The organism is Aureimonas frigidaquae (assembly GCF_001463905.1).
Lineage (GTDB): Bacteria > Pseudomonadota > Alphaproteobacteria > Rhizobiales > Rhizobiaceae > Aureimonas > Aureimonas frigidaquae.
The window spans coordinates 110,835-166,854 of sequence record NZ_BBWR01000007.1; the positions used below are offsets into that span (position 1 = coordinate 110,835).

Annotated in this window: 53 protein-coding genes, 1 other RNA gene, 1 pseudogene and 1 other annotated feature (2 of these 56 only partly in view); of the genes and pseudogenes, 19 read left to right on the top strand and 36 right to left on the bottom strand. The window is 67.1% G+C overall.

Going from position 1 to position 56,020, the window contains the following annotated elements:
* Positions 1-96: the 3' end of a glycine zipper domain-containing protein gene (locus AUL30_RS07805; RefSeq protein ID WP_062227309.1), read on the top strand. 192 nt of this gene lie to the left of the window's left edge; 96 of the gene's 288 nt are visible here — the last part of the coding sequence; the start codon falls outside the window, past its left edge; the stop codon is at positions 94-96.
* Between the two features lie 77 nt (positions 97-173).
* On the opposite strand, the gene AUL30_RS19700 is transcribed toward AUL30_RS07805, so the two are convergent.
* A complete protein-coding gene (locus AUL30_RS19700; protein WP_062227310.1) occupies positions 174-926 on the bottom strand; it encodes a HugZ family pyridoxamine 5'-phosphate oxidase in 753 nt (250 codons plus the stop codon).
* A 172-nt stretch (positions 927-1,098) separates the two neighbouring features.
* Between AUL30_RS19700 and AUL30_RS20075 the strand changes: the two genes are divergently transcribed.
* Positions 1,099-2,241: an Mrp/NBP35 family ATP-binding protein gene (locus AUL30_RS20075; RefSeq protein ID WP_062227311.1), complete on the top strand. Its 1,143-nt coding sequence runs from the start codon at positions 1,099-1,101 to the stop codon at positions 2,239-2,241.
* A gap of 22 nt (positions 2,242-2,263) precedes the next feature.
* Here AUL30_RS20075 and AUL30_RS07820 read toward each other — a convergent pair whose 3' ends face one another.
* From AUL30_RS07820 to AUL30_RS07860, 9 genes are all read right to left on the bottom strand, one after another.
* Positions 2,264-3,205 carry a 2-hydroxyacid dehydrogenase gene (locus AUL30_RS07820; RefSeq protein ID WP_062227312.1) on the bottom strand — a complete coding sequence of 314 codons (942 nt, stop codon included), beginning with the start codon at positions 3,203-3,205 and terminating at the stop codon, positions 2,264-2,266.
* A complete protein-coding gene (locus AUL30_RS07825) occupies positions 3,202-3,858 on the bottom strand; it encodes an NUDIX domain-containing protein (RefSeq protein ID WP_062227313.1) in 657 nt (218 codons plus the stop codon). Before AUL30_RS07825 ends, AUL30_RS07820 begins: the two co-directional genes overlap by 4 nt.
* Positions 3,855-5,519 carry an ABC transporter ATP-binding protein gene (locus tag AUL30_RS07830; protein WP_244490743.1) on the bottom strand — a complete coding sequence of 555 codons (1,665 nt, stop codon included), beginning with the start codon at positions 5,517-5,519 and terminating at the stop codon, positions 3,855-3,857. Before AUL30_RS07830 ends, AUL30_RS07825 begins: the two co-directional genes overlap by 4 nt.
* A complete protein-coding gene (locus AUL30_RS07835) occupies positions 5,512-6,540 on the bottom strand; it encodes a cation diffusion facilitator family transporter (protein WP_083507759.1) in 1,029 nt (342 codons plus the stop codon). Before AUL30_RS07835 ends, AUL30_RS07830 begins: the two co-directional genes overlap by 8 nt.
* Positions 6,541-6,549: 9 nt before the next feature.
* The gene (locus AUL30_RS07840) at positions 6,550-7,662 is read right to left on the bottom strand and encodes an ABC transporter permease (RefSeq protein WP_062227388.1); all 1,113 of its coding nucleotides are present in this window, start codon (positions 7,660-7,662) and stop codon (positions 6,550-6,552) included.
* 72 nt (positions 7,663-7,734) lie between these two features.
* Positions 7,735-8,817 (bottom strand): microcin C ABC transporter permease YejB, encoded by a 1,083-nt coding sequence (locus AUL30_RS07845; RefSeq protein ID WP_062227314.1) that lies wholly within the window; start codon positions 8,815-8,817, stop codon positions 7,735-7,737.
* A 63-nt stretch (positions 8,818-8,880) separates the two neighbouring features.
* The gene (locus tag AUL30_RS07850) at positions 8,881-10,761 is read right to left on the bottom strand and encodes an extracellular solute-binding protein (RefSeq protein WP_062227315.1); all 1,881 of its coding nucleotides are present in this window, start codon (positions 10,759-10,761) and stop codon (positions 8,881-8,883) included.
* The gene (locus AUL30_RS07855) at positions 10,758-12,797 is read right to left on the bottom strand and encodes an extracellular solute-binding protein (protein ID WP_244490744.1); all 2,040 of its coding nucleotides are present in this window, start codon (positions 12,795-12,797) and stop codon (positions 10,758-10,760) included. The genes AUL30_RS07850 and AUL30_RS07855 overlap by 4 nt, the downstream gene beginning before the upstream one ends.
* Positions 12,798-12,998: 201 nt before the next feature.
* Positions 12,999-13,847, bottom strand: a complete 849-nt coding sequence (locus AUL30_RS07860; RefSeq protein WP_062227316.1) for a c-type cytochrome — start codon at positions 13,845-13,847, stop codon at positions 12,999-13,001.
* A 268-nt stretch (positions 13,848-14,115) separates the two neighbouring features.
* On the opposite strand from AUL30_RS07860, the pseudogene AUL30_RS20080 reads away from it, so the two are divergent.
* A pseudogene (locus AUL30_RS20080) lies at positions 14,116-14,775 on the top strand (3-deoxy-manno-octulosonate cytidylyltransferase); the annotation flags it as partial.
* A gap of 60 nt (positions 14,776-14,835) precedes the next feature.
* Complete coding sequence (locus tag AUL30_RS19910) at positions 14,836-15,720, top strand: prephenate dehydratase (protein ID WP_062227390.1); 885 nt, start codon at positions 14,836-14,838, stop codon at positions 15,718-15,720.
* A gap of 3 nt (positions 15,721-15,723) precedes the next feature.
* On the opposite strand, the gene nudC is transcribed toward AUL30_RS19910, so the two are convergent.
* Both nudC and AUL30_RS07875 read right to left on the bottom strand, forming a co-directional pair.
* Positions 15,724-16,629, bottom strand: coding sequence for an NAD(+) diphosphatase (nudC, locus tag AUL30_RS07870; RefSeq protein WP_244490745.1), 906 nt, complete (start codon positions 16,627-16,629; stop codon positions 15,724-15,726).
* Complete coding sequence (locus AUL30_RS07875) at positions 16,626-17,045, bottom strand: HIT family protein (RefSeq protein WP_062227317.1); 420 nt, start codon at positions 17,043-17,045, stop codon at positions 16,626-16,628. Before AUL30_RS07875 ends, nudC begins: the two co-directional genes overlap by 4 nt.
* A gap of 79 nt (positions 17,046-17,124) precedes the next feature.
* Here AUL30_RS07875 and ffs point away from each other — a divergent pair.
* The 4 genes from ffs (at position 17,125) to recR (ending at position 20,354) form a co-directional block, all read left to right on the top strand.
* An RNA gene (gene ffs, locus AUL30_RS07880) (signal recognition particle sRNA small type) lies at positions 17,125-17,222 on the top strand.
* 153 nt (positions 17,223-17,375) lie between these two features.
* Entirely contained in the window at positions 17,376-19,370 is a 1,995-nt protein-coding gene (locus AUL30_RS07885; RefSeq protein WP_062227318.1) for a DNA polymerase III subunit gamma/tau, read from the top strand.
* Positions 19,371-19,374: 4 nt separating this feature from the next.
* Positions 19,375-19,698, top strand: a complete 324-nt coding sequence (locus AUL30_RS07890) for a YbaB/EbfC family nucleoid-associated protein (RefSeq protein WP_062227319.1) — start codon at positions 19,375-19,377, stop codon at positions 19,696-19,698.
* 50 nt (positions 19,699-19,748) lie between these two features.
* Positions 19,749-20,354 carry a recombination mediator RecR gene (gene recR, locus AUL30_RS07895; protein ID WP_062227320.1) on the top strand — a complete coding sequence of 202 codons (606 nt, stop codon included), beginning with the start codon at positions 19,749-19,751 and terminating at the stop codon, positions 20,352-20,354.
* Positions 20,355-20,370: 16 nt separating this feature from the next.
* Here the strand turns inward: recR and AUL30_RS07900 are convergent, their stop codons facing one another.
* The gene (locus AUL30_RS07900) at positions 20,371-21,540 is read right to left on the bottom strand and encodes a lytic transglycosylase domain-containing protein (protein ID WP_062227321.1); all 1,170 of its coding nucleotides are present in this window, start codon (positions 21,538-21,540) and stop codon (positions 20,371-20,373) included.
* Positions 21,541-21,715: 175 nt separating this feature from the next.
* Here AUL30_RS07900 and dapE point away from each other — a divergent pair, with 175 nt between their 5' ends.
* Together dapE and AUL30_RS07910 are read left to right on the top strand one after the other, a co-directional pair.
* Positions 21,716-22,915, top strand: coding sequence for a succinyl-diaminopimelate desuccinylase (gene dapE, locus AUL30_RS07905; RefSeq protein WP_062227392.1), 1,200 nt, complete (start codon positions 21,716-21,718; stop codon positions 22,913-22,915).
* Complete coding sequence (locus AUL30_RS07910; RefSeq protein WP_062227322.1) at positions 22,875-23,507, top strand: hypothetical protein; 633 nt, start codon at positions 22,875-22,877, stop codon at positions 23,505-23,507. The genes dapE and AUL30_RS07910 overlap by 41 nt, the downstream gene beginning before the upstream one ends.
* A gap of 8 nt (positions 23,508-23,515) precedes the next feature.
* Here the strand turns inward: AUL30_RS07910 and truA are convergent, their stop codons facing one another.
* The 3 genes from truA to def are packed head-to-tail and all read right to left on the bottom strand — an operon-like array spanning position 23,516 to position 25,726.
* Entirely contained in the window at positions 23,516-24,262 is a 747-nt protein-coding gene (gene truA / locus AUL30_RS07915) for a tRNA pseudouridine(38-40) synthase TruA (protein ID WP_062227323.1), read from the bottom strand.
* A complete protein-coding gene (gene fmt, locus AUL30_RS07920) occupies positions 24,262-25,206 on the bottom strand; it encodes a methionyl-tRNA formyltransferase (RefSeq protein WP_062227324.1) in 945 nt (314 codons plus the stop codon). The genes truA and fmt overlap by 1 nt, the downstream gene beginning before the upstream one ends.
* Before the next feature lie 4 nt (positions 25,207-25,210).
* A complete protein-coding gene (gene def / locus AUL30_RS07925; RefSeq protein ID WP_062227325.1) occupies positions 25,211-25,726 on the bottom strand; it encodes a peptide deformylase in 516 nt (171 codons plus the stop codon).
* 158 nt (positions 25,727-25,884) lie between these two features.
* Here def and AUL30_RS07930 point away from each other — a divergent pair, with 158 nt between their 5' ends.
* Positions 25,885-27,405: a serine protease gene (locus tag AUL30_RS07930; protein ID WP_062227326.1), complete on the top strand. Its 1,521-nt coding sequence runs from the start codon at positions 25,885-25,887 to the stop codon at positions 27,403-27,405.
* A gap of 13 nt (positions 27,406-27,418) precedes the next feature.
* On the opposite strand, the gene AUL30_RS07935 is transcribed toward AUL30_RS07930, so the two are convergent.
* The 12 genes from AUL30_RS07935 to dapD all read right to left on the bottom strand — a co-directional run bounded on the left by AUL30_RS07935 (position 27,419) and on the right by dapD (position 39,037).
* Positions 27,419-28,897, bottom strand: coding sequence for a SulP family inorganic anion transporter (locus AUL30_RS07935; protein WP_062227327.1), 1,479 nt, complete (start codon positions 28,895-28,897; stop codon positions 27,419-27,421).
* Positions 28,898-28,975: 78 nt separating this feature from the next.
* Positions 28,976-29,031: a sequence feature (sul1 is cis-regulatory element that is thought to sense ions involved in sulfur or methionine metabolism; They are found in Alphaproteobacteria), on the bottom strand.
* A gap of 79 nt (positions 29,032-29,110) precedes the next feature.
* On the bottom strand, positions 29,111-30,094 hold the full coding sequence (locus tag AUL30_RS07940; RefSeq protein ID WP_062227328.1) for a beta-ketoacyl-ACP synthase III: 984 nt from the start codon (positions 30,092-30,094) through the stop codon (positions 29,111-29,113).
* A complete protein-coding gene (locus AUL30_RS07945) occupies positions 30,091-31,353 on the bottom strand; it encodes an adenosylmethionine--8-amino-7-oxononanoate transaminase (RefSeq protein WP_062227329.1) in 1,263 nt (420 codons plus the stop codon). The genes AUL30_RS07940 and AUL30_RS07945 overlap by 4 nt, the downstream gene beginning before the upstream one ends.
* On the bottom strand, positions 31,350-31,988 hold the full coding sequence (gene bioD, locus AUL30_RS07950) for a dethiobiotin synthase (RefSeq protein WP_062227393.1): 639 nt from the start codon (positions 31,986-31,988) through the stop codon (positions 31,350-31,352). Before bioD ends, AUL30_RS07945 begins: the two co-directional genes overlap by 4 nt.
* A complete protein-coding gene (locus AUL30_RS07955) occupies positions 31,985-33,121 on the bottom strand; it encodes an 8-amino-7-oxononanoate synthase (protein WP_062227330.1) in 1,137 nt (378 codons plus the stop codon). The genes bioD and AUL30_RS07955 overlap by 4 nt, the downstream gene beginning before the upstream one ends.
* Positions 33,118-34,122, bottom strand: a complete 1,005-nt coding sequence (bioB, locus tag AUL30_RS07960; protein WP_062227394.1) for a biotin synthase BioB — start codon at positions 34,120-34,122, stop codon at positions 33,118-33,120. Before bioB ends, AUL30_RS07955 begins: the two co-directional genes overlap by 4 nt.
* A gap of 203 nt (positions 34,123-34,325) precedes the next feature.
* Positions 34,326-34,952, bottom strand: a complete 627-nt coding sequence (locus AUL30_RS07965; protein ID WP_062227331.1) for a GntR family transcriptional regulator — start codon at positions 34,950-34,952, stop codon at positions 34,326-34,328.
* Between the two features lie 117 nt (positions 34,953-35,069).
* Complete coding sequence (locus AUL30_RS07970) at positions 35,070-35,873, bottom strand: GGDEF domain-containing protein (protein ID WP_062227332.1); 804 nt, start codon at positions 35,871-35,873, stop codon at positions 35,070-35,072.
* Positions 35,874-36,001: 128 nt separating this feature from the next.
* The gene (locus AUL30_RS20235) at positions 36,002-36,160 is read right to left on the bottom strand and encodes a hypothetical protein (protein WP_306302733.1); all 159 of its coding nucleotides are present in this window, start codon (positions 36,158-36,160) and stop codon (positions 36,002-36,004) included.
* 51 nt (positions 36,161-36,211) lie between these two features.
* Entirely contained in the window at positions 36,212-36,910 is a 699-nt protein-coding gene (locus AUL30_RS07975) for a cation diffusion facilitator family transporter (protein WP_306302734.1), read from the bottom strand.
* Between the two features lie 16 nt (positions 36,911-36,926).
* Complete coding sequence (locus AUL30_RS07980) at positions 36,927-38,180, bottom strand: lytic murein transglycosylase (RefSeq protein WP_083507776.1); 1,254 nt, start codon at positions 38,178-38,180, stop codon at positions 36,927-36,929.
* An 11-nt stretch (positions 38,181-38,191) separates the two neighbouring features.
* A complete protein-coding gene (gene dapD / locus AUL30_RS07985) occupies positions 38,192-39,037 on the bottom strand; it encodes a 2,3,4,5-tetrahydropyridine-2,6-dicarboxylate N-succinyltransferase (protein ID WP_062227333.1) in 846 nt (281 codons plus the stop codon).
* 85 nt (positions 39,038-39,122) lie between these two features.
* On the opposite strand from dapD, the gene AUL30_RS07990 reads away from it, so the two are divergent.
* Both AUL30_RS07990 and AUL30_RS07995 read left to right on the top strand, forming a co-directional pair.
* Positions 39,123-39,977 carry an LOG family protein gene (locus AUL30_RS07990; protein WP_062227334.1) on the top strand — a complete coding sequence of 285 codons (855 nt, stop codon included), beginning with the start codon at positions 39,123-39,125 and terminating at the stop codon, positions 39,975-39,977.
* An 85-nt stretch (positions 39,978-40,062) separates the two neighbouring features.
* Positions 40,063-40,341 (top strand): hypothetical protein, encoded by a 279-nt coding sequence (locus tag AUL30_RS07995; protein ID WP_062227335.1) that lies wholly within the window; start codon positions 40,063-40,065, stop codon positions 40,339-40,341.
* A gap of 21 nt (positions 40,342-40,362) precedes the next feature.
* On the opposite strand, the gene AUL30_RS08000 is transcribed toward AUL30_RS07995, so the two are convergent.
* From AUL30_RS08000 to argB, 3 genes are all read right to left on the bottom strand, one after another.
* The gene (locus AUL30_RS08000; protein WP_062227336.1) at positions 40,363-41,085 is read right to left on the bottom strand and encodes a pyrimidine 5'-nucleotidase; all 723 of its coding nucleotides are present in this window, start codon (positions 41,083-41,085) and stop codon (positions 40,363-40,365) included.
* Positions 41,086-41,144: 59 nt separating this feature from the next.
* Complete coding sequence (locus tag AUL30_RS08005) at positions 41,145-42,464, bottom strand: MFS transporter (protein WP_062227337.1); 1,320 nt, start codon at positions 42,462-42,464, stop codon at positions 41,145-41,147.
* Between the two features lie 99 nt (positions 42,465-42,563).
* Positions 42,564-43,397: an acetylglutamate kinase gene (gene argB, locus AUL30_RS08010; RefSeq protein ID WP_244490752.1), complete on the bottom strand. Its 834-nt coding sequence runs from the start codon at positions 43,395-43,397 to the stop codon at positions 42,564-42,566.
* 268 nt (positions 43,398-43,665) lie between these two features.
* On the opposite strand from argB, the gene AUL30_RS08015 reads away from it, so the two are divergent.
* Positions 43,666-45,501, top strand: a complete 1,836-nt coding sequence (locus AUL30_RS08015) for a monovalent cation:proton antiporter-2 (CPA2) family protein (protein ID WP_062227339.1) — start codon at positions 43,666-43,668, stop codon at positions 45,499-45,501.
* Here AUL30_RS08015 and AUL30_RS08020 read toward each other — a convergent pair.
* A complete protein-coding gene (locus AUL30_RS08020; RefSeq protein ID WP_062227340.1) occupies positions 45,482-46,747 on the bottom strand; it encodes a glycerate kinase type-2 family protein in 1,266 nt (421 codons plus the stop codon). The genes AUL30_RS08015 and AUL30_RS08020 overlap by 20 nt on opposite strands.
* Positions 46,748-46,943: 196 nt before the next feature.
* Between AUL30_RS08020 and ltnD the strand changes: the two genes are divergently transcribed.
* From ltnD to otnC, 5 genes are read left to right on the top strand one after another with little or no spacing between them, the layout of a single operon-like run.
* A complete protein-coding gene (gene ltnD / locus AUL30_RS08025) occupies positions 46,944-47,849 on the top strand; it encodes an L-threonate dehydrogenase (protein WP_062227341.1) in 906 nt (301 codons plus the stop codon).
* Positions 47,850-47,852: 3 nt separating this feature from the next.
* Positions 47,853-49,136, top strand: a complete 1,284-nt coding sequence (otnK, locus tag AUL30_RS08030) for a 3-oxo-tetronate kinase (protein WP_062227342.1) — start codon at positions 47,853-47,855, stop codon at positions 49,134-49,136.
* 1 nt (position 49,137) lies between these two features.
* The gene (gene otnI, locus AUL30_RS08035) at positions 49,138-49,920 is read left to right on the top strand and encodes a 2-oxo-tetronate isomerase (RefSeq protein WP_062227343.1); all 783 of its coding nucleotides are present in this window, start codon (positions 49,138-49,140) and stop codon (positions 49,918-49,920) included.
* Complete coding sequence (locus AUL30_RS08040; protein ID WP_210173822.1) at positions 49,893-50,696, top strand: DeoR/GlpR family DNA-binding transcription regulator; 804 nt, start codon at positions 49,893-49,895, stop codon at positions 50,694-50,696. Before otnI ends, AUL30_RS08040 begins: the two co-directional genes overlap by 28 nt.
* Complete coding sequence (gene otnC / locus AUL30_RS08045) at positions 50,693-51,316, top strand: 3-oxo-tetronate 4-phosphate decarboxylase (protein ID WP_062227344.1); 624 nt, start codon at positions 50,693-50,695, stop codon at positions 51,314-51,316. Before AUL30_RS08040 ends, otnC begins: the two co-directional genes overlap by 4 nt.
* 18 nt (positions 51,317-51,334) lie before the next feature.
* Here the strand turns inward: otnC and AUL30_RS08050 are convergent, their stop codons facing one another.
* From AUL30_RS08050 to AUL30_RS08065, 4 genes are all read right to left on the bottom strand, one after another.
* Positions 51,335-52,132, bottom strand: a complete 798-nt coding sequence (locus AUL30_RS08050) for an ABC transporter ATP-binding protein (protein ID WP_062227345.1) — start codon at positions 52,130-52,132, stop codon at positions 51,335-51,337.
* A complete protein-coding gene (locus AUL30_RS08055; RefSeq protein ID WP_062227346.1) occupies positions 52,129-53,010 on the bottom strand; it encodes an ABC transporter permease in 882 nt (293 codons plus the stop codon). Before AUL30_RS08055 ends, AUL30_RS08050 begins: the two co-directional genes overlap by 4 nt.
* Positions 53,007-53,960: an ABC transporter substrate-binding protein gene (locus AUL30_RS08060; protein ID WP_062227397.1), complete on the bottom strand. Its 954-nt coding sequence runs from the start codon at positions 53,958-53,960 to the stop codon at positions 53,007-53,009. The genes AUL30_RS08055 and AUL30_RS08060 overlap by 4 nt, the downstream gene beginning before the upstream one ends.
* A gap of 113 nt (positions 53,961-54,073) precedes the next feature.
* Positions 54,074-56,020 carry the 3' portion of a mechanosensitive ion channel family protein gene (locus tag AUL30_RS08065; RefSeq protein WP_062227347.1) on the bottom strand. The gene runs 378 nt beyond the window's last position, so only the last 1,947 of its 2,325 coding nucleotides appear in the window; its start codon lies off the right edge, out of view — the gene reads right to left on this strand; it ends in the stop codon at positions 54,074-54,076.

Genomic DNA, 56,020 nt, shown 5'->3' on the forward strand with positions numbered 1-56,020 from the left:
CTCGGTGCGGCCACCAGCCGTCCGGGCGAATGCGTCTACCGCGACGGACGTGGCCAGCGCTACGTGGCCGAATGCCCGGCCGGCTATCGCGGCTGAGCGGCGCCACAAGCGGTCACACAAGGATCGATCGATCTGGAACGGCGCCCCTTCGGGGGCGCCGTTTTGTTTAACGCTCAGGCGTCCTGCGCAGCTGCGCGCGCCAGGCCGACAAAGGCCATGTGATAATCCTTGCCCGCGCTGATGCTTTCCGCAAAATCGATCCGCACGACGCTGTCGCCGCGCATGCAGTCGAAGCCGAACCGATCGATGGTGGCGATTCGCCACCCTTGCGTCGCTTCGCCCGAGCGGGCGACGATCCGGTCGATCGCGTCGGCATGATCCTCGTTCATATGGCTTGCAACGCGCGGCTCGGCATCGGCGATGTCGTCGCTCACGGCTTCTGTCAGCTCCGCGCGGGTCAGGATCGCGGCGCGGCCGAAGCCGCCATTCAGCGCGCCGCCCTCAAGGGCAATGCGCCACAGCGAGAAATCGGGAAAGTCGATATAGAGCCGCGCCTTGGGCTGGCGTTCGAGGAAGCGCCGGCGGATCCGGGCGTAGTCGGGATGGGCGGCATCGATCCGCTCGGCGCGGCCATGGACGGTGATGCGCGGATGCGCCAGGGGATCGCCCTTGCCCGGCTCCCCGAACAGGAGGCTGGCGCGCGGATCGGCCGCCAGGGCCCCCGCATGGGTGGCAAGGGTGGAGATGAGAATCACCGGGTCGCCCGTCATGTCCGGCGCCACCAAGGCGCGGCTGACATGCGGCCCACCGGACGCTGGATCGATGACCCCGAGCCCGGCATGGCGGGCCATGCGGATCAACCGCCGTGCTTCGTTCGCGATTGCTGGTGTGACGGGTTGCATCATTTCCGCGCGCGCATCTGCCATGACGGGCCTCCTGTCGTTTCCGCGGCACGTCCATAGCATCGGTCGGCGGACAGCTGAACTGTCCCCGCATCCTATGCTGCGCATGAAAAAGCCGGTCCGCCAAACTGACAGCGCGTGTCCTTCGGTGCTAAAGCTGCCCCGGCCGACAGACCGGACAGGAGGAGCGCGCGCCGTGACCGATGCATTGAAGGACCGGATCCTCGACACGCTGCGGCGGCTGCCCGCGCCCGATGGCGGGGCCGATGTCGTGTCCCGCAACATGGTGTCGGATATCTTCATCGCGGATGGCAAGGCCTTCTTCTCGCTGACCGTCCCGGCCGCGGAGGCCGAACGCTTCGAGCCGCTGCGCCAGGAGATCGAGCGGCAGGTGGCCGCACTCGACGGCATCGGCTCGGCCATGGTGGCGATGACGGCCGAGCGCGCGCCGGGCGCTGCCCCGGCGCCCCGGCCGGCTGCTCCTGCCGCCCACCCGGTGCCCACCCGACCGGGCCCGGCCCGGAATGCCAGCGGCAAGGCGGGCGTGCCCGGGATCGACCGGATCATTGCCGTCGCATCCGGCAAGGGCGGGGTCGGCAAATCGACGACAGCCGTGAACCTGGCGCTGGGCCTTGCGGCGCGCGGGCTGAAGGTCGGCCTGATGGATGCCGATATTTACGGCCCGTCCGTCCCGCGCCTGACAGGCCTGTCCGGCAAGCCGCAGACCGAGGGTGGCCGCACGCTCCTGCCCATGGAAGCCTACGGCATCAAGACCATGTCCATGGGCTTCCTGGTCGAGGAAGACACGCCGATGATCTGGCGTGGACCGATGGTCATGTCGGCTCTGACGCAGCTCCTGCGTGAGGTGGCATGGGCGCCGCTCGATATACTGGTGGTGGACATGCCGCCCGGAACGGGCGATGCGCAGCTGACCATGGCCCAGCAGGTGCCGCTGGCCGGCGCCGTCATCGTCTCGACCCCGCAGGATCTGGCGCTGATCGATGCGCGCAAGGGCCTTGCCATGTTCCGCAAGGTCGAGGTGCCGTTGCTCGGCATCGTGGAGAATATGAGCTACTTCATCGCGCCCGATACGGGCCGGCGCTACGACATTTTCGGCCATGGCGGCGCCCGTACCGAGGCAGCGCGGCTGGGCGTTCCCTTCCTGGGGGAGGTGCCCCTGGAAATGGGCATCCGCGAAAGTTCCGATGCCGGCCGTCCGGTCGTGGCGACTGCCCCCGACAGCGTGTCGGCCATGGTCTACCGGGAGATTGCCGACAGGGTCTGGGACAGCCTGGAGGGCCGCACCCAGCCGGCTGCGCCGACGATCCTGTTCGAATAGCCTGCTCGGATACTATGGCGGCTCAGTAGCCTGCGGATCTGTCCACCAGTCCCGTCAGGGCGCCGCCGGCCCGATGGCGGGTGATCTGGTCCGCGATCAGCGCCGAAAGAACATCCGGGTCCGACGCCGCGGCGATATGAGGCGTCACGAAGCAGCGCGGATGGCGCCAGAGCGGGCTTGTCGGCGGCAGCGGCTCTTCCTCGAAGACATCGAGGGAGGCCTCCATCAGCAGGCCGGATTCCAGTGCCGCCAGGATGTCGGCATCCTTCTGCAACCCGCCGCGCCCGGCATTGATGAGGACGGGCCCGCCAAGTGGCGTCCGGCGCTTCATACCGCCCAGGAAGGCCGCGTCGATCAGGCCGCGCGTCTCGTGCGTCAGGGGCAGGAGCACCACGACGATGTCGCTTTGCGCAAGGCAGGCCGCCAGCCCGTCGCGGCCGGAATGCACCTCGACCCCCTCCAGACGGCGCGGCGTGCGGCTCCAGCCGCTGACCTTGAAGCCGAGCACACGCAGCTTGGCGGCGGCATCGCGCCCCAGCTCGCCGAGCCCCAATATGCCGACCCGTAAGGCATGGGCCGCAGGCTGCGGCAGATCCTCCCAGCGCGCAGCGGCTTCCAGGTCCCGATAGGCCCGCCCCTGGCGCAGATGGTCCAGCACGCGCCAGACGATGTACTCGCTCATGCGGCCCGTCAGATCGTCGGAGACGATCCGCACGATGGGCACGTCCGGCAGGGTCGGATCCGACAGGACATGATCGACGCCCGCGCCGAGCGAGAAGACGGCCTTCAGCTCCGGCAACGCGTTCAGAAGCCCCGGCTCCTGATGCCAGACCACGGCATAATCGACCGTCGCGTCCTGCCCCGGCTCGAGCGCGGTGACGACCGCGTCCTGCGGCAGCCTGGATGCCAAAGCGGATCGCCACGTCGGCGCGGAGGCGCCACTTGTCGCCACCAGGATCGTCATGATGGAGTTCCCGTTATGCTGTCGGCCAGAACGCGGGCCATGGGCCGGCCCTTGCGGTCGAACCAGTGCAGGGCGGTGATGAGCGGGCCGTTCATCAGCTTGCCCTCGTCCATCGCCTCGAGCAGCGGGGCGACCGGTGCGGCGAAAGGCAGGATATCCTCGTGTTCCTCCGCCAGGCCGGCGGACAAGGGAAGCCGCGAGGCGTCCACGATGGCCATGAAGTAATGCAGCATCTCGTCGCAGAGGCCGGGCGAGGAGAGGGCGGAGAAGATCGGGGCGATGGCCAGCGCCTCGAGCCCGGTTTCCTCCCGCATCTCCCGCGCGGCCGTGTCAGCCGTGCGCTCGCCATCGTCGATCAGCCCGGCCGGCAGCTCCAGCGGTGCGGCGCCCGGCGTCATCAAGGCCGCGCCGATGCGGAACTGGCGGATCAGGACGATCGCGTCGCGCACCGGATCATAGGGAAGGATGATGGCGGCAGACCGGCAGCGCAGAACCTCGCGCCCCACATTCTCGTAGCGGCGGGTGCCGTCGAGGCTGTCATAGGACACGATGAACCTGTCGAGCGGGCGGAAGCCATCGGCCAGCCGCTCGCAACCATTGATGGAGAAATCCAGCGCCTGATCGGCCAGCCGGCGGCGATCGGCGACGCTCATTGAGACACCGCCAATCCCGGTGTCGCCTTGACGTCGAAGGCCGCCGCCATGAGAGCCTTGGTGTAGTCGCTCCTCGGTCGCTCGAAGATCTCTTCAGCGGGCCCGGATTCCACGACCTTGCCGTTGCGCATCACGATCAGATAATTGGCCAAAGCACGCACGACCTTCAGATCGTGGCTGATGAACAGATAGGCGAGGGCGTGCTTCTGCTGCAGGTCCCGCAAAAGATCGACGACCTGCGCCTGCACGCTCATGTCGAGGGCCGAGGTCGGCTCGTCCAGCATCACGAAACGCGGGTTGAGCACCATGGCGCGCGCAATGGCGATGCGCTGGCGCTGGCCGCCGGAAAATTCGTGCGGGTAGCGGAACCGCAAGGCGGGATCGAGGCCCACCTCACGCAAAGCCGAGACGACCCGCGCCTCCCGCTCGACGGCACTCAACTGCCGTTGATGGATGGACAGGCCCTCCGCGACGATCTCGGCCACCGACATGCGCGGCGACAGCGAGCCGAAGGGATCCTGAAAGACGATCTGGATGCGGTCACGCAAGGGGCGCATATCGGCGAAGGAGCGGTCGTCGATGCGCGCGCCGTCGAACAGGATCTGCCCCGTGGAGGAGATCATCCGCGTCAGCGCGAGGCCCAGCGTCGTCTTGCCCGAACCCGATTCCCCCACCACGCCGACGGTCTGGCCGGCCCGAACGGCGACATCGATCCCGTCGACGGCCTTCACATGATCGCTGACGCGGCGCAGAAGGCCCGTCCGCACCGGGAACCACACCTTCACGCCGCGCCCTTCCATGACGATGGGGGCGTTTTCGTTGGCCGCCGGCGGCTTGCCCTTGGGCTCGGCGGCCAGGAGATGCTTGGTGTAGGAGTGGCGCGGATGGTCGAAGACATCCTCCGTGCGGCCCTGTTCCACCAGCTTGCCCTTGAACATCACGCAGACACGGTCGGCGATGCGCCGCACGATCCCGAGATCATGCGTGATGAAGAGCATGGCCATGCGCCGCTCGACCTGGAAGGACTTCAGGAGTTCCAGGATCTGCGCCTGCACGGTGACATCCAGCGCGGTCGTCGGCTCGTCGGCAATGAGGATGTCCGGCTCGTTGGCCAGGGCCATGGCGATCATGACACGCTGACGCTGCCCCCCCGACAATTGGTGCGGGTAGGATTGCAGCCGCTTCTCCGGCTCGCGGATGCCCACCTGCGTCAGGAGCTTGAGCGTCTCGGCACGCGCGGCCGCATCGGACAGGCCGCGATGGATCTTCATGATCTCGCCGACCTGCCGCTCGATCGTGTGCAGCGGGTTCAGGGAGCTCATCGGCTCCTGGAAGATCATGGAGATGCGGCTGCCACGGATCTTGCGCAGGGCCGTCTCGTCCGCATGCAGAAGGTCCTGCCCGCGATAGAGGACCTGCCCGCCCGGGTGGCTGGCCGCCGGATAGGGCAGGAGCCGCAGCACCGAAAGGGCCGATACCGATTTGCCGGAGCCCGATTCACCCACCAGGGCCAGGGTTTCGCCCGGCGCGATATGGAAGGACACGCCATCCACCGCAATCGTCGTGCGTTCGCCCTGATGGAACGCGACGGACAGGTCGCGGACATCGAGCAGCGGAGCCTGCCCGGACGCGTCCATTCCGGTCACCTCATCCTCATGCATGTTCGGGGCTTTCGACTGGAGGTCGTTGGGGCGTGTGGAAACAGTCCGCATCGCCATCGGCGCAGGGGCCCGTCTCTACCTCGACCGTGGTGTGGCCGATGGCGAAGGCCTCCGCCAGCCGGAGCTTGATCGCCGGCACCACGGTGGCGGGGTCGGCGCCCTCTGCCAGCCGCGCATGCAGCGTGACGAGGGAGCGGCGCGGCGTGATCGACCAGGCATGGACGTGGTGCACATCGATGACGCCCGGAACGGTGCGCAGGAGATCGGGACCGATCGCATCCACGGACAGATGGGCCGGCACACCCTCCAGGAGGACGTGCCCGGCATCGCGCACCAGGCGCCAGGCCGAGACGAGCACGATCAGGCTGACCAGCACCGACAGGATCGGATCAATCGGCATCCAGCCCGTGGCCAGGATCACCAGCGCCGCCACGATGGCCGCGACGGAGCCGAGGAGATCGCCCAGGACATGCAGGAGCGCGCCCCGGATGTTCAGGTTCTCGCGCTCGGCGCCGTGCAGCACCTTGAACACGGCGATGTTGACGATGAGGCCCAGGACGGCGACGGCCAGCATGGGGCCGGCCAGAACCTCTTCCGGGGTCATCATCCGGCGCCAGGCTTCGACCACGATGAAGATGGCGATGACGAAAAGGGCGAGGCCGTTGACGAAGGCGACGACGACTTCGAAGCGTTCATAGCCGAAGGTGCGTTTCAGGTCCTGCGGGCGGCGCGCGAGCCGGAAGGCGAACCAGCCGAGCCCGAGCGCGGCGAAATCCGTCAGCATATGCGCCGCATCGGCGATGAGGGCGAGCGAACCGGCGATGACGCCGCCGAAAAACTCGACCACCATGAAGAGGCCGGTGGCGACGGCCGCGATGGCGATGCGCCGCTCGTTCACGCCGGCCAGGTGATCGTGCCCGCCGGCGCCATGCGAATGGCCATGGGCGTGGTTGTGAGCGTGCCCGTCCTCATGCCCATGCCCGTCCTCATGGTCGTGATCATGCGGATGATCGTGCCCCATGGCGCGCTCCTACCGGAAGCTCTTGCGCGGATCGAAGGCGTCGCGGACGGCCTCCCCCACGAAAACGAGCAAGGACAACATCAGAGACAGGACCACGAAGCCGGATATGCCGAGCCAGGGTGCCTGCAGGTTGTTGCGGCCCTGCGCCAGGAGCTCACCCAGCGAGGGGGAGCCCGGCGGCAGGCCGAAACCCAGGAAGTCGAGCGATGTGAGCGTGGTGATCGAGCCGTTCAGGATGAAGGGCAGGAAGGTCAGCGTGGCGACCATGGCATTGGGCAGGAGATGGCGCCAGATGATGGTCGCGTCCTTTACGCCGAGCGCGCGTGCCGCGTTCACATATTCGAAGTTGCGCGCGCGCAGGAACTCCGCCCGCACCACGCCCACGAAGGCGACCCAGGAGAAGAGCAGCATGATCCCGAGTAGGATCCAGAAGCCAGGCGGCAGGATCGCCGCGACGATGAGCAGAAGATAGAGGACGGGGATCGAGGACCAGATCTCGATGAAACGCTGGGCGATCAGATCCACCCAGCCGCCGAAATAGCCCTGGATCGCGCCGGCCGTCACCCCGATCACCGCCGAGAAGACCGTGAGGACCAGGCCGAACAGCACCGAGATGCGGAAGCCGTAGATCAGCCGGGCGAGCACGTCGCGCGCCTGATCGTCCGTGCCGAGCCAGTTGTAGTTGCCGATGGTGCAGTTGGGATCGTCCACGCCGAGCGGGTAGCGCTGGCAGCGCTCTTCCTTGGAGAAGGTCCAGGATGGCGCGGAGGGCGCGGGGGTCGGCACCTCGTTGTTGACGGTGCGGTAGGAGTAACGGACCGGCGGCCAGATCATCCAGCCATTCTGGCCGATCTCGTCCTGGATGAAGGGGTCACGGTAATTGGTGACGGGGAGGAAGCCGCCGAAGACCTCTTCCGGATAGTCCTGGAAGATCGGAGCGTAATACTCGCCCTTGTATTCGATCAGGATGGGCTTGTCGTTGGCGACGAACTCGGCGAACAGCGTGACGAGGAAGAGCGCCAGGAAGAACCAGAGCGACCAGTAGCCGCGTCGGTTGGCCTTGAAGTTCTGCCAGCGGCGCGCGTTGAGCGGCGAAAGGCGCTGGCGCGGCGCCGCCGCCATGGCGGGGACCGTTTGGGCGATGCCAGCCGATGTTTCGCTGGCTTCCGTGGCGGGGGAGAGATGATCCAAGGCTCAGACCTCCCGGCGCTCGAAGTCGATCCGCGGATCGATCCAGGTGTAGCAGAGATCGGAAATCAGCGTCGCCACGAGCCCGATCAACGAGAAGATGTAGAGCGTCGCGAAGACGACGGGATAATCGCGGCGATAGATGCTTTCAAACCCCAGGAGCCCGAGCCCGTCCAGCGAGAAGATGGTTTCGATCAGCAGCGAGCCGGTGAAGAAGGCCGAGATGAAGGCCCCCGGAAAGCCGGCCACGATGATCAGCATGGCGTTGCGGAAGACGTGGCCGTAGAGGACCCGGTTCTCCGTCAGGCCCTTGGCGCGGGCCGTGGTCACGTATTGCTTGCGGATTTCGTCCAGGAAGGAATTCTTCGTCAGGAGCGTCGTCGTGGCGAAGGCGGACAGGGACAGGGCGATGAGCGGCAGCGTCAGGTGCCAGAAATAGTCGAGGATCCGCTCCGGCCAGGAGAGCTGGCTCCAATTGTCCGAGACGAGGCCGCGCAAGGGGAACCAGTCCAGGAAGGACCCGCCGGCAAACAGTACGATCAGGAGCACGGCGAAGAGGAAGCCGGGAATGGCATAGGCCACGATGATGACGCCCGATGTCCAGACATCGAAGCTCGACCCGTCCTTCAAAGCCTTGCGAATGCCCAGCGGGATGGAAATCCCGTAGGAGATGAGCGTGATCCAGAGGCCGAGAGAGATGGAGACCGGCATTTTCTCCAGAATCAGGTCGATCACCGAGATCGAGCGGAAATAGCTTTCCCCGAAATCGAAGCGGGCGAAGTTCCAGATCATCAGCCCGAACCGCTCCAGGGGCGGCTTGTCGAAGCCGAACTGCTGTTCGAGTTTGGCGATGAAGGCCGGGTCGAGCCCTTGCGCGCCGCGATAGCCCGATGTGTCGGTGCTCGCCTGGTACTGCGTTTCACCGCCGCCGCCACCGGACAGGCGGTCGCCCGCCTGGCCCTGCAGCGTGGCGATGACCTGTTCCACCGGCCCGCCGGGTGCGAACTGGATGACGATGAAGGAAATGGCCATGATGCCGAGCAGAGTCGGGATCATCAGCAGCAAGCGGCGTAGGATGTAAGCGCCCATGTCGGCTGCGTTTCAACTCCGGTTCGCGGGACCCCCGCGTCGTCTGGGGGGAGGGACACGCCGTCAGGCGCGGCCGATGGCTTTGGCCTTCTCCTCTTCGTACCACCACAGGGATTCGACCGGGAAGCCGTAATCGGGCTTCTTCGGCAACATTCCGAACATATCCCAGTAGGCGACGTTGCGGGAGGATGCGGCAATGTTCGGCACCCAGTCGAGCCGCGCCCGCAGGATCCGGTCCAGGCACCGCATGAGCACGACGAGCTCGTCGCGCGATTGCGCCGCCCCGACGCGGGCGATGATGGCATCGACGGCCGGGCTCGCCATTCCGGGGTAGTTGTAGCCGCCCTGCATCTCCCGCGTCCCGCTGCCGAAGAAGAGCTTCAGGCCCTCGGGCGTCGGCGTGGCGGAAAGCTGGAAGGCCGACAGCATCATGTCGAAATCGAAGCTGTTCTGGCGCGCCTGGTACTGTGCCGCGTCGACCAGCCGGAAATCGGCATCGACGCCGATGGCGCGCATATTGCCGATCATCTTGCCGTAGACACGGGTCTGTTCGGGATCGTTGATCATGTACTCGACACGCAGCGTCTCGCCCGCGGCATCGATGAGATGCTCGCCCTTGCGGACCCAGCCGGCCGCTGCCAGAAGGCGGCTCGCATCGCGCAGGAGCGCACGGTCGAAGCCGCTGCCGTCCGATACGGGCTGCACCCAGACCGGGCCGAAGACCTCCTGCGGCAGGTCGGCGGCCAGCGGCTCCAGAATGGCGCGCTCTTGGGCCGAGGGTGCCCCTTCCGCTACGAATTCCGAACCCTCGAAGCAGGAATTGGCGTGCCGCCGCAGCCCGAACATGAGGTTGGCGTTCGTCCACTCGAAATCGAAGCACAGGTTCAGCGCGCGCCGCACCCGCGGATCGGCAAAGCGCGCGCGCCGTTGGTTGAAGGCCCAGCACTGGAAGCGCGGTTGCCGGTTGTCCGGGAACTCCTTGCGGACGATCCGGCCGTCCCGGACGGCCGGAATGTCATATTCCGTCGCCCAGGCTTTGGTCGTGAATTCCTCGCGGCAGGTCACGTCGCCTTTCTTGAAGGCCTGCAAGGCAGCCTGCCTGTCGCGGTAGAACTCGATGCGCAGGGTCTGGAGATGATCGAGCCCGCGCGCGAAGGGCAGGTCTGCCGCCCAATAGTCCGCACGCCGCTCATATTCGATGTAGCGCCCCGCCTCGTAGCGCCCGACACGGTAGCGCCCGCTGCCGGGAATTTCTTCCATGGTCACCCGCGCGAAGCTGCGCGCATCGAAGAAGCCCTTGCGCAGGATGGGAATTCCGGCCATCGCGCCCAGTGCCGCCGGCACCGTCTGCCGGCCGGAAAAGACGAGCCGGACGGTCCCTGCATCGAGCGCCGTGATGCTGGTGACTTCCGCCAGCGCCATGACAAGGCTCGGATGCCCGTCCGCCTTCAAGGTCTCGTAGCTGAAGACGACATCCTCTGCGGTGACCGGCTCGCCGGTGGCAAAGCGCGCCTCCGGCCGCAGGGCGAAGGTAAAGCTGTTGGCATCGGCGCTCATGGTCACCGTCTGCGCCAGGGCGCAGTAGATGGCGTCCGGCTCGTCGAGCGAGGAGACCATGAGCGAATCATAGAGCTTTTCCATGCGGGGCGGTGCATTGCCCTGCAGGACGAGCGTATTGAGCGTATCGAAAGTATCGGGCGCCTGGTTCAGGATCCAGTTCGGCACGGTCATGACCATCCGGCCACCCGTCGGCGCGTCCGGATTGGCATAGGCGAACTGCGTGTAGTTGGGCGCATAAGCAAGCTCGCCGAAGGCGGAGAGCCCATGCAGCGGCGTATCGGCCGCGTTTCCGGCAAAGGCGCGGCGCGGGGCCGTCAGCCCGGCGGCCGCACCAGAAAGAAGCAGCCCGTTGAAGCCGCGCCGGCTCAGCCAGAAGCCGGTCATTGGCTGCCGCCGTCGAGTTGCGCCGGATCGGGGGCGACGACATCCGGCGTGCCCGGCCGAACCCACCAGGAGAAGGGGTCGAGCCCGGCATAGGCGGGCTGGCGCTCGGGCATTTCGAGCTTGTCCCAATAGGCCAGCCAGATATCGGGATTGTGCCATTGCGGAACGACATAGTTGTTCCACAGGAGCACGCGATCGAGCGCCCGCGTGGCGGAAACGAGGGCTTCCCGATCGGGCGCGAAGACGATCTTGTCGATGATGGCGTCCACGGCCGGGTTGCGGATGCCCGCCAGGTTGCGGCTGCCCGGCTGCGACGCCGCCGCGCTGCCCCAGAAATCGCGCTGCTCGTTGCCGGGCGAAAGCGACTGCGCGAACTGGCCCGTCACCACGTCGAAATTGAAGTTGTCGACACGCGCCTGGTACTGCGACGTATCGACGATCCGCACGTCGGTCCTTATGCCGAGCCGGCGGAGCTGGTTGGCGAAGGGCTCAAGGATGCGGCTGTCATTGGGGTCGTCGCCCAGGAACTCGATGCTCAGCACCTCGCCCGTATCGGCCTTGACGAGGTCCGAGCCACGGCGCTCGTAGCCGGCCTGCTTCAGAAGGTCGAAGGCTTCGCGCAGGAACTGGCGCTCCGCATTGGGGGCGCTGTAGTCGGGCAGGCTGTAGGCTTGCGCGAAAAGTTCGGGCGGCAGATCGCCGGCCAGCGGCTTCAGGATCTCCAACTCGTCCTCGCCCGGCAGGCCCTTGGCGGCAAGATTCGTGTTCTGGAAGAAACTGTCCGTCCGCCGATACAGCTCGTAGAAGAGCGTGCGGTTCATTTCCTGGAAATTGAAGGCCAGGACGAGCGCACGGCGCACGCGCGGGTCGGCGAATTTCTCGCGGCGTGTGTTCAGCACATAGGCCTGCATGGGCTGCACGCTGGCCGATGGAAGCGCCTCCTTCTTGACGCGGCCGGAGTTGAAGGCCGGGAAGGTGTAGCCTGTCGACCAGCGCCCGGCGCTGTTCTCGGCCCGGTAGTCGGCAAAGCCGCCGCGCTTGAAAGCTTCCCAGGCGGCATTGGCATCGCGGAAATAGGTGTAGTGGACCTTGTCGTAATTGTAGCGCCCGATGCGCGTGGGGTGATCCTTGGCCCAATAGTCCGGCACCCGTTCCCAGGTGATGGTGTTCCCGGTATCGAAGCTCGCCACGCGGTAGGGGCCGGAGCCGAGCGGCGGCTCCAGGGTCGGCTCCTCGATGTTGCGTTTGGCGCCCTGCGCGTTGGTGCCTTCCCAGTAATGGCGCGGCAGGACGACGAGATCGCCCATGATGTTGGGCAACTCGCGATTGCCCGTCTGGTCGAAGCGGAAGGTGACTTCGCCCTCGCCGGTCACCTCGGCCGCCGTGACGTTGTGGTAGTAGTTGGCATAGAGCGGATAGAGGCGGGTGACCGTCTGGAAACTCCAGACGACATCGTCGGCGGTGATCGGCTGCCCGTCATGCCAGCGCGCCGCAGGATCGATGCGGAAGGTGACGGAGCTGTAATCGGCGGGGTAGCGCATGGCCTCCGCGATCAGGCCGTGGCTGACGCCCGGCTCGTCCAGTGCCTGGTCCATCAGCGTGTCGTAGGCGAGGCCGCCGCCGAAGGCCGCGAAGCCGGCCGCTGCCGTTCCCCGCAGGACGAAAGGGTTGAAGCTGTCGAAGCTGCCGGCGCCGGCCAGGTTCAGCGTCCCGCCTTTGGGCGCGTTCACATTGACGTAGTCGTAATGGGCGAAGCTGTCGCCGTATTTGGACGGCTCGATGATGCTGGACCATTCCCGCCATTCCCCTGCCGATGGGGCGGTGTCGTCAGCCTCGGCCTGCGGTCCCGGCTGGGCAGCGGGCTGGGCGCTGTCGGCGGCGGCGAGTTTCAGCAACCCGCCTTTGGATGGTTCGGTGCTGCCGGATCCGTCCCGCCATTCCCCCGCCGGAGCGGCGGTATCCTTTGCCGCGGCCGGCACGAGGAACTGGGCCATCATCAGTGCGGCGAGGGTGGGGGCGAGAATACGTCCGGTCAAATCACTCTCCGAATCCGGTGGCGGGAATGCGGTCAAGCTGCGGTCAGCTTTGTGGCGGGCTTGGGACGAGCCCCGTTCATGACGAAAGTTTAATCGGCATGGGGCCCACGGCAAGCACAGCCTGTGATGGCTGTTGCCTTCGGCAATAAAAAAGGCCGGCACTCGCGTACCGGCCTTCGTGCAATGCCTCGAAGGAGGCCGTCAGGGATTGTTGCCCGTCGCCGGCGCGGCCGGCTGCTGCGAGGGGACGGCCTCTCCGGTGGAAGGATCGGTCGTGGCCGGCGCCTGTGTGGAGCCCTGCTGCGTGGTCGACGTGCCGGGCTCGGTCACGGCGGGGACACCGTCGGCATCCTGCGTGGCGGCGCCGTCCTGACCGGATGCGGGCGCAGCCTCCTGGCCCTCGGCCGGAGCAGGCTCCTGACCGGCGGGCGCCGCGGCGCCATCGGCCGGAGCGGCTTCTCCCTCGGCGGCAGCGGCATCGTCACCGGCTGCTGCGGCAGGCGCAGCCTCCGGCAGCGGAGCCGGGTTGTCGGACAGGGTGCGCAGATAGGCGATCAGATTCGCGCGGTCCTGATCCTTGTTGATGCCGGCGAAGCTCATGGCCGTGCCGCTGACATACTGGCGCGGATTGTGCAGGAAGCCGTTCAGATGCTCGTAATCCCAGTGGACGGAATGATCCTCGCTGAAGGCCATCATGGCGGAGGAGTAGGAGAAGCCCTCGTGAATGGCGATCGGCCGGTTCACGATGTCCCACAGATCGGGGCCGACCAGGTTCGGGCCGCCCTTCTCACCGCTGTGGCAGGCCTGGCAGCGCTTGAAGATGGCGGCGCCGGCCTCGGCATCGGCCTCCTGCATCAGCACTGCGATGGGGACGGCGGCCGGAGCCTCTGCATCGCCGCCGCCGGTCTGTTCCTGCGCCACGATGGCGAAGCCCTCGCGCTCGGGCAGCTCGGAGTGGAAGATCGCCTCGGCGAGCAGGCTGCCGCCGAACAGGACGAAGACCGCACCCAGAATGGCGCCGAAGATCTTGTTGGCCTCGAAGGAATTCATGGACTGGGCGGCTCCCATCATCAGCCGGCGATGGCACCGACGAACGGTTCTAAAATTCGCGCGGAAGCTATGTCTTTTGCCCTTTCAAGGCAACACCTGTAGACCGCTCCCGAAGCTTGGCGACTCGCCCGGCCGCGGCACTGTGCCGTGGCCGCCGCGGGGTCCAGCTTGGAAGTCTTCTTACATTGCCCTGCGCCACGATCAAGCGGTAGTGCCGGGGGAGCGCTCAAAAGAAGGGGACGGTCGTCGTCCGCAGGAACCATCAGCCATGCGTCCAGTGATTCTCATTCCCGCACGCCTCGCCTCCACCCGGCTGCCCGGCAAGCCCCTGGCCGATATCGGCGGCGCCCCGATGATCGTGCGCGTCTGCGAGCGCGCCGCGGCCACCGGGATCGGCCGCATCGTCGTGGCGACCGATTCCGAGGACATCGCCGCAGCCGTGCGCAGCGCCGGCTATGAGGCGGTCCTGACCGTCGGGGACCACATGTCCGGATCCGACCGCATCCACGAAGCGCTGGGGCAGATCGATCCGGACGGAGCCTACGATACGGTGATCAACCTTCAGGGAGATCTGCCGACGATCGAGCCGGCGACGATCCGCGCCGTGATCGAGCCGCTGGCCGACCCGGCCTGCGACATCGCTACGGTGGCGGTGCCCTTCACCGGCGGGCCGGATGCCGCGGACCATAGCGTCGTCAAGCTCGTCGGCACGCCGATCGCGCCCAACCGTCTGCGCGCGCTCTATTTCACGCGGGCGACGGCGCCGGCCGGCGCGGGACCGCTGTTCCACCATGTGGGCATCTACGCCTATCGCCGCGCCGCGCTGGAGCGATTCGTTTCGCTCGGCGCCTCGTCCCTGGAGCTGCGCGAGAGCCTGGAGCAGCTGCGTGCGCTGGAAGCCGGCATGCGCATCGATGCGGTGACGGTGGATGCCGTGCCGCTCGGCGTCGACACGGCCGCGCAACTCGAGCTGGCCCGGGCCGCCTATCTGCCGCGCCAGCGCACCAACCGCATCTCATTCCAGGGCGAACCGGGGGCCAATTCCGACACGGCCTGCCGCAACATGTTCCCGGACATGGAGCCGCTGCCCTGCGCCACCTTCGAAGACGCGCTCGCGGCGGTCAACCGGGGGGATGCGGACCTGGCGATGATTCCCATCGAGAACACGATCGCCGGCCGGGTGGCCGATATCCATCACCTTTTGCCAGTGTCCGGGCTGCGGATCGTCGGCGAGTATTTCCTGCCGATCCGCTTCCAGCTGATGGCCAAGCGCGGCACGCGGCTGGACGATGTGCGGGAGGTCCACAGCCATATCCACGCGCTCGGCCAGTGCCGTGAGATCCTGCGGCGGCACGGTTGGAAGGGGGTCGTGTCCGCCGACACGGCCGGCGCGGCGCGGATCGTGTCGGAAATGGCCGAGCCGCATGTCGCGGCGCTGGCGCCCCGGCTGGCCGCCGAGCTCTACGGGCTCGACATATTGGCGCAGGATGTCGAGGATGCCGAGCACAATACGACGCGCTTCGTCGTCCTGTCCCGCAAGGGCGCGAGCGAGCGGGACCTGTGGGTGAGCGACGCGCCACGTGCCGTCACCACCTTCCTCTTCGAGGTGCGCAACCTGCCGGCGGCGCTCTACAAGGCGCTCGGCGGCTTTGCGACCAACGGCGTTAACATGACCAAGCTTGAAAGCTACCAGATCGGCGGGGCCTTCGTGGCCACGCAGTTCTACGCCGATATCGAGGGCCACCCGGACGATCGTGGCGTGGCCCATGCCTTGGAGGAACTGGCCTTCTTCACCAAGAAGGTCACCATTCTCGGCGTCTACGAGGCTTCGCCCGATCGGCCGGCGACACCGCCGACCACACCGGGCGAATAAGGCTCAACCAGCCTCCACGAAGGCGCGCAGGAGGTGGTGGGCGATGGCGTAGGGCCGGGGCGCGCTGATGCCATCGGGGTGGGTGGCGTCCAGCATGGCCCGCGCTTCCTGCCGCGTGAACCAGCGGCAGTCTTCCAGCTCGGTCGTGTCGTGGCGGATCGTGTCCTGTGTGGCCTGCGCCAGACAGCCGATCATGAGCGAGCCCGGGAAGGGCCAGGGCTGGGAAGCATGGTAGCGCACCGCGCCGACCGTGATCCCGGCCTCTTCCAGGACCTCGCGCCGGACGGCGTCCTCCAGCGTTTCGCCCGGCTCCACGAAGCCGGCGAGGGCCGAATACATGCCCGGTGCGAAATTGGGCTGGCGGCCCAGGATGCACCGCTCGCCACCATCATGGACCAGCATGATCACCACCGGGTCGGTGCGCGGGAAGAACAGCTCGCCGCAGGCCGTGCAGCGGCGGCGGTAGCCGCCGGCCTCTCCGACGGTCGGGCCGCTGCACACGCCGCAGAAGCGTGTCCGCCGGTTCCAGTGGAAAAGATGCTGCGCCTGGGCGAGCTGTCCCTCCAGATCCGGATCGAGCGTGCCGGCCATGGCAAGGGCGCGCAACGAGACGGCGCGCACGGCGCCCCCGTCTGCGGGTGATGCCGCCGGCGCGGCGACCACAGCGGTGCCGTCATCCGTCCGGCCGAGCAGAATGGCATGCGACAGATCCGCTCCCAGCCCCGGCGCATCGGCTGCGCCGAAGCGCGGGTCGGGCGCCTGTTCGGGACCGGTCACGAGCCATTCGGAGCCGGCGATGAGGCACACAGTCACCGTCGATTCGGCCAGTGCGGCGGCAAGGCTCGATTCGGTCCGCTTCTCGCTGTCCCGGTCCAGCCGGTTGGTGGTGAAGGCCATGCGCTCGGTCACGCGGGGAACTCCTCGGCGCACAGGCGCTCGATCACCTCGGCCGCCTCATGGGGCTCGTAGGGAAGGCGGCCGGGCAGTCCGAAGGGAGAGCCGGGCCAACCGGCATCGCGCGCGTGGCGGGCAATGACATGCATGTGGAACTGCGACACGATGTTGCCGAGGCTCGCGACGTTGACCTTATCGGCGGAGAATTCGTCCTTGAGCAGGCGGGCGGCGAAGGTCGTCTCTTCCATGAGCGCAGCGCGATCCTGCGGCGTCAGGTCGAAGAGTTCGACGATATCCCGGCGTTCGGGAACCAGCAGCAGCCACACGAAACGCGCATCGTTCAGGAGCAGCATGCGACAAAGGCCGAGCTTGCGCACGAAGAGCGTATCGGCATCGAGCTGGCGGGCGAGTATGAAAGCCTGGGACTGCACGGCACGCTGCCTTTCGTCACGATGATCTTTCGGTGTTCGAGGTTGCATTTACACGAATAGCGGACGATATACAGCGTCGGGAGGTTGGTGGTGGACGTGTCACTCGCCAACCGGGTCAGGTCCGGAAGGAAGCAGCCCCAACGAGATTGTGCGCGGGTCATCGTGCCAGCCTCCCACCTTCCAGATCCCGTCGGCACGCTGCCGCCACCATTGCGGCGGGCTTTCGTTCGCCCGCCGACGGCATTGCATCGGCGGCCCGGCCGTTTATGAGTGCGGTGTGGGAACGCCGCCGCTGCGGTGTCCACGCCGTCGCAAGAAGGGAGCGCGCTCTTGGTCACGCAACAGGATAGCGACGGCACCGGCCCCGTCAGCCCCTACCGCGTCCTTGCCCGCAAGTACCGCCCGCAGAGCTTTGACGATCTGATCGGCCAGGAGCCGATGGTCCGCACGCTGACCAATGCCTTCGATGTCGGGCGCATCGCCCAGGCCTGGATGCTGACCGGCGTGCGCGGTGTCGGCAAGACGACGACGGCCCGCATCCTGGCGCGCGCCCTGAATTACGAGACCGATACGGTCCACCGCCCGTCGATCCGCATGGATGCCCCCGGCCTGCACGACAAGGCCATCATGGAGGGTCGGCATGTCGACGTGGTCGAAATGGACGCCGCGTCCCATACCGGCATCGACGACATCCGCGAGATCATCGAGCAGGTGCGCTACCGACCGGTCTCGGCCCGCTACAAGGTCTACATCATCGACGAGGTGCACATGCTGTCCACGCAGGCCTTCAACGGCCTGCTGAAGACGCTCGAGGAGCCGCCCGAGCATGTGAAGTTCGTCTTCGCCACGACCGAAATCCGCAAGGTCCCGATCACGGTCCTGTCACGCTGCCAGCGCTTCGACCTGCGCCGTGTCGAGTCGGCCCGGATGATGTCCCATTTGCGCAAGGTGCTGGATGCCGAGGCGGTGGAGGCCGAGGAAGAGGCACTCCGTCTTCTGGCACGCGCCTCCGAGGGGTCGGTGCGCGATGCCCTGTCCCTGACCGATCAGGCCATCGCTCATGGCGCCGGCCGCGTATCGCTCGAAACCGTCCGGGACATGCTCGGCCTGGCCGATCGTGCGCGGATCATCGACCTGTTCGAGATGCTGATGGCGGGCGATGCCACCGCGGCCCTGCGCGAGCTGCGGGCGCAATATGCCGGCGGGGCCGATCCGCAGGTCGTGCTGGCGGACCTTGCCGATTTTACCCACCTCGTCACCTCGCTGCGCTTCGTGCCCGAGGCGGCCGGCGACGCGGCCCTAGCCCCGGCCGAGGCGGAGCGTGGGGCAGGGCTTGCCGCGCGCCTGTCCGTGCGCACCCTGTCAGAAGTCTGGCAGCTCCTGCTCAAGGCCGTCGAGGAAACGCGCCTGGCCGCCTCGCCGCGGCAGGCGGCCGAGATGGCGCTGATCCGCATCGCCTATGCGACGACGCTGCCCGATCCTGCCGAACTGGCCGCCATGCTGCGCACCATGTCCGATGGCGGGTCGGTGAGCATCGCCGCCCCGCCGCCAGCCACCACGCCCGCCCCGCGCGGCGACGCCGGCCCAAGCCGCGATATGACCGGCGGACCGGATGCCGTCGCTGCTGTGGGCATGGCCGGGCCGGGTGGTCCGCTCGACGGGGATGCGCCCCGTGCGATGGCGCCGTCCATGGACGGCGCGGCCCGGGCGCTGGCCGCCCGTGGCGCGCTGAGCCTGCACAGTTTTGCGGCCAGTGAGCCACGCCCCGTGGCCGCGCCCGTATTGGCTGACGATACCGGGCCAAGCTTGCGCTCGCTGGAGGATCTCGACCGACTGGCGGCCGAGAAGCGGGATTCGCTGACCCGGCTGCGCATCCGCCGCTACCTCTTGCCGGTGCGCGTGGAGCCCGGCCGGCTGGAAGTCGGCCTGGTGGACGATGCGCCGGCCACCTTTCCGGGGGAATTGTCCCGCAAGCTCTTCGAATGGACGGGGCGTCGATGGATCGTCACCGTCGCCACCGGACCGATCGATGCCACCACCCTGGAGGAGCAGGCCGAGGCTCGTCGCCGCCGGCTGGTGGAGGAGGCACAGGGCCATCCCGACGTGGCCGCGCTTCTGGCCGCCTTCCCGGGGGCACGCGTGTCGGAGGTGCGGTTGCGGACCGAGCCTGAGCCGGAGCCCATCGAACCGGCCGCCCTGGCAGAGGCCTCGGCCGATCCCGCCGGGTTTGACGTGGCTGCCCCTCTGGACGATATCGACCCGCAGGACGATATGCCGGACGCGCTCGCGCCGGCATTGGACGACGACGACGAAACCGAGGAGTGATGCGGTGAAAGACCTGATGGGGATGATGAAGCAGGCCAAGGCCATGCAGGAAAAGATGCAGGGCCTGCAGCAGGAGCTGGCCGAGATCGAGGCGACGGGCCAATCCGGCGGCGGCGTGGTGAGCGTCACGCTGAAGGGGCAGGGCGAGCTGACGGCGCTGACCATCGACGCCTCGCTCGTGAACCCCGACGAAAAGGACATGCTGGAAGACCTGATCGTGGCGGCGCATGCCGATGCACGGCGCAAGCTGGATCAGGAAATTCAGGAAAAGACGCAGAGCCTGACCGCCGGCCTGCAGCTTCCGGCCGGGCTCAAGCTGCCATTCTAGCCACGGGACATCCCGCACCTTCGGGACGATCGTTTGAAAGTTGACAGGATATGTCCCGAAGCATTGCCGGCCCCGAGATCGAGCGTCTGATCCAGCTTCTGGCCAAGCTGCCGGGCCTCGGGCCCCGTTCCGCCCGGCGCGCGGCGCTGCACCTCGTCAAGCGGCGCGAGCAGATCCTGGCGCCGCTGGCCGTGGCCATGGCGGATGCCGCGGACCGGGTGGTTACCTGCAGTTGCTGCGGCAATATCGATACGCAGGATCCCTGCACGATCTGCTGCGATGCCGGGCGTGACCGCTCGACCATCGTCGTGGTGGAGGATGTTTCGGACCTCTGGGCGCTGGAGCGCGCCAAGGCGCTCAATGCCGCCTATCATGTGCTGGGCGGCGTCCTGTCGCCGCTCGAAGGCATCGGGCCGGATGAGCTGACGATCGGCCGGCTGGTCGAGCGTGTCGCGGAGGGCGGCGTCAAGGAAATTATCATCGCCGTCAATGCGACGGTGGAGGGGCAGACGACGGCCCACTACATCATGGACCAGCTCGAAGGCAGCGCCGTGACCGTCACGCGCCTGGCGCATGGCGTGCCGGTGGGCGGCGAACTGGATTATCTGGACGAAGGCACGCTGTCGGCCGCGATGCGCTCACGCACCGCCTTCTGACGCGGCAGCCTTGCCCTTACTGCCCGAAGCGGGCAGGATCGGGCTCTTCATCGGAAAAGCCAAGCGCGGCCGAGGCCTGCGGCACCGGCACGGATGCAAAGACCTGTTGTGGCGCAGGCTTGGCCGCCGCCGCCAGAGCGTGGCTCGGCACGGCGACCTTCTGCGGCGGCGCGGACTGGGCTGCCTTGGCCGGCTGCGCCTGCGCCGCTACGGTGACAGGCCGCTCGGCATGGCCGGGAACCGGTACGGCAATGGCATTGGCCACGGCGTCCGTTGCGGGCGTATGCCTGGCCGTCCCCTCGGTCATGGCCGCGGCAACGGCGGATGGCGTCTGACGCTTGGCGGCCGCGGCGGGCTTGGCGGCGGGGCGGGCCGGTGCCGTCAGGCTGGCGACTTCTGTCGTCTCATGCGCGGCCGGTGCCTGCGCCGGGGCTGTCGCCTTCGCGGTGGCTGGCGCTGCGGGCCGGTTCAGCTTCTGCGCCGCGCCGGCATCCGGCTTCGTGCTCGGCTGGAGGCGGGCCATTTCGGTGTTGCCCATGGGCCGGTTCGAAATCGCGGCCATGTGGCGCTTAATGCTGGAGCAATATTCCCGCGTCGACTGGCTCATCACCGTGGCGCGGTGACCGCCCTTGTATTTCATGGAGGTGGCGCAAACATCGCCGCCACCCTTCTCATATGCCCCGGCCAGGTACTTCATGCCGTAGCGAAGGTTCGTTTCGGGATCGAGGAGATCCTGTGCCGAACCGCTGAAGCCCAGGCTGCGCGCGGTGGCCGGCTTGATCTGCGACAGGCCGTAGACGCCGCGACCGACGGCCTTGGGGTTGTAGTGGCTTTCCACCCGCAGCACCGCATAGGCGAGTTCGCGCGGTACGTCGTTTTCGTCGGCGGCCTTGGCGATCATGCGATCGAGCTCCGGGCTGCCGCTGATTGTGCCGTTGCGGGGGAGCGCCGACTTGGCCGCCACGCGCGTGGACTTGCCATCCTGTGGCGCATCCGCCGCCACGGCGGCCTTGGCGGCCTGCTGTTCGGCTGCGGGCTCGGAGCCGATATCGGCTACGCCCAGGAGCCCGCCTTGTCCGGAGACGCAGCCCGTCAGGAGCAGCGGAGGGATGATCGACAGGAACGCCAACGCGGAAAGACGGATGCGCTTGCGCTCCTGACGAGCGGCCCCCGAAAGCTGCGCCATACAATCAATCCCCGAGCTGTTTCCCTCATACATCGCTTTTGGGTGAGAAACGGGCCAAAAAATGGCAAGCCCCCGACACGACGCCCGTGCTTGGTAGCAAAATAATTCCGCAAGGGCAAAGCAGGCCGGTTCGCACCGCGTTGTCATGGTGCGCGGCGGCATCGTATGGGAGGCCATGAGCACGCTTCCCGTCGATCCCGTCGCCAACCTGTCGGCCCTGATTTCCTGCCCGTCCGTGACGCCGGACGATGCCGGCGCACTGGATGTCCTGGAGGCGCAGTTGCGGCCCCTGGGGTTCGATGTCGCACGTCCCGTATTTTCCGAGGACGGGACGCCCAGCATCGAGAATCTCTTCGCATGGCGCGGCACGACAGGGCGGCATCTGGCCTTTGCAGGGCACACCGACGTCGTTCCTCCCGGGCCCCTGTCCGACTGGCGCCATCCGCCCTTTTCAGCAGCCGTCGAGGCGGGGGAATTGTATGGCCGCGGCGCGGTGGACATGAAAGGCGGCATCGCCTGCTACGTGGCGGCGCTGGCCCGCCTTGCGGCGCGCGGCGCCCTGCCGGAAGGGCGCCTGTCCCTGATCATCACGGGCGACGAGGAAGGCCCGGCCGTGAACGGGACCGACAAGCTCCTGGCCTTTGCCGCCGGGCACGGCCACCGCTTCGACGGCTGCATCGTCGGCGAGCCGACCAATCCGGACCGGATGGGCGATATGATCAAGATCGGCCGGCGCGGCTCCGTAAGCGGCTGGATCACGCTCGAGGGGCGGCAGGGCCACGTCGCCTATCCGCACCTGGCGGACAATCCGATGCGTGGCGTGCCGGGCGTCCTCGCGGCGCTGATGCACGAGGCGCTGGATGCCGGGACGGAGAATTTTCCGCCGAGCAATCTGGAGGTTACAGGGGTGGAGACGGACAACCCCTCGACCAACGTCATTCCGGCGCGCACGCGCATCGCCTTCAACATCCGCCACAACGATCTGTGGACGGCAGAGACCCTGCGGCAGGCCGTGGCCGAACGCGTGGCGCAGGGCCTGCGCGACGACCAACTGCGGCCGGGCCGCGAGCAGGCCCTGAAGGCGACGATCACCTGGCGCGACAGGCCGGCCGATGCCTTCCTGACGCGGGACGACCGGCTCGTCGCCACCCTGTCCGGCGCGGTGCATGCGGTCACGGGCCGCACGCCCGTCCTGTCCACCTCCGGCGGGACATCCGATGCCCGGTTCATAAAGAATTACTGTCCGGTGGTTGAATTCGGCCTCGTGGGACAGACAATGCATATGAGCAACGAACGTGTTGCGCTTTCAGATCTCGAAACGCTGACGGCCATCTATGAAACCTTCCTTTCCCGCTGGTTCGCCGCCGACGCCTGAATTCCTCCCCAGCCTGCCCCAGCTCATGCGCTACTTCACGGGCGTCCTGCGTTTGATGGCCGGCCGCCGGGACGGGTTGCAGAGGCTAGACATATCGCCAGACGGGTTCTGGTCCTCCTTCGGCGCCATCGTGGTGGCGCTGCCGCCCATGGCCCTGTCCTGGATCGAATACGAGTTCGTCGAACGGGAATGGCCCTTCGGAGCCTCGACCTTCTCGACCTATGGTGCGCATGCCTTGAGCGACCTGACCGCCTGGCTGCTGCCGCTCCTGATTCTCATGCTCGTGGCGCCGCGCATCGGGCTGCGGCGCAAGGTCGGCCCCATCATCGTCGCCCTGAACTGGACGGGGGCGCTCCTGGCCTGGGCCCTGGTGCCGCTATGGTTCCTGATGATCGTGACGGGCGGCAGCGGCTTTGCCATTCTGCTTCTGTTCCTGGCAAGCCTGGCCACGCTGTTCCTGACCTGGCGCGTGGTCAGCCTGGCGGGGGACTGCGATCCCCTGGCCGCGGCCGGAATCGTGGCGCTGATGGTGGTGACATCCGTCATGGCGCCCGTCGCGGTGGTGGACATGACGGGCATCGCGCTTCTGTAAGGTGAAGCTCAAGCGTAGTCGACGCGCGCCAGATAGAGCCCGTCCGGCGGCGCAACCGGCCCGCACCGCTTGCGGTCGCGCGCTTCCAGCGCATCCACGAGCATGTCGGCGCTCCACCGCTCTTCGCCCACCAGCTTCAGCGAGCCGACGAGCGAGCGGATCTGGTTGTGCAGGAAGGACTGCGCCGATGCGTGGACATGGACCTCGTCCCCGGGGGCGCGCACCACGTCCAGCCGTTCGAGGGTGCGGATCGAGCTCTTCGCCTGGCAGTGCGTGGAGCGGAAGGTGTTGAAGTCATGCGTGCCGAGGAGCCGCTTGGCCGCCCGGTCCATGCCCTCGACATCCAGCGGCTTCCAGACCCACCAGACGCGCCCCTTCAGAACGGTCGGTGGCGGGCGGCGGTTGAGGATACGGTAGAGATAGTGCCGCTTGCGCGCCGAAAACCGTGCATCGAACGAATCGGCGACGCGCTCGACGCCAAGGATGGCGACGCCGCCTTCCTCACGCAAACGGGCGTTCAGGGCATCCCTGACCGTATCGGCGCGCCATTCACGCGGTATGTCCACATGCGCGACCTGCCCCGTCGCATGCACGCCGGCATCCGTGCGGCCTGCGCCGAAGAGGGTCAGATCTTGCCCGCTGAACGCCTTCAGCGCGATTTCCACCGTCTCCTGAACCGACATGCCGTTTTTCTGGCGCTGCCAGCCCACATAGGCGGTTCCGTCATATTCGATGGTGAGCTTGTATCGCGGCATCAGCTCAGCCGCGTTCCAGGCCTGAGCGGCTGCCCGCGCAGGAAGTCCTGCGCGGGCAGGGGGCGGCCCCCCTGGCGTTGCAGTTCCAGGATGCGGACGGCACCCTCGCCGCAGGCGATGGTGAGGCGATCGTCGAGGAGCGTGCCGGGCGCGCCGCTGCCTTGCGCCGGCTCGGCGCGCAGGAATTTCAGCCTGTCGACGTCCGGCCCCACCTCGGCCCACGCGCCGGGAAAGGGCGAGAAGGCGTTGATGCGCCGGGCGACGCTGCGCCCCGATGCGGTGAAGTCGAGCCGTGCCTCCGACTTGTCGATCTTGCGCGCATAGACCGGCTCGCGCCCCGTGCGGGCAGCGATCTGCGATTGTGTCTCGAAGGCAAGATCGCCCTGTTCCAGGAGCGCCAGGGCCTCGACCATGGCATCGGCCGTCTGCTGCGCCAGCGCGTCATGCAGCATGCCGGCCGTGTCGGTCTCCTGGATCGGGAGGGTGCGCGTCACGCCGACGGGCCCGGTGTCGAGGCCTGCTTCCATGCGCATGATCATGACGCCCGTCTGTTCATCGCCGGCCTCGATGGCGCGCTGGATGGGGGCGGCGCCCCGCCACCGGGGCAGAAGAGAGGCGTGGCCGTTCAGCGCGCCATAGCGCGGCGCGTCGAGCACGGGCTGCGGCAGGAGAAGGCCGTAGGCCACCACCACGGCTACATCCGCCTGCAGGGCGGCAAAGGCCTGCTGCTCGTCCTGGCCGCGCAGGCGTGTGGGGCTGCGCACGGGAATGCCGAGCGCCTGCGCCGTGCGCTGGACGGGGGAGGGGCGCTCCGCCATGCCGCGCCCGGCCGGGCGCGGCGGCTGGGTATAGACGCATGTCAGCGCATGGCCGGCTGCGTGCAGCGCCGTCAGGGTCGGCACGGAGAAGTCCGGCGTTCCCATGAAGATCACGGACAGGGCCATCGGATCAGGCCACGACCCTTTTGGCCGCCTTGGTGAACTTGCGGATGACCATGTCGCGCTTGAGCTTGGAGATGTGATCGATGAACAGGGTGCCGTTCAGATGGTCGATCTCGTGCTGCAGGCAGGTGGCGAGGAGCCCATCGGCATCGCGCTCCTGCGTCTTGCCGTCCAGGTCCTGGAAGGAGATACGCAGCCGCGCCGGCCGCTCCACCTCCGCATAATACTCGGGGATGGACAGGCAGCCTTCCTCGTAGAGGGAGCGCTCGTCCGAAACGGACAGGATGGTGGGGTTGATGACGACCAGGGGGTTCCTGGGCTCTTCATCCTTGGCCAGATCGATCACCAGGATGCGCCGCGGCACGCCGATCTGAATGCCGGCAAGGCCGATGCCGGGGGCGTCATACATGGTTTCGAGCATGTCTGCGGCCAGTTCGCGCACCGCATCGTCGATGCGCTCCACGGGCTCGGAGGTCACGCGCAGAACCGGATCCGGCAGGATGATGAGAGGCTTGATGGTCATGAGCTTCCCTTAGGCGGTGCGTTCGGAACGGTCAATCACGGCGCCGGCCATGGTTAAGCGCCCGGTTCCGACATGTTTAAAATTGCGTGGATCGATTCCGTCAGAACTGCGTTTCCTTGTCGATTGGATTTTGTCAAGGGCAATGAAGGGGGATATCGATGGGAGCCGGGCTGAAAGCTTTGCTGGCTGGCCTTCTCGTCGTGGCTGCACCGGGCGCGCTTCATGCTGCGCCGAGCCAAGGTGCCGTCCGTGATTCCGTTGCCGCCGCCTATCAGGACAATACCGACCAGGAGTTCCGGGTCGGCCTGCAGACGCGCCTCGCCTGGACGGGCGATTATGTCGGCGCCTTCGATGGCCGCATCGGCCCCCGCAGCATGGACGCCATCCGCGCGTTCCAGGCGCGCAACGGGCAGCCTGCCACCGGCGTCATGGACGAGGCCTTCCTGGATGCGCTCATTGCCCAGAGCGACGAGACCCTGCGCCAGTTCGGCTTTGGCTGGCAGGACGATTCGCGGACGGGCGCCCGCATCGGCATACCGTACGAAATGGTGCAGGAGATCGGGGCGACCGAAGTCGGCACCATGTGGCGCTCGCCTGACGAGGCCGTGGAGATCGAGACCGTCCGTTTCGTCAAGGAAGGCTACACGCTCGCCGAGGTGTTCGACATCCTGCGCGCGCCGGTCGATGGCAAGGTCGTCGCCAACGCACAGATGAAGGGCGATCACTTCGAGATCGAGGGCACGGAAGGCGACCGTCTCTATTCCATCCGGTTCTATGGCCGGGGCGGCGACCTGCGCGGCTTCTCTGTCGCCTATCCGAAGGCGCTGAAGGACACGATGGCGCCCTATGTTGCGGTGGCAGCGGGCTCTTTCTCTCCCTATGCGACGGAGCCGGCCGGTGCCGAGCCCGATACGGGCGCGATCGCCGAACTGTCACAGGATCCGCGCTATCGGCTCGCTTTCGCCAATAACGGTATCATGCAGGCGAGCGCCACCGGCGGTGCCCGCGCCAGCGACGCGCCGTCAGGCCTTGGCGGCTACGATGTGTCGGAAGGGCTCGATTCCTCCGGCTCTGGCTTCGTCGTCTCGCAGGATGGCTGGGTCCTGACCAACGCGCATGTCGCCAAGAGCTGCCGCAGCGTGTCGGTCGGCACCTTCGGAACGGCAAGCCAGGTGGTCATCGACCCCGATAACGACCTCGCCTTGGTGAAGGTCGATGCAAAGCTCGACAATCCGCTGCCTATCGCCGCCGGCAAGCCGCGCCTCGGTGAGGATATCCTGGCGCTGGGCTTCCCCCTGCGCTCGATCCTGGCCGACAGCCTCAATGTCACGCGGGGCAACGTTTCGTCACTCCTGGGGCTGATGAACGATGCAAATTACCTGCAGATTTCCGCTGCGGTGCAGCCGGGCAATTCCGGCGGGCCGGTCATCGACCTTGCCGGACGCGTCGTCGGTGTGGTCACCGCCAAGCTGAATGCAGTCGCCGTCGCCGATATTACGGGCGATATCCCGCAGTCGATTAACTTTGCCATTCGCCCGGATGTCGTTACCGACTTCCTGGCCAGGAACAATGTCGACTACCGGGTGGCCGATGCCGATGCGCAGGCCCTCAGCGTGCCGGACGCGACGGACCGCACGGCACAGTCGGTTCTGCCTATTCTGTGCCTCGGCAATAGCTGATCGCATCGGCGGGTCAGTGAACGCCCTGCGCTGCCCCGGGCCGATCCTGTGATCCCAGCCGGTCGACGATGGACCGGCTGGCTTCGTTAAGGCCCGTCACGTCGACCTGTGCCCCGTTGCGACGGAAGATCGACACGATCCTGTCGAGCGCGGCGACGCTTGAAATGTCAAAGATATGCGCTCGGCTCACATCGATCGTGACGCGATCCAGCCGTTCCGACAGATCGAAGGCCCCCGCAAAGGCTTGGGCCGAGGCAAAGAAGAGCTGCCCTTCCACCACATAGGTTCGGTGCGTTCCTTCACTGTCGAGAAAGCTCTCGACGCCGAAGAGGCGTGAAATCTTGCCCGCGAAGAAAATGCCGGACAGAAGCACACCGCACAGAACGCCGATGGCCAGATTGTGCGTCATCAGAACGCCCGCCACCGTGGCGAGCATGACGGTGGTGGACGAAATCGGATAGTGGCGAATATTGACGATCGACGCCCAGTTGAACGTGCCGACCGACACCATGATCATCACCGCCACGAGGGCGGGCATGGGTATGGCGCTGACGAGATCGCCCAGAACCAGCACCAGGAACAGAAGCAGTGCACCGGCGACGAAGGTGGACAGGCGTCCGCGCCCGCCGGACTTCACGTTGATCACCGACTGGCCGATCATGGCGCAGCCCGCCATGCCGCCGATAAAGCCGGTGGCCGTGTTGGCGATGCCCTGGCCGATGCATTCCTGGTTCCGGTCCGATGTCGTATCCGTCATGTCGTCGACGATCTGCGCGGTCATCAGCGATTCCAGAAGGCCGACGATGGCGACCGCGATGGAATAGGGGAGGATGATCTGCAGCGTCTCGAAAGTGAGCGGAATATCGGGGATCAGGAAGACCGGCAGGGTCGAGGGAAGTTCGCCCATATCGCCAACCGTGCGCACGTCGAGGCCGAGCACCATGCAGACGACCGTCAGGACCACGATACAGACGAGCGGCGAGGGGATGGCGCGCGTCAGGCGCGGAAAGAGATACAGGATGGCAAGGCCGGCAGCGACGAGGACATAGGTGATCGGCGTCACGCCGATGAGCTCGGGTAGCTGCGCCATGAAGATCAGGATGGCGAGCGCGTTGACGAAGCCGGTGATGACCGAGCGCGAGACGAAGCGCATCAGGTGCCCGAGCTTCAACAGACCGCATCCGATCTGGATCAGGCCGGCCAGGACGGTCGCGGCCAGCAGGTATTGCAGGCCGTGGTCCCGCACCAGCGTGACCATCAAAACCGCCGTGGCGGCCGTCGCGGCCGAGATCATGCCCGGCCGGCCGCCCGTAAAGGCGATCAGCACCGCGATGGAAAAGGATGCGTAGAGGCCGATCTTCGGATCGACCCCCGCAATGATGGAAAAGGCGATCGCCTCAGGGATAAGGGCCAGGGCAACGACCAGGCCGGACAACAGATCGCCGCGCGGGTTGCAGAACCACTGCGCGCGGTATTCGGACAGGCTCTTCATGATGGTCTCAAAACGGGTCAAAACCGGGTCGCACGGGGCAGGACGCAATCCATGCGCTGGCTGGTGGGCGACGGGTTCTGTTGTCCGGCGGATCGGCGGCCGGAAGAGCCACCCGGAGTTTCACCGGGTCCTGATGGATGCGTCTTCATAGGCGGATGGGCGCGCCTCGGCAAGATGGAATGCAGCCGCGCGGCCGGCATCGGCTATGGTCGATCATATGCCGACGATCAGCGCACCGCCGGTCAGGCCTGCGCCCGCGGCCGCCAGGAGCAGCGTTTCGCCGGGTCGGAACGGGCGTTCTGCGTGGCTTATCGACAGGGACAGCGGGATCGTTGCAGCGGAGGAATTGCCGTATTCGGCAATGGTCCTGACGGTTCGATCCCGGTCCATGCCGAGCGTGTCGCAGACCGCATCGAAGATACGGGCGTTCGCCTGGTGCGGCACGAAGCGGCTGATGTCCTGCGCAGCCAGTCCGGCGGCGGCGAGCGCGCCTTGCGAAGAGGCCGTCATCATCCGGGCGGCGCGGGTAAAGACCGCGCGGCCATCGGCAATGGTCATCTGCGTTTGCGCAAGTTCCAGCTCGGGGCCGAAGGGGCGGTTGCTGCCGCCGGCCGGAATCTGGATCAGGTCATAGCCGGACCCCTCGGCCGCCATCGATGCGCCGAGGATGCCTTGGCTCGGCCTGTCGGACGGCGAAAGCACCACGGCTCCGGCTGCATCGGCGAACAGGACGGCCGTCGCGCGCTCGGCCATGTTGATGCGGCGGCTCAGAATGTTGGCCGCGATGACGAGGGCCGGCTTGTTCTGGAGGCGCACGAAGCCGTCGGCAAAGGCCAGGGCATAGACGAAGCCGGCGCAGGCTCCGGCAAGGTCGACGGCGCCGGCATTGGCGAGCGCGAGTTTATGGGCGACCAGCGGTGCGCTCGGTGGCAGGAGATGGTCGGGTGTGGATGTGGCGAGCAGCACGAGGCCGATATGGCTGCGGGGCAGGCCGGATGCTTCCAGCGCCTTATGGCCCGCTTTGGTCGCCAGTTCGGACAGGGTGTCGCCAGTCTGTGCCCAGTAGCGCGAGCGGATGCCTGTGCGCCGCTCGATCCATCCGGCTTCGAGGTCGAGCATGGCTTCGATCTCGGCATTTGCCACCTTGCGGCCCGGCACGTGATGGCCGAGGCCTGCGATGCGCACACCCGGCCTCATCGGCCGCACGCCAGATCGGCAGCCTCGTCGATCGCATCATAGAGCCGGTCGAGTTCGGCAGAGGTGATGCAATAGGGCGGCATCACATAGATGACGTTGCCGAGCGGCCGTAGCAGCAGGCCGCGCTCGAGGAAGAAGGCGCGCAGTGCCGGCCCTGCCTCCGCAAGATATCCCGGCGTGCGCACGCGAAGATCGAGCGCGGCGATGGTGCCGATCCCTCGCACATTCGCAAAGCGCGGATCGGAAGCAAAACGGCTGAGCCGTTCGGCCTGCCAGCGCGACAGTGCCGACACGCGCTCCGCCACAGGCTCGTCGCGCCAGATCCCGACATTGGCGACGGCGGCGGCGCAGGCGATCGGGTTCGCCGTGTAGGAACTCGAATGAAAGAAGGTCTTCGCCCGGTCGGTGGAAAGATGGGCTTCGAACACGGCTTCGGTCGCGAGCGTCGCGGCCAGCGGCAACACCCCGCCGGTCAGGCCCTTGGAGGTGCACAGGATATCCGGCGCAATGCCGGCCTGTTCGCAGGCAAACAGGGTGCCGGTGCGTCCCCATCCGGTCATCACCTCGTCGGCAATCAGCAGCGTGCCGGTCCGCTCGGTGATGCGCCTAATCTCGGCCAGCACCCATGCCGGGTAGATCAGCATGCCGCCGGCGCCGAGAACCAGGGGCTCGACGATCACGGCCGCAGCCCTGCCATCGCGGGTCAGCGCCTCGACGTGGTCGAGCGTCTCCTGCTCGCGTCCCGCGGCGGGAAAGGGGATGGTGTCGACCGCGAACATGAGGGGAGCATAGGCGGCGTTGAAGACGCCGCGGGCACCGACGCTCATCGTCCCGATCGTGTCGCCATGGTAGCTGTGCTCCATGACGATGATGCGGGAGCGCGGGTCTCCCGTGTTGCGATGGAAACCCAGCGCCATCTTCAATCCCACTTCGACGCTGGTCGATCCGCTATCGGACAGGAAGACCCGGTCGAGACCCTGTGGGGCCATCGCGACCAGAGCCGATGCCAGCGTTTCCGCAGGTTCGTGGGTCAATCCCGCGAAGATGATCTGGTCCAGCGTTTGCGTTGCCGTGCGGACCGCATCGATGATCCGTGGATATCGGTGGCCATGGGTGATGACCCACCAGGATGAGATGGCGTCGAGGATGCGCTTCCCGTCCGGCGTCTCGAGATAGGCGCCTTGTGTCCGCCCGATCCTGATCGGCGCCGGTTCGATGGCATGCTGCGTAAATGGGTGCCAGAGCGCCGATCGCGTCATGGGGTGATCTTTCGAAAATCGGCCGGGTCGAAGTTGGCGCGCATCGCCCGCATCAGCGCTTGCGGCGTCAGCGGGTCGAGCCGCGGCAGGCGGCCGAGCACGCGCACCGCCCCCATCTCTGCGATCGTGCGCTGCGTATCGGGCATGTCGTGGCCGATGAAGGCCACGCCAAGAAGCGGAATCGCGCGGCTGCGCAGGGCTTCGATGGACAGAAGCGTGTGATTGATCGTGCCGAGCCCGGTGCGGGCGCACAGGAGAAGGGGGCAAGCCCAGCGTGCGAAGATGTCGATATAAAGCGTGCGCCGGTTGATCGGCACCATCAGCCCGCCCGCGCCTTCCACGATCAGGGGACGGGATGTCGCCGGCAGGGCAAGGGTTTGGTCGGCGATCTCGACCATGTCGAGTTCGGCGGCGCGGTGCGGAGACAGAGGCCGTGCCAGGCGCCAGGCCTCCGGCAGGACACGCTCCGGCGACAGGCCGGCGAGATGGCGGACGGTGTCGCTGTCGGTCCCGTCTTCGACGCCCGACTGCACCGGCTTCCAGTAGATGCCATCGAGCAGCATGGTCAGACCTGCTGCCAGGACGGTCTTGCCGATGCCCGTGTCGGTGCCGCTCACGATGATCCTGACCGTCATCGCGGCCATTCCTCCGACAGCGCGTCCAGCAAGGCGAGGAGATCGGGCTTCTCGACATTGAGCGTCAGCGAAATCCTCAATCTTGCGGTGCCCTCCGGCACCGTCGGCGGGCGGATGGCGCGCACGTCAAAACCGCGCGCCTGCAATCGCCCGGCAAGCACCATGGCACCCCTGTTGTCGCCGACGATGATCGGCATGATCTGCGACCCGCTCGCCTTGAGCCCGAGGGCTTGTGCCTTACCGCTCGCCAGGGCCACCATGTCCTGCAATCGCTGGCGGCGCTCCGGCTCGTGCGTCATGATGTCGAGCGCGGCTGCCACCGCCACGGCCATCAAGGGTGAAGGGGCGGTGGCGTAGACGAAGGGCCGGCAACGGTTGACGAGATAGTCGCACAGAATGCCGGGCGCGGTGATGAGCGCACCGGACGCGCCGAGCGCCTTGCCACAGCCGTGCAGCACCACGACATTCTCGCGCCCTTCATATCGATGCGCCAGGCCACGGCCATCGGGGCCGTAGACGCCGGTCGCATGCGCCTCGTCGATGAAGAGGAATGCCTCATGACGGTCGGCGACGCGGGCGAGTTCGTTAAGCGGCGCGCGATCGCCATCCATGCTGTAGAGGCTTTCGGCGACGATCCACGCATGGCCCGTGCCGCCGCCGGCCCGCCAGCGAGCGATGGCGCCGTCCACCGCGTCGGCGTCGTTATGCGGGACGGTCACGACATGCGCGTGCCCGGCGCGCGCCCCTTCATGGGCGCTCGCATGGATCAACGCGTCGAGCACGACGAGGTCGCCCTTCCGGGGCAGGGTGGTGAGCACGGCGAGATTGGCGATGTAGCCCCCGCCGAAGAACAGCGCAGCCTCCGCGCCGAAGAAGCCGGCGGCCTTGGCCTCCAGTGCCGCGTGCTCGGGGGCGTTGCCGCGCAGCAGGCGTGAACCCGTGGCGCCGACGGTCGTGCCGTTGGCGAGGGCCGTTGCCACGGCGGCGGCCGTGCCTTCGCTGCCGGCGAGCCCCAGATAATCGTTGGACGCAAAATCCAGCCCGGCGCGGGGCCCGAGCGAACGCAACCGGTTCCTGCGGGCCAGCCCCCGCAAGGAGACCCCGTAGCGGTCGAGCAAACCCTTCGCGCTCAATGCCCGTCGCGCTCCATGGGCTGGATGCCGAGCCGGCGAAACAGCGCGCTGTCGGCGTCTTCCCCCGGATTATCCGCTGTCAGCAGCGTATCGCCGACGAAGATCGAATTGGCGCCGGCGAAGAAGCACAGCGCCTGCATCTCGTCGCTCATCGCGGTGCGTCCTGCCGACAGGCGGACATGCGACCTCGGCATCATGATGCGGGCAAGCGCGATCATGCGGACGAACGCGATCGGGTCGATCGGTTCGGCATCGGCGAGCGGCGTGCCGTCGATCGGGATCAGCATGTTGATGGGCACGCTCTCCGGGGGCTCCGGAAGGTTGGCCAGCGTCACCAGCATGGCAACGCGGTCGAGCGGATGCTCTCCCATGCCGACAATGCCGCCGCAGCACAGTTTGATGCCACTGTCGCGGACATTGGCGAGCGTGTCCAAACGGTCCGCGAAACTGCGGGTCGTAATGATCTGCGTGTAGTATTGCTCGGACGTATCGATATTGTGGTTGTAGTAGTCGAGGCCGGCCTGCTTCAAACGCTGCGCTTGGCCTTGATCCAGCATTCCAAGCGTCATGCAGGTTTCCATGCCGAGCGCTTTCACGCCCTCCACCATTGCGATGATGGTGGCCATGTCACGCTCCTTGGGACTGCGCCAGGCCGCGCCCATGCAGTATCGCGTTGCGCCGGCGTCCCGAGCCTTCCGCGCCTCTGCCAGCACCTGACGCACCTCCATCAATCTGGAAGCACTGAGGCCGGATGCGTGGCGCGCCGACTGGCTGCAATAGGCGCAGTCTTCGGGGCAGCCTCCGGTCTTGATCGACAGAAGCCGTGACAACTGCACGCGGTTCGGATCGAAATTCGCGCGATGCGTGACCTGCGCCTGGAAGATCAGATCGTTGAACGGCAGGTCATGGATCGCCTGCGCTGTCTCTTGAGTCCATCGGTGTTCTGGCCCGCCGCACGGCTCGGCAGCCGGACAAGGGCCCGCTTCTGTCGAAGACCGCATCGTGGCCTCACCGGTCAGACATGGTTCTCGCGTGCGCAGGACCGGGTCGATCACAGGCTGCCGGGACAGTTGGCTCATCGCACGCTCATGAATTATCTATAAAAATGATTCGCTATCGCTAAAACAATACCCGAATAGATAGGCGTGGCAACAGGACCGTGCCCGCGGGACCGGTTGTGGGTGATCGCTGTGTGTGAGGCAGGCTATCGTGGCTGTTTGTGCCCGATTGTCTGGACGTGCCGCGCGAGCACCAGGGCGGCCGTCTCGACCTGTCCGGCCCTCAGGGCATCGAGTATGGCGCGATGATCGCGATCGGTCGGAGCTTCCCATTCGGCCCGCCACCCGGAGAACAGGAAGCGCGCGCTCGTGGTGTGGAGATCGTCGATCGCCTTCAGAAGGCGCGGCATGGCGCAGGGCGTGAGGATGATCCGGTGGAAACGCCTGTTTGCCTGTTCCCATGCGAAAACGTCGGTCGCACGGTCACTGGCGCGGTTCGCGTCCTCCGCCTCGTCCATGATGGCCTTGGTCAGGTGTGGCATGGCCTTGCGCAGCGCCAGCACCTCCAGCGCGGCGCGCATCTCTGCCACTTCCTGGACTTCCGTCAGACTGAAGCCGGCGACGCGAACGCCGCGCCGGGGCTCGCTCGTGACGAGACCTTGCGATTCGAGAATGCGGAAGGCCTCCCGCACGGGCACATGGCTGGCGCTGAACTCTTCGGCGATATGGTCCTGTCCGAGGCGGGAGCCCGGCACGAGCGCACCGCTGATAATACGCTCGGCGAGGGCCTTGCTGATCCGATGGGCGATGGTCTCGGTTTTCACGCGTGTCATGATTTATAGATAATTTGCACCGACCGCGCAGTCGAGCGAATAAGTGACGTTGCGGTCACGGCGCGCCGCCCGTGCATCGATCTTTGCGTCAATCTGCACACGCTTGTGCCGAACAGGTCAGACGGAGACGGTCTGCGTTACCGTCGCATCCTCACGGCCCGGCGCCACGCGGCCGCGCCCGGCGGCCTTGGCGCGATACAGCGCCCGGTCCGCCCGATCGATAAGCTCTTCCCGGTCGGCGGGCAGCGTCGGCAGCACGACGTAGCCGATGCAGACGCTGAGCGGGACGGCGGCGCCCGCTCCGTTGCGCAGAGGAAGCGCCGCGACATCGTCGGCCATTTTGCGCGCAAGGCGCCAGCCTTCCAGCATGTCGGCGCTTTGTATGAAGACGCAGAACTCGTCTCCTCCGGTCCGGGCAATAAGGGCCTCGCGCGGGAGGGCCTCGGTCAGGCAGTTCGCAACGGCGCGGATGGCCCCGTCGCCCACGAGATGGCCGTTGCGGTCGTTGACGGATTTGAAGTCGTCGATATCCACGATGTAGAGGGCGCCGCCGGCCGCCTCCGGCTGCAGGCCGAGCTGGCGGTGGAACTCCGTCCGGTTCAGGAGCTGGGACAGGCCGTCGCGCGTCGCGCGTTCGGCAAGTTCGCGGTTGGCTGCCGCCAATTGCCGGTTCAAGGCGTGGACGGCATCGTGGGCAATGCGCAGACGCTCCTTCTGGACCAGATGGTGGAAGCTGGCCGGAGCGCTGACCAGAAACGCGCAGACGACACACATCAGGAGACCGTTCCCGTCAAAACTGCCGCCGAGCAGGGGAACGATCGTCAGCGCTGCAAGCACCGATCCGCCGATGCTCGCCAAGACGATCAGCACGCAATGGAGCGTGATGCGATGCCATGCGATTGTGCGTGCCGTGCCTTGCATCCGCCGCGTTCCCCCAAAGGCGCATCCGCCGCCGAGCAGAAGAACCCTTGGTTGCTAATCTGCCGCCGGAGCGCAGCTTACGAAAGCGCCCGGACAAGGAAAACCTCCTTCCGAAGGCATAGGCGCGCTCAATCCGCCCATTGCGGATCACCGGTGAAGGACACGGTCAGCCACCGGTGTTCGTCCGGCCCGCCCAGGGCCTGGCTGATATCGGACCGGATGGCATCGGCCACGCGCACCGGGCCGAGCGAGTCGTCCGGCGCCAGGATGAAGTGGAACTCGATCATGCGGGAGCGCCCCACGCGGGCGACATAGGTCCGGGCATCGCGAAAGCCGTGCTATTCGACGATGCGCTGCGCGATGCGGCGGACGTCGTCGTCCAGATCGCGCGGGGCGATGAGGAAGATCTCGCTGAGCGACTTGCGGAAGATGCCGAGCGGGACGGGCAGGATGGCCAGCACCAGCACGGCCAGAACGACGGGGTCGACATAGGGTGTCAGGTGGCCGAACCGGGTTCCCTGCATGAGCCAGGCGCCGACGAAGGCGACCAGGAGCGCGGAGGTGATGAGCCCGGACATGGCCCATCCCTTGGCGTCGAGGGCCAGGAAGTCCGATCCGATCTGCCGGTTCGCGCGCCGCGTGGTGACGAACATGACAAAGCAGGTCGCCGCCACCACGATTGCGTAGACGATGGCCCAGTCGAAGGCCAGTTCGCGCCCGCCCGACAGGATCGCCGTTACCGCATTGACCAGCGCATAGACGGTCAGAAGGGTGATCAGGCCGGCATTGAGGGCCAGCACCATCGGCTCGATATGCCAGAAGCCCATCTGGAAGCGTGGGCTCGCTTCCCGAGCGATCAGCCGCGCCACCACCAGGGCAAGGGCGGTCATGCTGGCATCGACCGCCGAGAAGAGCCCGTCGAAGATGATGGATTGCGAGCCGGACAGAATGCCGAAGACGATGCCCGTCGCGCCGACACCGAGCGTGACCGCGATGGAACGCGACAAAAGCTTCTGTTCGCTTTGCGCAGCCGACATCGACCGTCCCTTCGGCTCAGTTCAGTTTCTGCTTCAAGGCGGCGTTGGGCCAGCAATCCACGCGCAGCCCGGCGGAGGCCTCATAGGCGCCGATGCTGCGGCGCGTCTTGAAGCCCGGCAGCCCGTCCACTCCGCCGACGTCCATGCCCATGGCCTGCAGACGCTCCTGCATGCGGGCGACATCGCCGCGGCTGACGCCCGTCACATCGACCCATCCGCCCTTGAAGGCGCCGCCCCCCGCCATCCGATCGGCGGCATGGCCGATGAAGAGGGCGTAGAGGTCGGAATTGTTGTATTCCTTGATGACGTAGAAATTGGGGGTCGCGATGAAGGCCGGCCCCATCCGCCCGGCGGGCATCATCAGGAAGCCGGTGGCCTGCGCCTCATGCGTGGGGAAGGGGCGCCCGGAGACGCGCGTCACCCCAGCCGCGACAAAATCGCGGATCGGCCGCCCCTGGTCCGGCCCCTCGAGCGTGCAGGAGACATTGTCGGGGATGTTCGCCTCGAACCCCCAGTCGCGGCCGGCAACCCAACCCGATTGCTGGAGGTAATGGGCGATGGAGGCGAGCGTATCGGGAACCGAGTTCCAGATATCGGCCCGCCCGTCGCCATCGAAATCCACGGCCAGGCTGCGGAATTTGCTCGGCATGAATTGCGGCTGGCCGAGCGCCCCCGCCCAGGAGGATTTCATGTCGGACACCCGCAAATGGCCATCCTGGACGATCTGCAGGGCTGCGATGAGCTCGGCCCGGAACATATCCTTGCGGCGGGCAAGCCAGGCCTTGGTGCCCAGGACCTCGAAAGCGTTGTAGGGGATCCTGGCTGCGCCGAAGCCCGATTCCCGGCCCCAGACGGCCAGCACGATGGGCCCCGGTACGCCATAGCGCCGCTCGATGGCGCGCAGCGTATCGGCATGCCGGGCGAGCAGCGTGCGACCCTGGCCGACCACCGAGCGCAGATTGTCTTCCCGGAAGTAGGCGGCCGGGCTCTGGAACTCCGCCTGATGCTGCTTCTCGGCCACGGCGGGCGCCTGCCCCGGCAGGACGAGATCGGGCAGTTTCAGATTGGGCTTCACCCCGTCGAAGGCCGCATCGAAGGTGGCGCGCGAGATGCCGGCCGCCCGGGCCTGCGGCCAGATATCCTGATCGAGGAACCGGGCGAAATCGGCCTGCGATGTCTGGGCTCTGGCCCCGACCGGCGCCAGCATCGCAGCCGACAGCGCCAGGAGGATCAGGGCGGCGGCGTGGCGCAGGAGGGTCAGGCCCGGCATGGTCATCTCCGTCAGCTTCGCAGAAGATCGTTGATCGAGGTCTTGGAGCGGGTCCGCTCGTCCACGCGCTTGACGATGACCGCGCAGTAGAGGTTCGGGCCCGGTTCGTTGCCGATGGGCTTGCCGGGAAGCGAGCCGGCGACGACGACGGAGTAGGGCGGAACCTCGCCCATGAAGATCTCGCCCGTGGCGCGGTCGACGATCTTGGTCGACTGGCCGATGAAGACGCCCATGCCCAGCACCGAGCCCTCGCGCACGATGCAGCCTTCGACCACTTCGGACCGCGCGCCGATGAAGCAATTGTCCTCGATGATGGTCGGGCCGGCCTGCAGCGGCTCGAGCACGCCGCCGATCCCGACGCCGCCCGACAGATGGACATTGGCGCCGATCTGCGCGCAGGAGCCGACCGTCGCCCAGGTATCGACCATCGTGCCCTCCCCGACCGAGGCGCCCAGATTGACGAAGGAGGGCATCAGCACCACGTTGCGCCCGATATGGGCCGAGCGGCGCACGATGGCGCCCGGTACGGCCCGGAAGCCCGCGGCGCGGAATTCCTCAGCGCCCCAGCCGTCGAACTTGGAGGGGACCTTGTCCCACCAGTTGGCTTGGCCGGGACCGCCGGGGATGACCGACATGTCGTTCAACCGGAAGGACAGGAGCACGGCTTTCTTGAGCCACTGGTTCACGACCCACCGGCCGTCGCCGCCGCGCTCGGCCACGCGGCGCTCGCCGCGATCCAGAATGTCGAGGGCCGCGTCCACGGCCTCGCGCACCGGGCCCGTCGTCGATGCGTCGATGCCGTCCCGCGCCTCGAATGCGGAATCGATCGTCTGTTCCAGTGCGGCGTAATCCGTCATCGCGCTTGCTCGTCCCCGTTTGAAAGCTGCCTGCGGTACTATTAGAAGGCCGTTTCACGGTCAATTCAGCGAAGGAAGACCGATCATGGCAGAAGACAATGGTCACGAGGCCACACATTGGGATCCGTTTCCCGCATCGGCAGCCGAGGACCAGCGCCGATCGGACCGCGTGCCCGACACGCCGCAGACCCGTTCGCCCACCTACCGCCTGGCCTATGCCGACGATGCCTTCCTGACATCGGAGCCGCTGCGCGGCGTGCGCCTGCAACTCGAAATGCTGAAGCCTGAAATGGCCTTGCAGGAGGCCGGCATCCTCTCCACCGTCGTCCTGTTCGGCGGCGCGCGCATTCCCGAGCCGGGCAAGCCGGCCTGGGCGGCGCGCAACCCGCGCCAGCGCGAGCGGCTGGAGGCCAATGCGCGCTATTACGACGAAGCGCGGCGTTTCGCCGGGCTCGCCTCATGCCATTCGGCCAACACATCGGGCGGCAAGGAATATGTCATCGTCACGGGCGGCGGCCCGGGCGTGATGGAGGCCGGGAACCGCGGCGCCAGCGATGTGGGCGCCGTCTCCATCGCGCTCAACATCACCCTGCCGCACGAGCAGGCGCCGAACGCCTATGTCACGCCGGAGCTCTGCTTCAACTTTCACTATTTTGCGATCCGCAAGATGCACTTCCTGCTGCGGGCGAAGGCCATGGCCATCTTCCCCGGCGGGTTCGGAACGCTGGACGAGCTGATGGAGGCGCTGACGCTGATCCAGACCGGACGCATGGAGCCCATCCCCGTCATCCTGTTCGGACGCAGCTTCTGGGAACGGCTGATCGACTTCGAGTTCCTGGCAGAGGAGGGGACCATCGCGCCGGAGGACCTGTCGCTCTTTTCCATCGTGGATACGGCGGAGGAAGGCTGGCAGATCATCCGCGATTTCTACGGGATCTGAGGCGCGCCGGAACTCCCCACACAGTCCCTGCGTTCCTGAACTTGAGGCGGCCGCTGCATGTGCGGCCGCGGAAAGGTTATCGGTTATGGGCGATTTCGACACGGACAACGAGATGATGCGCGAGCAGCAGGCGCGCGACATGCACGGCCTTTCGCGCCAGCCGCAGAACGGCATCCGCGATATCGACGCGCGCAGCGAGGCCGACCGTCTGGCCGCGCACAACGCGGACATCGGTGCCACCCGGCCCGATGATGACGTGCTGGCCGACAATCTGGCCGGCCTCGACCCCGACGAGCCGCCCGTCGAGCGCAGCGGCACCTGGCCGCCGCTGGCGAGCCGCGGGCGCTCGCTCCTCGGGGACTGAGGGCTGCGGGCTACGGGACGATCAGGCGCAGATGCGCTGGAGGAACGTCCCCAGATCATCGGTGATGAAGTCGATATGCGCGCCGTCGCGCCCCTCATGCTCCCAGATGTCGCCGAGCGTCGCCTCGAAATTGCGCGGGACGACGAGCACGGTCTTCATGCCAAGGGCCTTGGGCACTTCCAGGTTGCGGGCGAGATCCTCGAACATGACGGCATGTTCGGTATCGATCCGGTGCAGGCCCCGGAACTTGTCGTAGGTTTCGGCCGCGGGCTTGGGGATGAGCCCCGCCGCCACGATGTCGAAAATGTCTTCGAAGGCGTCGAGAATGCCGAGCTGCCGTGCCGTGCGCTCGGCATGCCCCCTGTCGCCATTGGTGAAGATGAACTTGCGGCCCGGCAGACGGCGGATCGTGCTGCCGAGGGCGGGATCCGGATCCAGCCAGGAATAGTCGATATCGTGAACGTAGTTCAGGAATGCGTCGGGCTCGATGTCGTGTTCGCTCATCAGGCCGCGCAGGGTCGTGCCGTGCCGCTGGTAGAAATCCTTCTGAACGATACGCGCCTCGTCGCGCGGGAGCTGTAAGAGCTCCGCGACGTAATCCGTCATGCGCACGTCGATCTGCGAGAAGAGATCGATGTGCCGGGGGTAGAGCGTGTTGTCGAGGTCGAAGACCCAGTCGGTAACGCCCGCGAAATCCTCCGGAGTGGCCTGCCGCGTGCCGAGAATTGCATCATCCTGGGGCATGGCGGGTCCTTTCCCGTGGGGAACGCGGATGCCCGGCCGCGAGGGCCGGGCAGTGCCGGTCATTTGGCCGGCTGGCCGTGGCTCGTCATGTCGGTGCGCGGACGCGCCGGAATGGCGAAGAGCGCCAGCGCCGTCAGAAGCCCGGCGATGGACAGATAGTAGCCCACCGAAGCCGTGCCGTAGGAGGTGGCGAGCGCGGTGGCGATGTAGGGCGCCAGCGAGGCGCCGACGATGCCGCCGAGGTTGAAGGTCATCGAGGAGCCCGTATAGCGCACGGCCGTCGGGAAGAGTTCCGCCAGCGCGGTACCGAGCGGGCCGTAGGTCATGCCCATCAGGCTGAAGCCGATGATGGAGAAGGCCAGGACGCCGAAGAGCTGGTCCGCCACGAAGAGCACCGGCAGGAGGAAGCCGAAGGCGCAGATGCCGAGCGCCGTTCCGAGCAGGATGTTGCGGCGGCCGAAGCGATCGGCCAGCACGGCCGAGACCGGGATGAGCAGGCCGAAGAAGACGACGCCGAGCATCTGGACCGGCAGGAACTGCTGGCGCGTATAGCCAAGGCCCGCCGCCGCCGTGCCCCAGGACAGCGAGAACACCGTCATGATGTAGAAGAGCGTGAAGGTGGCGAGCGCGGCGATGGTGCCGAGCACGAGCTGCGTCTTGTACTCAGTGAAGACGGCCGCCAGCGGCATGGACACGCGTTCCTTGCGCTCCAGCGTCTTCTGGAAGGCGGGCGTCTCGTGGATGCGCAGGCGCACCCAGAGGCCGACGAACACGAGGAGCGCGCTGGCGATGAAGGGAATGCGCCAGCCCCAGGTGAAGAACTGGTCCTCGGTCAGGAAATCGCTCAGCAGAAGGAAGCTGCCCGTGGCGCAGATGAAGCCGATGGGCGCGCCGAGCTGCGGGAACATGCCGTACCAGGCTTCCTTGCCCTTGGGCGCGTTCTCGGTTGCCAGGAGTACGGCGCCGCCCCATTCGCCGCCGAGCCCCAGCCCCTGGCCGAGCCGGCACAGCGCCAGAAGCAGCGGCGCCACGACGCCGACCTGCGCATAGGTCGGCAGAAGCCCGATCAGCACCGTCGACAGGCCCATCGTCATCAAGGCGGCGACGAGCGTCGCCTTGCGTCCGATACGGTCGCCGTAATGGCCGAAGACCGCCGCGCCGACCGGCCGTGCAAAGAAGGCGATGGCAAAGGTGGCGAGGGACTGCAGCGTCGCCGAGGTGGGATCGCTCGACGGGAAGAAGAGATGGGGGAACACCAGCACCGCCGCGGTGGCGTAGATATAGAAATCGAAGAACTCGATCGTGGTGCCGATCAGACTGGCAAACAGGATGCGGGCTTTGGAGGCGACCGGCTTCTGGCCGGATGTAGCGGCTTGCACGACGTATACTTTCAATAGGTTGGCATGTTCAGGCCGGTGCAGTAACGCATGTTACGCTGTGGTGCAAGGGAACCGCCGCCCCGGCCTGCCTGCGGGCGCTCAGCCCGGAACGATCAGCGTACCTGCGCCATGCTCGGTCAGAAGCTCCAGAAGAACGGCGTGCAGGACCTTGCCGTTCAGGATCACGACGCCTTCCACGCCCCGCTCGATCGCCTCGATGCAGGTTTCCACTTTGGGGATCATGCCGCCGGAAATGGTGCCGTCGGCGATCAGCGCCCGGGCCTGGGAGACGGAGAGTTCCTTGATGAGCGTCTTGTCCTTGTCGAGGACGCCGGGCACGTCGGTCAGGAACAGGAGGCGCGATGCCCGCACCGCGCCGGCGATGGCGCCGGCAAAGGTATCGGCGTTGATGTTATAGGTGTGCCCGTCGCGCCCCGGGGCCACGGGCGCGATGACGGGGATCATCTCCGAGCGCGCCAGGAGGTCGAGGAGGGTGCGGTCCACCTCTACCGGTTCGCCGACGAAGCCGAGGTCGAGCACGCGCTCGATGTTGGAATCGGGATCGCGCATGACCTTGTGGGCCTTCTGCGCGAAGACCATGTTGCCGTCCTTGCCGCACAGGCCGATGGCCCATTCGCCCTCGGCATTGATCAGGGCCACGATCTCCTTGTTGATGGAGCCGGCCAGGACCATCTCCACGATTTCGACCGTGCGCTCGTCGGTGACGCGCAAGCCGCCTTCGAAGCGGCTCTCGATCCCCATCTTGTCCAGCATGCGGGCGATCTGCGGGCCGCCGCCATGCACCACAATGGGGTTGATGCCGGACTGTTTCAGAAGCGCGATATCACGCGCGAAGGCCCGGCCCAGCGCCTGGTCGCCCATGGCGTGGCCGCCATATTTGACGACGACGGTCTTGTTCTCATAGGCCTGCATGAAGGGCAGGGCCTGCGCGAGAAGGCTGGCCTGCTTTTCCCGGTCGTCGTGCGTATTGCTCACTGCGGCGTCTCCCCTGCGGTCGGCGGCTTTGTAGAGGCTTTCCTTGACGGATTGAAGTCCGCTCGCGCGGCAATCGCATCGCGCGGCGCGACGGCGCGCTTGCCGGGCCCTCGCTGCCTGCGATAATCAGAGCGGGCAGGTAGACCATCTACGGCAATCCCTGCTTCTATCGCATCGACGGCCGTGCGCCTGGAGGGTTCCAGACATGACACCGGTGGATGCCGACGGCGTCGGGCTGGCCGAGATCGTCACCCTGCTGGCGGCGGGCGTGGTGGCCGTTCCCGTCTTCAAGCGGCTGGGTCTGGGCGCGGTCCTGGGCTATTTCTGCGCCGGGGTCTTCATTGGGCCGTGGGGCAGCGGCCTGATCGTTGACCCGGAAGCCATCCTGCAATTTGCCGAGTTCGGCATCATCATGCTGCTCTTCGTCATCGGGCTGGAGATGCAGCCGTCCCGCCTGTGGAACCTGCGCGGGGAAATCTTCGGCCTCGGCCTGGCGCAGGTGCTGCTGTGCGGGGCGCTGCTGACGCTGGCCGGCTGGCTGGCGGGGCTGGCCCCCGCAACGGCCTTCGTGGCAGGGATGGGCTTCGTCATGTCCTCCACCGCCGTGGTCACGCAGATGCTGGACGATGCCGGCGAGCGCACCACCGATATGGGCCAGCGGGCCACCTCGATCCTGCTGTTCGAGGATCTGTCGATCGTGCCGCTCCTGGCCATGGTGGCGCTTCTGTCGCCGACCGGCTGGGCGGAAGCGGACAATGGATCGCGACTCCTGGATTTTGCCCTGTCGAGCGGCTGCTTCGTTGTGCTCATCCTGGCGGGGCGGTTCCTGCTCAACCCCATGTTCGGCATTCTGGCGCGGGCGCGGGCCCGCGAGGTGATGACGGCCGCCGCGCTGCTCGTCGTGCTCGGCGCGGCCTGGCTGATGGAGCTGGGCGGCCTGTCCATGGCGATGGGCGCCTTCCTGGCCGGCGTCATGCTGTCGGAATCCTCCTTCCGCCATCAGCTGGCGCAGGAGATCGAGCCCTTTCGCGGTATCCTCCTCGGCCTGTTCTTCCTGGCCGTCGGCATGTCGTTGAACCTGTCCGTCATGGTGCATGCGCCATGGCTGATCCTCGGCATGATGTTGTCCTATACCGCCTTGAAGGCGGCCGGCATCTTTGCCGTGGCCCGCCTGTTCGGCGCGTCTTCGCGTGAGGCGGTCCTGCGCGTCAGCCAGTTTTCGCAAGGTGGGGAGTTCGCTTTCGTCCTCTATGCCACGGCCACCTCCGGCGGCCTCCTGACCATGGACGAAAACGCGACCTTCACCGCCGTCGTCATCCTGTCCATGGCCATGACGCCGCTGACCGCCAAGCTGGTGCGGCGCCTCCTGCCGGATGGGGAGGGGCGGGAGACGGCCACGACCGCGCCGGCGGACGAGACGCCCCCGACCGTGCTCGTGATCGGCTGCGGCCGGTTCGGGCAGGTGGCGTGCCAGGGCCTGCTCGCCCGCCACTATGCGATCACGATCGTCGACCGCCGGCCGGACGCGATGCGCGTCGCCCAGCAGTTCACGCCCCGCGCCCTGGAGGGGGACGCCACGCAACTCGCCGTTCTGGAGGCGGCGGGCGTGCGGACGGCCGAAGCGGTGCTGGTCTGCATCGACGATCCGGCCGCCACGACGCGGATCGTCGCCCTGTTGCAGGAGCATGTGCCGCTGGCCCGGCTTTTCGTGCGGGCTTACGACCGCGGCCATGCGCTGGCGCTCGCCCGGCAGGGCGTCGACTTCGAGGTGCGGGAAATTTACGAATCGGCCATGCGCTTCGGCGCCGCCGTGCTCGGCGCGTTGGGGGAGGACCCCGATCTCGTCACCGATACGATGGACGCGGTGCGCCGCCTGGACGAGGAGCGCTTCGCCCTGCAACTGGCGGGCGACGAGCATGTCGGGGCGGATCTGATGCGGGACGGGCAACCCGTGCCCGCACCCTTGAGCCCGGCCTGGCGGCGCGGGGCGGCGTCCGGCCACCCCTCCGTGCGGCGCCGTCTCAGGCGTCGATCAGGATGAGGCGCAGATCGTTGACATTGGTCAGCGTCGGCCCCGTTATGACGAGGTCCCCGATGGCGCTGAACAGGCTGTAGCTGTCGTGCTTGGCCAGGACCTGCGCCGGATCGAGCCCCGCCTGCCGGGCGCGGGCCAGCGTATCGGGGGTGACGATGGCGCCGGCCGCATCCTCCGTGCCGTCGATGCCGTCCGTATCTCCGGCCAGGGCGAAGACGCCCGGCGCCCCGTTCAACGCCACGGCCAGGCCGAGCAGGCATTCCGTGTTGCGGCCCCCGCGGCCGGGGCGTGTATCGCCGATGCTGACCGTCGTCTCCCCGCCCGACAGGATCACCGCTGGCGTGCCGATCGGATGGCCGTGCCGCCCGACAGACCGTGCGATGCCGGCCAGGAAGCGCCCGAGTTCGGCCGATTCCCCTTCGATCGCATCGCCCAGGATCAACGGCGCCAGCCCAAGGGCACGCGCCTTGGCGGCGGCGGCCTCGAGCGCCATGGCAGGCGTTGCGATCATCCGGAAGTCGATCGGGCCCGTCTCAGCCGGGACATAAGGTTGGCTCAGCCGCGCCCGCACGTTGCCGGGCAGGCGGTCCCCCAGCCGGTCGAGAAGCGCACCGAGGGCGGCGTCGTCGCCCTGGTCGGGAACCGTCGGACCGGAGGCGATGGCGCGGGGATCGTCGCCCGGCACATCGGAGATGGCGAGCGTGACCACACGGGCCGGCGCGGCCGCGGCGGCCAGCTGTCCGCCCTTCACGGCCGAAAGCCGGCGGCGGACCATGTTCATATCGTTGATGCCGGCCCCGGAGGCCAGGAGCAGGCGGTTGACGGCCTGCTTGTCGGACAGGCTGATGCCTTCGGCCGGAACGGCCATCAGGGCCGATCCGCCGCCTGAAATGAGCGCGAGCACAAGATCGTCCGCGCTCAGGCCGCGGATGGCGGCCAGGATCTCACGACCCGCCGCCTCGCTGGCCGCATCGGGCACCGGATGGGCGGCTTCGATGACGCGGATGCGCTCGGTCGGAACGGCATGGCCGTAGCGCGTGACGACGACACCCGACAGATCGACCTGCGGCCAGGCACGCTCCACGGCCAGGGCCATGGTGGCGGCCGACTTGCCGGCCCCGATCACCACGACACGGCCGGCCGGGGGCTCCGGCAGATGCGCGGCCAGCACCTTCAACGGGTCGGCGCTGGAGACCCCCGCCATGAAGATGGATCGCAGTAGATCGCGTGCCGCATTGTCGTCGATCGCCATCGTTGAGCATCCTCCCGCCCGCTGCGTGTGTTACGCGCCTTTCCCATACCGTGTTGACGCCACGGAATGAACCTTCCGACACCTTCAGCGGCTTCACAAAAATTCACATAAAGGGATAGGATTTGTGAAAACCGGCTGGACCCGGCATCCCGGGCGTTGCTACAGTCGGGCCGGGATCGAGGGAGGATGTCGCAGGATGGATCGTCGGGATTATGCCGTAGCCGTGGTCGGCCTCGGCTCCATGGGCATGGGTGCCGCGCGCTCGTGCATCGCGGCCGGGCTGCGGACCTATGGGGTGGATATCAACCCGCAGGCCTGCCGGGCGCTTGAAGCGGCCGGCGGCGTGGCGGCCGGGCCGGACGCACGGGTCTTTGCCGATGCGCTGGACGCCGTGCTGCTGCTCGTCGTCGATGCGGCGCAGGTGGAGCGGGTCCTGTTCGGCGAGGCCGGATTTGCCGCCGCGCTGCGGCCGGGCACCCCGGTCATGGTGTCGGCGACCATCTCGCCGGACGATGCGCGGCGCATCCATGCGCGGCTGGAGGCAATCGGCCTGCGCATGCTGGACGCTCCGGTTTCCGGCGGCGCGGCCAAGGCGGCCGAAGGCGCCATGACGGTCATGGCCTCCGGCCCTGCCGAAACCTTCGAGGCGCTGCGCCCGCTCCTGTCGGCCGTTGCGGGGAAGGTCTACGAAGTGGGGCCTCAGATCGGCCTCGGCGCGACGGTCAAGATCGTCCACCAGCTTCTGGCGGGCGTGCACATCGCCGCCGGCGCAGAGGCCATGGCCCTGGCGGCCCGCGCCGGCATTCCGCTCGATCTCATGTATGATGTCGTCACCCATGCGGCCGGCAACAGCTGGATGTTCGAGAACCGCATGCCGGCCGTCGTGTCCGGCGACTATACGCCCACATCGGCCGTCGACATTTTCGTCAAGGATATGGGCCTGGTGACGGAAACCGGCCGTGCCTTGAAGCTGCCGCTGCCGCTCGCCTCCACCGCCTTCGGCATGTATCTGAACGCCAGCAATGCCGGCTACGGTGCGGAGGCGGACAGCGCCGTCATCAAGACCTTCGCCGGCGTGCCCCTCCCCAAGAAGGACGATTGAACCATGCGCCTGGGCGTGATTGCCGATGATTTCACCGGCGCGACCGATATTGCGAGCTTCCTCGTGGCGAACGGGCTGCGGACGGTGCAGCTCAACGGCGTGCCGGAGGCGGACCGCGCGGCCGAGGCTGAGGCCGTGGTGATCAGCCTCAAGTCCCGCGCGGCCCCGCGCGAGGAGGCGGTGCGCGATAGCCTGGCCGCTTTGGACTGGCTCCTGGCGCGGGGTGCCGAGCAGATCTTCTTCAAATATTGCTCGACCTTCGATTCGACCCCCAAGGGCAATATCGGCCCCGTTACCGACGCCCTGATGGCCGCCATGCAGGAAGAGCTGACCGTCCTGTGCCCTGCCTTGCCGGTGAATGGCCGCACCGTCTACCGGGGCTATCTCTTCGTCGGCGACGTGCCGCTCGATGAATCCGGCATGCGGCACCATCCGGTCAATCCGATGACCGATGCCAATCTGATGCGGCTGATGGAAGCCCAAGCTGAAGGCAAGGCGGCCAATATTCCCTATGCCACCGTGGCGCAGGGCGTGGAGGCCGTCCGGGAAGCCTTCGCGCAGCTGCGCGCGGCGGGCGTGCGCTACGCCGTGCCCGACATGCTGGATGCCGGGCATCTTCGCATTCTGGGCGAAGCGGTGCGCGGCATGCGGCTCGTGACCGGCGGCGCCGGCCTGGCCGACGGCATCGCCATGAGCCTGTCGGGCGGGGCCGGCGACCGGGCGGCAGCGGAAGCGGCGGGGCGTCCGCTCGGGCGGCGCACGGTCATCCTGTCCGGCTCCTGCTCGCAGATGACGAACCGGCAGGTCGCCGCCTATGACGGGACCGGACCGATCATCCGCGTGGACCCGGACGCAGCCGTCGCGGATGCGGTGGGTCACGCCGCGGCACTCCTGCCGGCCGTGCTGGCCAAGGCCGACGGTCCCCTCGCGCCGCTCGTGGCCGCCACGGTCGGCCCGCAGGCACTGCAGGAGATCCAGGCGCGCCACGGCGCAGAGCGCGCCAGCCAGGCGGTCGAGGCCGTGTTCCACGAACTCGCAAAGCTTTTGGAGGCCGAAGGCTTCGACACGTTCATCGTCGCCGGGGGAGAGACGTCGGGCACCGTCACGCAGGCTTTGCGGATCGGCGGCTTCCATATCGGCCCCACCATCGCGCCCGGCGTGCCTTTCGTGCGGGCGGTGGACAAGCCGGTAACGCTGGCTTTGAAGAGCGGCAATTTCGGTGATGAGACCTTCTTCCTGACCGCGCAGGAACTGGCCCGCGCGCAAGCCGCAACACAGGATCGCTGACATGCCCGCCTTTGCCGCCAACCTGACCATGATGTTCACGGAACATGCCTTCCTGGATCGCTTCGAGGCGGCCGCCGCCGCGGGCTTCGATGCGGTCGAGTTCCTGTTCCCTTATGCGCACAGCCAGGACGAGATCGCCGCGCTGGTCGCCCGGCATGGGCTGAAGGTCGCGCTGTTCAACATGCCGCCGGGTGATTGGGCCGCAGGCGAGCGGGGCATGGCCGCCATTCCGGGGCGCGAGGCGGAGTTTGCCGAGAATGCCCGGATCGCCCTGTCCTATGCGCGTGCGCTCGGCACGCGGCATGTGCACGCCATGTCCGGGATCACCCGCGGTCTGGACCCGGCCGCCTGCCGCGCGACCTTCATCTCCAACATGCGCCTGGCGGCGGACCTGTTCGCTCCGCACGGGATCACGATCCTGGTGGAGGCGCTCAACACGCGGGATGTACCCGGCTACTTCGTCGCCCATCAGCACGATGCGGCAGAGCTTTGCGCCGCCGTGGACCGCCCCAACCTGTCGGTCCAGCTTGATCTCTACCATGCGCAGATCATGGATGGCGACCTGACCCGGCTGATCGAGGCGCTGAACGGCCGTTTCGCCCATGTGCAGATCGCCTCCGTCCCCGATCGTCACGAACCGGACGAGGGGGAGGTGGCCTATGGCCACATCTTCGACCTTCTGGACCAGATCGGCTATGCCGGCCATGTCGGCTGCGAATACAATCCGCGCGGCCGGACCGAGGACGGCCTCGGCTGGTGGCGGCAGAGGACCGGCCGGCCATGATTCCGGCCGAGCGTCAGAGCCATATTCTCCGGCTCCTCGCCGGACGGCCGGCAATCGGCATCGGCGAGCTGACGCAAACGCTGAACGTATCGCACATGACCGTGCGCCGGGACCTGGCGCATCTGGCACGGAGCGGCCGCGTCGTTCCCGTATCGGGCGGCGTGCGGCTGGCCGATCCGGTCCTGTCGCAGGAAGCGCCGCACCACGCCAAGGCGGCGCTGCACCGGGACATCAAGCTTGCGCTGGGCGCGCGCGCAGCGGCGACGGTGCCGCCGGGCGCGGCGCTCTATCTGGATGCAGGCACGACCATGCTGGCCGTCGCGGATGCGCTGACGGGGCGCGACGACCTGACCATCGTCACCAACGACTTCGTCGTCCTGGAGCGGCTGGCGGCACGTACGCGCGCGGTCATCCACCATACGGGCGGCCTTCTCGACCGGGAGAACCGGTCGGCAATCGGCGAGGGGGCCGCGCGCGCCATCGGCGCCTTCCGGCTGGACATCGCCTTCATCTCGTCCTCGTCCTTCGGGGCGCGGGGACTGTCCGTGACCGATCCCGGCAAGGGGCAGGTGAAGGAGGCGGCCGTCGCCAATGCCACGGCGGCGATCCTGGTGGCCGACAGTTCGAAATTCGGACGCCGCGCGCCCTATGCCAGCCTGCCGCTGGCGGCCTTTTCGCGGGTCATCACCGATGGCGGGCTGCCGGCCGAGGCCTGCCGCGCAGTCGAAGCCTGTGGCCCACGCCTCGACATCGTTGAACCAGGAGCGCAAAGATGAGCGATTCCGCCGCACGGGAAGCCCTGTGCCGCATGGGTGAGCGGCTCTACACACGTGGGCTCGTCCATGGGACGGCCGGCAATCTGAGCCTTCGGGTCGAGGATGGCTGGCTGGTGACGCCGACCAACACCTGCCTGGGGGAGCTTGACCCGGCGCGCCTGTCGCGGCTGGATGCCGATGGCCGGTTCATCGGTGGCGACAAGCCGTCCAAGGAAGCCTTCCTGCATACCTCCGTCTACGCGGTGCGCCCGGATGCGGAGGCGATCATCCACACCCATTCGACCCATTCGGTGGCCGTGTCCTGCCTGGACCACCCGGAAGGGTGCCCCGTCCTGCCGCCGCTGACTGCCTATTACATCATGCGGGTGGGGGAGCTTGCCCTGGTTCCCTATTACCGGCCGGGCGACGAACGGCTGGCGGATGCGGTGCGTGACGCAGCCATCAAGCATGCCTGCGTGCTTCTGGCCAATCATGGGCCGGTCATCGCCGGCAAGGGCCTGAACGAGGCGCTCTATGCGCTTGAGGAGCTGGAGGAGACGGCCAAGATCCATCTTCTCCTGGAAGGGCGCAAAACGCGCCCGCTCACGCCGGAGGCCGTGGCGGAGCTTCTGGCCGGCTGATCCGCCGGCCAGGGACGCCTAGCTCGTCAGGAGCTTGTCGTCGTCGAGCTCGCCACCGCCGCGCACCTTGCGGAACATGTCGATCAGGTCTTCCACGGTCAGTCCGTGGCGGCTGTCGCCGGAGACGTCGAGCACGACCTTGCCGCCATGCAGCATGACCGTCCGTGTGCCGAAATCCAGCGCCTGGCGCATGGAATGGGTGACCATCAGCGTGGTGAGCTTGTGTTCCTGCACGAGCTGGTTCGTCAGCTCCATGACGAACTCCGCCATGCCGGGATCGAGCGCCGCCGTATGCTCGTCGAGCAGCAGCACCTCGCTGCCCGACAGGGTCGCCATGACGAGCGAGAGCGCCTGCCGCTGGCCGCCGGACAGAAGGTCCATCCGGTCGCCCATCCGGTTTTCGAGGCCGAGGCGCAGTGCGGACACGCGGTCCGCGAACATGTCCCGGCGCCGGCCGGACAAAGCAGGGCCGAGCCCGCGGCGGGTGCCGCGTGCCGCCGCAAGCGCCAGGTTCTCCTCGATGGTGAGGGCACCGCAGCTTCCGGTCAAAGGATCCTGGAAGACCCGCGCCACAAGGCGCGCCCGGTCGGCCGTGTCGCGCCGCGTCACGTCCTGGCCGGCAATGGTGATTCTGCCTTCCGTCGGCAGGACATCGCCCGCCAGAACGCCGAGCATGGTGGATTTGCCGGCGCCGTTGGAACCGATCACCGTGACGAAGGCCCCGTTGTCGATGGTGAGGTCGAGCCCCGACAGGGCCTTCTTTTCGAGCGGCGTGCCGCGGCCGAAGGTGACGCCGATGGAATCGAGCCGGATCATGCCGAAGCTCCCCCCCGCCGCAGGCGCGGCAGGATCAGGGCAATGGCCACCAGGACGGCCGTCACAAGGTTCAGGTCGGAGGCCTTGAGCCCGAGCATGTCGGTGGACAAGGCCGTCTGGATGGCGATGCGATAGAGGATGGAGCCGGCCACGCAGCCGATCAGCGCGATGAGCAGGAGCCGCGAGCGGAACAGTGTTTCACCCACGATCACGGCGGCCAGGCCGACCACGATCGTGCCGACGCCTGATGTCACATCCGCAAAGCCGTTGGTCTGCGCGAAGAGCGATCCGCCGAGTGCGACCAGCGCGTTGGACAACGCCATGCCAAGATAGATCAGCCGGTCCGTCTTGACGCCCTGCGCCCGCGCCATGCGCGGATTGGCGCCGGTGGCGCGCATGGCCAGGCCAATGTCGCTTTCCAGAAAGCGCCAGAGGGCGATCAGCACCACGATGACGAGCGCGCCGACGAAGAGGGGGCGCACATAATAATCCGGCACGCCATGCCCGTAGAAGGGCGTCAGCATCGTATCCTGGTTAATGAGCGCCACGTTGGGGCGGCCCATGACGCGCAGATTGACCGAAAAGAGCGCGATCATCGTCAGGATCGACGCCAGAAGATTGAGGATCTTGAAGCGCACATTGAGCGTGGCGGTGACGAGGCCCGCCGCAGCGCCCGCCAGCATGGCGACGCCCGTTGCCGCCCAGGGGTTCCAGCCGGCGAGGATCAGCACGGCGGCGACGGCCGCCCCCAGGGGGAACGAACCGTCGACCGTCAGATCGGGGAAATCGAGTATGCGGAAGGCGAGGTAGACGCCCATCGCCACGAAGGCGAAGACCAGTCCGAGTTCGACTGCCCCGAAAAATGCGAACTGACTCATTCGATGACCTGGTTGGCGCGGGCGACCACGGCCTCCGGCAGGGTCACGCCCATCTTGGCGGCCGCGGCCTTGTTGACGACGAGGTTGGAGCCCGACGCGACGGCCACCGGGATGGCGCCCGCCTCTTCACCCTTGAGGATGCGCAGCACGACCGCGCCCGTTTCACGCCCGACCTCATGATAGTTGAAGCCGAGGGCAGCCAGCGCGCCGCGATTGACCGAATCCGTATCGGCGGTGAAAAGCGGGACCTTGCTTTCCTCGGCCACGCCGACGGCCGATTCGAGTGCCGAGACGATCGTGTTGTCGGTGGGCACGTAGATGATGTCGGCACGGCCGACCAGCGCGCGCGCCGCGTTCTGCACCTCAGACGAGCGGCTCGCCGTCGATTCCACGACGCTCAGCCCGGCGCCTTCGGCGGCTTGCTTGAGTGCGGCCAGCGAGGAGACGGAATTGGTTTCGCCCGGATTGTAGAGGAAGCCGATGGTCTTGGCCTGCGGCAGGATTTCCCGGATGAGCGCGACGTGCTCGGCAACGGGCGACATGTCGGAAATGCCGGTGACGTTGCCGCCGGGCGCTTCCATGGAGCTGACGAGCTGCGCGCCAACAGGATCGGTCACGGCCGAGAAGACCACCGGAATATCACGCGTGGCGGATACGACGGCCTGCGCCGAAGGGGTGGAGATGGCGACGATCACGTCCGGGCCTTCGCCGATGAACTGGCGGGCGATCTGCGCCGCCGTGCCGGGATTGCCCTGCGCGGACTCGTAGGAGAAGGTCAGGTTATCCCCGTCCTTGTAGCCGTTTTCCTCCAGCACTTCCTTCACGCCGTCGCGCACGGCGTCCAGCGCCGGATGCTCGACGATGGCGGTGACGGCCACGGTGGCCTCCGCCGCCAGCGCCGATGTGGACAGGGAGAGAGCCGCCAGTAAAGCGAGGACCGACTTGCGCATGATGTGCTCCGCCATGAAAGCCTTGAGGTACCAGCGCACAAGCCAGCCGGCTCGGCGGAAGTCAACGCCCAAATGCGGCCGCAGGGCCGCTTTTTGCCGCGTTTTCGCAAAGTTCAGGCCGGTTTGGGCACAGCTTTCGTGGCGCCGTGAACCTCCGACTGGGTCGGCTCTCCGCCGTCGAAAACCTCCGGTAGCGTTTCCGATTCCCGCGACAGGAGGGTCGTCGTCATGGTGGTGGGCGCATAGGCGATGCCGGCCTCGTCCATCCGCTTCTTCAGGCGGCGGTTGTACTCGCGGCCGGCGCCCCATTGCATAAGCGGCTTGGTGCGGATGGCGCCCTTGATGATGATGCCATCCGGCGCGAACTGATCCACGCCCCAAAGCTCGAAGGGGATGATGATGTTGCGCTGGAACTGGGGATCGGTGGCCAGCTCGGCGCCCACCTCGCGCATGATGGCGATGACGTCGTCGAGATCCGACTGATAGGCGACCTTGAAGTCCACGATGTAGACGCCGTAGCCGCGCGATGAATTCTTGATCGCCTTCACGCTGGAGAAGGGGATGGAGTGCAGCGCGCCTTGCCCGTCGCGCAGGCGCAGCGTGCGGATGGTCAGTTGCTCGACCGTGCCGGCGCGGTCTCCGGTATCCACCCAGTCGCCGATGGCGATCGTATCCTCGAACAGGATGAACATGCCGGTGATGACATCCTGCACCAGCTGCTGGGAGCCGAAGCCGACGGCAAGGCCGATCACACCGGCACCGGCCAGGAGCGGCGCGACGTTGACGCCGATATTGGCGAGGACGGCGATGATGGTGATGACGCTGAGTGCGATGAACAGGAAGTTGCGCACCAGCGGCAGCAGCGTCTTGGTGCGGCTGGACTGGTTGCGCGCGCGCCCCTTCTTGTCGGTGGGGGCCAGCGCACCGGCGATCCAGCCGTCGAGGGTGATCCAGATCAGCCACGAGAACAGGAGCGCGAAGGCGATGGACAGGATGGGCCGCGTGATCGCCCAGCCGCCATCGGTCATCAGCCAGCCCTTGAGGTCTAGGTTCCAGACATCCAGGCAGGCGAAGAGCACCGCGAGGAGGATGACGACCTGCAGGACGATGCGCAGAAGCTCGATATAGCGGTTCAGGATCGCCTCGCGCGCGCCGGACTTGGCGGTGTTGCGCGCCGCCTGCTGGGCCAGCCAGTTGTCCAGCCAGGTGGCCAGGAGCAGCCCGCCCGCCACGATCAGCAGCGCCTCGGACGCATCCATCAGGAAGCTGCCGCCCCCGCCGGCGAGCCGCGCCACCAGATTGATGATCACGAAGACGATGGCGAGCAGGTGCCAGAAGCGCCCGAAGGCGGTGATCGTGCCGTCCATGATGGAGGTGGCGCGGCTGTCGTCATGCGTCACGCGGCCTTTGAGTATCAGGCGCTGCACGGTGATGCGGTGGCGAATGACGAAGACGAGCGCCGTCCCCGCAAGGGCAAGATCGACCACGAGGCGCAATATGTCGGTCGTGTCCCAGCCCACGACGATCCGCATGGGCGGGTCGGACAGGATGGTGCTGATGGTGCCGAGCGCCGTCAGCGCCGCCAGCCATTTGAGGATGCGGCGCTGGCTGTAGGTGACAAGGTGCCACCCGCGCGACAGGCCGAGCAGCAGGAACAGCCCGTAGCCCACCTGCCAGACGGCGACGGAAGCAAAGACGGGCAGCGTCAGGCTGGCGAAGATCTGGCGCTGCCGGGCCGGCATATCCACGAAGTTGGAAAAGAGCACCATGACCCCGAACCCGGCCACCAGCGGCAGGACGCCGAGGAGAATACGCTTGGCGCTGGCCATGACGAGCTGGCGGCGCTGGGTCGGCCGATGGTGGAGCTGGCGCGCGCGGCGCAGCGGCGGCGCATAGAACAACAGAAGCACCGTGCCGGCGATGAGCCCCCAGCCGATCAGCGCATAGGAGAAGAAGCCGACGAGACTGCCATCGGCCAGGCTGTCGGTGATTTTCCGCTGCACCTGGTCGGCGGCATTGGCGAATTTTTCGTCGACCGGGCCGCCGAGCGCCGCGTTGGG

What these genes read in the sequence shown, in the direction of transcription:
- AUL30_RS19700 (WP_062227310.1), bottom strand. Translation starts at nt 926, where the DNA reads ATGGCAGATGCGCGCGCGGAAATGATGCAACCCGTCACACCAGCAATC.
- AUL30_RS07820 (WP_062227312.1), bottom strand. Translation starts at nt 3,205, where the DNA reads ATGACGATCCTGGTGGCGACAAGTGGCGCCTCCGCGCCGACGTGGCGA.
- AUL30_RS07825 (WP_062227313.1), bottom strand. Translation starts at nt 3,858, where the DNA reads ATGAGCGTCGCCGATCGCCGCCGGCTGGCCGATCAGGCGCTGGATTTC.
- AUL30_RS07830 (WP_244490743.1), bottom strand. Translation starts at nt 5,519, where the DNA reads ATGCATGAGGATGAGGTGACCGGAATGGACGCGTCCGGGCAGGCTCCG.
- AUL30_RS07835 (WP_083507759.1), bottom strand. Translation starts at nt 6,540, where the DNA reads ATGGGGCACGATCATCCGCATGATCACGACCATGAGGACGGGCATGGG.
- AUL30_RS07840 (WP_062227388.1), bottom strand. Translation starts at nt 7,662, where the DNA reads ATGGCGGCGGCGCCGCGCCAGCGCCTTTCGCCGCTCAACGCGCGCCGC.
- AUL30_RS07845 (WP_062227314.1), bottom strand. Translation starts at nt 8,817, where the DNA reads ATGGGCGCTTACATCCTACGCCGCTTGCTGCTGATGATCCCGACTCTG.
- AUL30_RS07850 (WP_062227315.1), bottom strand. Translation starts at nt 10,761, where the DNA reads ATGACCGGCTTCTGGCTGAGCCGGCGCGGCTTCAACGGGCTGCTTCTT.
- AUL30_RS07860 (WP_062227316.1), bottom strand. Translation starts at nt 13,847, where the DNA reads ATGAATTCCTTCGAGGCCAACAAGATCTTCGGCGCCATTCTGGGTGCG.
- recR (WP_062227320.1), top strand. Translation starts at nt 19,749, where the DNA reads ATGTCCCGAAGCATTGCCGGCCCCGAGATCGAGCGTCTGATCCAGCTT.
- AUL30_RS07900 (WP_062227321.1), bottom strand. Translation starts at nt 21,540, where the DNA reads ATGGCGCAGCTTTCGGGGGCCGCTCGTCAGGAGCGCAAGCGCATCCGT.
- dapE (WP_062227392.1), top strand. Translation starts at nt 21,716, where the DNA reads ATGAGCACGCTTCCCGTCGATCCCGTCGCCAACCTGTCGGCCCTGATT.
- AUL30_RS07910 (WP_062227322.1), top strand. Translation starts at nt 22,875, where the DNA reads ATGAAACCTTCCTTTCCCGCTGGTTCGCCGCCGACGCCTGAATTCCTC.
- truA (WP_062227323.1), bottom strand. Translation starts at nt 24,262, where the DNA reads ATGCCGCGATACAAGCTCACCATCGAATATGACGGAACCGCCTATGTG.
- fmt (WP_062227324.1), bottom strand. Translation starts at nt 25,206, where the DNA reads ATGGCCCTGTCCGTGATCTTCATGGGAACGCCGGACTTCTCCGTGCCG.
- def (WP_062227325.1), bottom strand. Translation starts at nt 25,726, where the DNA reads ATGACCATCAAGCCTCTCATCATCCTGCCGGATCCGGTTCTGCGCGTG.
- AUL30_RS07930 (WP_062227326.1), top strand. Translation starts at nt 25,885, where the DNA reads ATGGGAGCCGGGCTGAAAGCTTTGCTGGCTGGCCTTCTCGTCGTGGCT.
- AUL30_RS07935 (WP_062227327.1), bottom strand. Translation starts at nt 28,897, where the DNA reads ATGAAGAGCCTGTCCGAATACCGCGCGCAGTGGTTCTGCAACCCGCGC.
- AUL30_RS07940 (WP_062227328.1), bottom strand. Translation starts at nt 30,094, where the DNA reads ATGAGGCCGGGTGTGCGCATCGCAGGCCTCGGCCATCACGTGCCGGGC.
- AUL30_RS07945 (WP_062227329.1), bottom strand. Translation starts at nt 31,353, where the DNA reads ATGACGCGATCGGCGCTCTGGCACCCATTTACGCAGCATGCCATCGAA.
- bioD (WP_062227393.1), bottom strand. Translation starts at nt 31,988, where the DNA reads ATGACGGTCAGGATCATCGTGAGCGGCACCGACACGGGCATCGGCAAG.
- bioB (WP_062227394.1), bottom strand. Translation starts at nt 34,122, where the DNA reads ATGCGGTCTTCGACAGAAGCGGGCCCTTGTCCGGCTGCCGAGCCGTGC.
- AUL30_RS07965 (WP_062227331.1), bottom strand. Translation starts at nt 34,952, where the DNA reads ATGACACGCGTGAAAACCGAGACCATCGCCCATCGGATCAGCAAGGCC.
- AUL30_RS07970 (WP_062227332.1), bottom strand. Translation starts at nt 35,873, where the DNA reads ATGCAAGGCACGGCACGCACAATCGCATGGCATCGCATCACGCTCCAT.
- AUL30_RS20235 (WP_306302733.1), bottom strand. Translation starts at nt 36,160, where the DNA reads ATGATCGAGTTCCACTTCATCCTGGCGCCGGACGACTCGCTCGGCCCG.
- AUL30_RS07975 (WP_306302734.1), bottom strand. Translation starts at nt 36,910, where the DNA reads ATGTCGGCTGCGCAAAGCGAACAGAAGCTTTTGTCGCGTTCCATCGCG.
- AUL30_RS07980 (WP_083507776.1), bottom strand. Translation starts at nt 38,180, where the DNA reads ATGCCGGGCCTGACCCTCCTGCGCCACGCCGCCGCCCTGATCCTCCTG.
- dapD (WP_062227333.1), bottom strand. Translation starts at nt 39,037, where the DNA reads ATGACGGATTACGCCGCACTGGAACAGACGATCGATTCCGCATTCGAG.
- AUL30_RS07990 (WP_062227334.1), top strand. Translation starts at nt 39,123, where the DNA reads ATGGCAGAAGACAATGGTCACGAGGCCACACATTGGGATCCGTTTCCC.
- AUL30_RS07995 (WP_062227335.1), top strand. Translation starts at nt 40,063, where the DNA reads ATGGGCGATTTCGACACGGACAACGAGATGATGCGCGAGCAGCAGGCG.
- AUL30_RS08000 (WP_062227336.1), bottom strand. Translation starts at nt 41,085, where the DNA reads ATGCCCCAGGATGATGCAATTCTCGGCACGCGGCAGGCCACTCCGGAG.
- argB (WP_244490752.1), bottom strand. Translation starts at nt 43,397, where the DNA reads ATGCAGGCCTATGAGAACAAGACCGTCGTCGTCAAATATGGCGGCCAC.
- AUL30_RS08015 (WP_062227339.1), top strand. Translation starts at nt 43,666, where the DNA reads ATGACACCGGTGGATGCCGACGGCGTCGGGCTGGCCGAGATCGTCACC.
- AUL30_RS08020 (WP_062227340.1), bottom strand. Translation starts at nt 46,747, where the DNA reads ATGGCGATCGACGACAATGCGGCACGCGATCTACTGCGATCCATCTTC.
- ltnD (WP_062227341.1), top strand. Translation starts at nt 46,944, where the DNA reads ATGGATCGTCGGGATTATGCCGTAGCCGTGGTCGGCCTCGGCTCCATG.
- otnK (WP_062227342.1), top strand. Translation starts at nt 47,853, where the DNA reads ATGCGCCTGGGCGTGATTGCCGATGATTTCACCGGCGCGACCGATATT.
- otnI (WP_062227343.1), top strand. Translation starts at nt 49,138, where the DNA reads ATGCCCGCCTTTGCCGCCAACCTGACCATGATGTTCACGGAACATGCC.
- otnC (WP_062227344.1), top strand. Translation starts at nt 50,693, where the DNA reads ATGAGCGATTCCGCCGCACGGGAAGCCCTGTGCCGCATGGGTGAGCGG.
- AUL30_RS08050 (WP_062227345.1), bottom strand. Translation starts at nt 52,132, where the DNA reads ATGATCCGGCTCGATTCCATCGGCGTCACCTTCGGCCGCGGCACGCCG.
- AUL30_RS08055 (WP_062227346.1), bottom strand. Translation starts at nt 53,010, where the DNA reads ATGAGTCAGTTCGCATTTTTCGGGGCAGTCGAACTCGGACTGGTCTTC.
- AUL30_RS08060 (WP_062227397.1), bottom strand. Translation starts at nt 53,960, where the DNA reads ATGCGCAAGTCGGTCCTCGCTTTACTGGCGGCTCTCTCCCTGTCCACA.